Annotated in this window: 38 protein-coding genes and 2 tRNA genes (2 of these 40 running past the window's edge); 16 read left to right on the top strand and 24 right to left on the bottom strand. The window is 40.0% G+C overall.

What is annotated here, in order from left to right:
- Positions 1–841, top strand: partial view of a type VI secretion system baseplate subunit TssF gene (locus tag H9L23_RS23085; RefSeq protein ID WP_187592512.1) — the end only. Its footprint begins 1,025 nt before the window's first position; only the last 841 of its 1,866 coding nucleotides appear in the window; its start codon lies beyond the left edge, outside the window; it ends in the stop codon at positions 839–841.
- Positions 842–1,019: 178 nt separating this feature from the next.
- Here H9L23_RS23085 and H9L23_RS23080 read toward each other — a convergent pair whose 3' ends face one another.
- Complete coding sequence (locus tag H9L23_RS23080; RefSeq protein WP_187592511.1) at positions 1,020–1,958, bottom strand: type VI secretion system baseplate subunit TssG; 939 nt, start codon at positions 1,956–1,958, stop codon at positions 1,020–1,022.
- 116 nt (positions 1,959–2,074) lie between these two features.
- On the opposite strand from H9L23_RS23080, the gene H9L23_RS23075 reads away from it, so the two are divergent.
- Entirely contained in the window at positions 2,075–2,968 is an 894-nt protein-coding gene (locus tag H9L23_RS23075; protein WP_187592510.1) for a TssN family type VI secretion system protein, read from the top strand.
- A gap of 21 nt (positions 2,969–2,989) precedes the next feature.
- On the top strand, positions 2,990–4,129 hold the full coding sequence (locus H9L23_RS23070) for a hypothetical protein (RefSeq protein WP_187592509.1): 1,140 nt from the start codon (positions 2,990–2,992) through the stop codon (positions 4,127–4,129).
- An 81-nt stretch (positions 4,130–4,210) separates the two neighbouring features.
- On the opposite strand, the gene H9L23_RS23065 is transcribed toward H9L23_RS23070, so the two are convergent.
- The 3 genes from H9L23_RS23065 to H9L23_RS23055 all read right to left on the bottom strand — a co-directional run bounded on the left by H9L23_RS23065 (position 4,211) and on the right by H9L23_RS23055 (position 8,206).
- Positions 4,211–5,881: an alkaline phosphatase family protein gene (locus tag H9L23_RS23065; RefSeq protein WP_187592508.1), complete on the bottom strand. Its 1,671-nt coding sequence runs from the start codon at positions 5,879–5,881 to the stop codon at positions 4,211–4,213.
- A gap of 229 nt (positions 5,882–6,110) precedes the next feature.
- The gene (locus tag H9L23_RS23060; protein WP_187592507.1) at positions 6,111–6,530 is read right to left on the bottom strand and encodes a hypothetical protein; all 420 of its coding nucleotides are present in this window, start codon (positions 6,528–6,530) and stop codon (positions 6,111–6,113) included.
- A 92-nt stretch (positions 6,531–6,622) separates the two neighbouring features.
- Positions 6,623–8,206 (bottom strand): Na+/H+ antiporter, encoded by a 1,584-nt coding sequence (locus tag H9L23_RS23055; RefSeq protein ID WP_187592506.1) that lies wholly within the window; start codon positions 8,204–8,206, stop codon positions 6,623–6,625.
- 321 nt (positions 8,207–8,527) lie between these two features.
- On the opposite strand from H9L23_RS23055, the gene H9L23_RS23050 reads away from it, so the two are divergent.
- A complete protein-coding gene (locus H9L23_RS23050) occupies positions 8,528–9,088 on the top strand; it encodes a GIN domain-containing protein (RefSeq protein ID WP_187592505.1) in 561 nt (186 codons plus the stop codon).
- 71 nt (positions 9,089–9,159) lie between these two features.
- On the opposite strand, the gene H9L23_RS23045 is transcribed toward H9L23_RS23050, so the two are convergent.
- A tRNA-Asp gene (locus H9L23_RS23045) sits at positions 9,160–9,233 on the bottom strand.
- Between the two features lie 227 nt (positions 9,234–9,460).
- Between H9L23_RS23045 and H9L23_RS23040 the strand changes: the two genes are divergently transcribed.
- The gene (locus H9L23_RS23040; RefSeq protein ID WP_187592504.1) at positions 9,461–10,234 is read left to right on the top strand and encodes a carbonic anhydrase family protein; all 774 of its coding nucleotides are present in this window, start codon (positions 9,461–9,463) and stop codon (positions 10,232–10,234) included.
- Between the two features lie 50 nt (positions 10,235–10,284).
- Here H9L23_RS23040 and H9L23_RS23035 read toward each other — a convergent pair.
- The 3 genes from H9L23_RS23035 to H9L23_RS23025 all read right to left on the bottom strand — a co-directional run bounded on the left by H9L23_RS23035 (position 10,285) and on the right by H9L23_RS23025 (position 12,748).
- A tRNA-Asp gene (locus tag H9L23_RS23035) sits at positions 10,285–10,358 on the bottom strand.
- A 103-nt stretch (positions 10,359–10,461) separates the two neighbouring features.
- Positions 10,462–11,535 carry a peptide chain release factor 1 gene (prfA, locus tag H9L23_RS23030; RefSeq protein WP_025141839.1) on the bottom strand — a complete coding sequence of 358 codons (1,074 nt, stop codon included), beginning with the start codon at positions 11,533–11,535 and terminating at the stop codon, positions 10,462–10,464.
- 463 nt (positions 11,536–11,998) lie between these two features.
- Entirely contained in the window at positions 11,999–12,748 is a 750-nt protein-coding gene (locus tag H9L23_RS23025) for a UDP-2,3-diacylglucosamine diphosphatase (protein ID WP_187592503.1), read from the bottom strand.
- A 237-nt stretch (positions 12,749–12,985) separates the two neighbouring features.
- Between H9L23_RS23025 and H9L23_RS23020 the strand changes: the two genes are divergently transcribed.
- The 4 genes from H9L23_RS23020 (at position 12,986) to H9L23_RS23005 (ending at position 17,192) form a co-directional block, all read left to right on the top strand.
- The gene (locus H9L23_RS23020) at positions 12,986–15,112 is read left to right on the top strand and encodes a prolyl oligopeptidase family serine peptidase (RefSeq protein ID WP_187592502.1); all 2,127 of its coding nucleotides are present in this window, start codon (positions 12,986–12,988) and stop codon (positions 15,110–15,112) included.
- 11 nt (positions 15,113–15,123) lie between these two features.
- Positions 15,124–15,642 carry a hypothetical protein gene (locus H9L23_RS23015; RefSeq protein WP_223191009.1) on the top strand — a complete coding sequence of 173 codons (519 nt, stop codon included), beginning with the start codon at positions 15,124–15,126 and terminating at the stop codon, positions 15,640–15,642.
- Positions 15,643–15,811: 169 nt separating this feature from the next.
- On the top strand, positions 15,812–16,822 hold the full coding sequence (locus H9L23_RS23010) for an NAD(P)/FAD-dependent oxidoreductase (RefSeq protein ID WP_187592501.1): 1,011 nt from the start codon (positions 15,812–15,814) through the stop codon (positions 16,820–16,822).
- A 43-nt stretch (positions 16,823–16,865) separates the two neighbouring features.
- Positions 16,866–17,192, top strand: a complete 327-nt coding sequence (locus H9L23_RS23005) for a 2Fe-2S iron-sulfur cluster-binding protein (protein WP_025141835.1) — start codon at positions 16,866–16,868, stop codon at positions 17,190–17,192.
- A 111-nt stretch (positions 17,193–17,303) separates the two neighbouring features.
- Here the strand turns inward: H9L23_RS23005 and H9L23_RS23000 are convergent, their stop codons facing one another.
- The 5 genes from H9L23_RS23000 to H9L23_RS22980 all read right to left on the bottom strand — a co-directional run bounded on the left by H9L23_RS23000 (position 17,304) and on the right by H9L23_RS22980 (position 26,018).
- On the bottom strand, positions 17,304–19,910 hold the full coding sequence (locus tag H9L23_RS23000; protein ID WP_187592500.1) for a glycoside hydrolase family 2 protein: 2,607 nt from the start codon (positions 19,908–19,910) through the stop codon (positions 17,304–17,306).
- A gap of 114 nt (positions 19,911–20,024) precedes the next feature.
- Entirely contained in the window at positions 20,025–22,283 is a 2,259-nt protein-coding gene (locus H9L23_RS22995; protein ID WP_187592499.1) for a GH92 family glycosyl hydrolase, read from the bottom strand.
- 291 nt (positions 22,284–22,574) lie between these two features.
- Positions 22,575–23,900: an alpha-L-fucosidase gene (locus tag H9L23_RS22990; protein ID WP_187592498.1), complete on the bottom strand. Its 1,326-nt coding sequence runs from the start codon at positions 23,898–23,900 to the stop codon at positions 22,575–22,577.
- Positions 23,901–23,929: 29 nt separating this feature from the next.
- Positions 23,930–25,621 (bottom strand): S41 family peptidase, encoded by a 1,692-nt coding sequence (locus H9L23_RS22985; protein ID WP_187592497.1) that lies wholly within the window; start codon positions 25,619–25,621, stop codon positions 23,930–23,932.
- A 181-nt stretch (positions 25,622–25,802) separates the two neighbouring features.
- Positions 25,803–26,018: a hypothetical protein gene (locus H9L23_RS22980; RefSeq protein WP_025141830.1), complete on the bottom strand. Its 216-nt coding sequence runs from the start codon at positions 26,016–26,018 to the stop codon at positions 25,803–25,805.
- A 250-nt stretch (positions 26,019–26,268) separates the two neighbouring features.
- Here H9L23_RS22980 and H9L23_RS22975 point away from each other — a divergent pair, with 250 nt between their 5' ends.
- A complete protein-coding gene (locus H9L23_RS22975) occupies positions 26,269–26,871 on the top strand; it encodes a porin family protein (RefSeq protein WP_025141829.1) in 603 nt (200 codons plus the stop codon).
- Positions 26,872–27,388: 517 nt separating this feature from the next.
- A complete protein-coding gene (locus H9L23_RS22970; protein WP_187592496.1) occupies positions 27,389–29,221 on the top strand; it encodes an outer membrane protein assembly factor BamB family protein in 1,833 nt (610 codons plus the stop codon).
- A 68-nt stretch (positions 29,222–29,289) separates the two neighbouring features.
- On the opposite strand, the gene H9L23_RS22965 is transcribed toward H9L23_RS22970, so the two are convergent.
- The 5 genes from H9L23_RS22965 to H9L23_RS22945 all read right to left on the bottom strand — a co-directional run bounded on the left by H9L23_RS22965 (position 29,290) and on the right by H9L23_RS22945 (position 40,404).
- On the bottom strand, positions 29,290–31,134 hold the full coding sequence (locus tag H9L23_RS22965; protein ID WP_187592495.1) for a RagB/SusD family nutrient uptake outer membrane protein: 1,845 nt from the start codon (positions 31,132–31,134) through the stop codon (positions 29,290–29,292).
- Positions 31,135–31,145: 11 nt separating this feature from the next.
- Complete coding sequence (locus H9L23_RS22960) at positions 31,146–34,613, bottom strand: SusC/RagA family TonB-linked outer membrane protein (protein WP_187592494.1); 3,468 nt, start codon at positions 34,611–34,613, stop codon at positions 31,146–31,148.
- A gap of 269 nt (positions 34,614–34,882) precedes the next feature.
- Complete coding sequence (locus H9L23_RS22955) at positions 34,883–35,680, bottom strand: DUF4397 domain-containing protein (protein ID WP_187592493.1); 798 nt, start codon at positions 35,678–35,680, stop codon at positions 34,883–34,885.
- 24 nt (positions 35,681–35,704) lie between these two features.
- A complete protein-coding gene (locus H9L23_RS22950; RefSeq protein WP_246474767.1) occupies positions 35,705–37,315 on the bottom strand; it encodes a SusD/RagB family nutrient-binding outer membrane lipoprotein in 1,611 nt (536 codons plus the stop codon).
- A gap of 8 nt (positions 37,316–37,323) precedes the next feature.
- Positions 37,324–40,404, bottom strand: coding sequence for a SusC/RagA family TonB-linked outer membrane protein (locus H9L23_RS22945; RefSeq protein ID WP_187592492.1), 3,081 nt, complete (start codon positions 40,402–40,404; stop codon positions 37,324–37,326).
- 245 nt (positions 40,405–40,649) lie between these two features.
- Here H9L23_RS22945 and H9L23_RS22940 point away from each other — a divergent pair, with 245 nt between their 5' ends.
- The gene (locus tag H9L23_RS22940; RefSeq protein ID WP_187592491.1) at positions 40,650–41,396 is read left to right on the top strand and encodes a DeoR/GlpR family DNA-binding transcription regulator; all 747 of its coding nucleotides are present in this window, start codon (positions 40,650–40,652) and stop codon (positions 41,394–41,396) included.
- Positions 41,397–41,430: 34 nt separating this feature from the next.
- Here H9L23_RS22940 and H9L23_RS22935 read toward each other — a convergent pair whose 3' ends face one another.
- From H9L23_RS22935 to H9L23_RS22925, 4 genes are all read right to left on the bottom strand, one after another.
- Entirely contained in the window at positions 41,431–42,411 is a 981-nt protein-coding gene (locus H9L23_RS22935) for a RagB/SusD family nutrient uptake outer membrane protein (RefSeq protein WP_246474766.1), read from the bottom strand.
- Positions 42,412–42,428: 17 nt separating this feature from the next.
- Entirely contained in the window at positions 42,429–42,725 is a 297-nt protein-coding gene (locus H9L23_RS26735) for a hypothetical protein (RefSeq protein ID WP_246474765.1), read from the bottom strand.
- A 14-nt stretch (positions 42,726–42,739) separates the two neighbouring features.
- A complete protein-coding gene (locus tag H9L23_RS22930) occupies positions 42,740–45,820 on the bottom strand; it encodes a SusC/RagA family TonB-linked outer membrane protein (RefSeq protein WP_187592490.1) in 3,081 nt (1,026 codons plus the stop codon).
- Positions 45,821–46,010: 190 nt separating this feature from the next.
- Positions 46,011–47,207 (bottom strand): anhydro-N-acetylmuramic acid kinase, encoded by a 1,197-nt coding sequence (locus tag H9L23_RS22925; protein WP_187592489.1) that lies wholly within the window; start codon positions 47,205–47,207, stop codon positions 46,011–46,013.
- A 151-nt stretch (positions 47,208–47,358) separates the two neighbouring features.
- Between H9L23_RS22925 and nagB the strand changes: the two genes are divergently transcribed.
- The 3 genes from nagB (at position 47,359) to H9L23_RS22910 (ending at position 52,269) form a co-directional block, all read left to right on the top strand.
- Positions 47,359–49,284 carry a glucosamine-6-phosphate deaminase gene (gene nagB / locus H9L23_RS22920; RefSeq protein WP_187592488.1) on the top strand — a complete coding sequence of 642 codons (1,926 nt, stop codon included), beginning with the start codon at positions 47,359–47,361 and terminating at the stop codon, positions 49,282–49,284.
- A 772-nt stretch (positions 49,285–50,056) separates the two neighbouring features.
- Positions 50,057–51,217 (top strand): acyltransferase family protein, encoded by a 1,161-nt coding sequence (locus H9L23_RS22915; protein WP_187592487.1) that lies wholly within the window; start codon positions 50,057–50,059, stop codon positions 51,215–51,217.
- Positions 51,218–51,252: 35 nt separating this feature from the next.
- Positions 51,253–52,269, top strand: coding sequence for a LacI family DNA-binding transcriptional regulator (locus H9L23_RS22910; RefSeq protein ID WP_187592486.1), 1,017 nt, complete (start codon positions 51,253–51,255; stop codon positions 52,267–52,269).
- 123 nt (positions 52,270–52,392) lie between these two features.
- Here H9L23_RS22910 and H9L23_RS22905 read toward each other — a convergent pair whose 3' ends face one another.
- Positions 52,393–53,937: a glycoside hydrolase family 10 protein gene (locus H9L23_RS22905; RefSeq protein ID WP_187592485.1), complete on the bottom strand. Its 1,545-nt coding sequence runs from the start codon at positions 53,935–53,937 to the stop codon at positions 52,393–52,395.
- A 205-nt stretch (positions 53,938–54,142) separates the two neighbouring features.
- Here H9L23_RS22905 and H9L23_RS22900 point away from each other — a divergent pair, with 205 nt between their 5' ends.
- Entirely contained in the window at positions 54,143–55,045 is a 903-nt protein-coding gene (locus tag H9L23_RS22900) for a hypothetical protein (protein ID WP_187592484.1), read from the top strand.
- Positions 55,046–55,090: 45 nt separating this feature from the next.
- Here the strand turns inward: H9L23_RS22900 and H9L23_RS22895 are convergent, their stop codons facing one another.
- Positions 55,091–57,671, bottom strand: the 3' portion of a protein-coding gene (locus H9L23_RS22895) for a sensor histidine kinase (protein ID WP_187592483.1). Its footprint extends 1,151 nt past the window's final position; the window shows 2,581 of its 3,732 coding nt (coding positions 1,152–3,732); its start codon lies off the right edge, out of view — the gene reads right to left on this strand; its stop codon occupies positions 55,091–55,093.

The following is a 57,671-nucleotide window of genomic DNA, read 5'->3' as shown; positions in this document are numbered from 1 at the left end:
TAAAACTGAAGCGCTCGACCAGATGCTGGCAGTAGAAAACCTGAAGGATAACAAGGGAAAAAGTTATAACGAAATTCCTTATACCAACGAGAACGAAAAAGGTGATGGTTCTTTTTCAATCAGGTATGGGGGTACGGAGCGTTTTGATACCAGAAATGCAAAAGAACTGGTAGATTATCTATTTGAATTATTACGCGATGAAAAAGCTGCATTTTCAGCCTACGGACCTGATTTTTTAAGCACAATTCTTAAAAACCTGGAACAAAACATTGCACTTATTGAACAAAAAAGCCGTTCGGCACTTAAAGATATAAAAGAACTGCCCAGTTATATTGTATTGAAACCGATTGATGATGCCGATATTTTATTTTTAGATATCTGGGTTACGCAGGCCGAAGAAGCCAATCATATTAATGCAGGCAGCCGCCTGGCGGTATATGATAATAATAAAGTTAACGCAGAGAGTATTTTTTTACTAAGCCAAACAAAAGGTGGCCGATCGAGATTAAATGCAACGAACAGGGTGCAGGCTTACAAATATGGCTTAACCACTGCCGACCGGATTATTACTAAAGCAGATGTGATCAACTTTTGCCGCTACGAACTTGGGAATAAACTAAAAAGCATTAGCCTGGCCAAAGGCTTGATAATGGATAATAAGCCAAATGCAGGGTTCATTAAAACCACTGATATTTTGATCGAACCAGCAGATAACCTTAAACTCGACGCGCAAGATTGGGAAGAGCTTTTGAGTTTAACATTGGCAAAATTAAATCTGAGAAGTACTATGAATGTGCATTACCGGTTAATGTTAAAGCCAGCTTTGTATAGGGCGGTTTAGTAAGAAGGTCGTCATTCCCGCGCAGGCGGGAATCATAAAGCTTATTTTATTAAGGTTCCCAATCAACCCGATAGCTATCGTGTTGGGAATGACGATCGCATTTACATAAGGCTAGTTAATTATTACGAATAAATATTAATCGAACACTGTTTAGTAATTATAGCCATTTTGAAGTGTTTTAAATATACACCGTATAACCTAAAAAAGCACTTTCGCCATTTTCACTTAATACCGTTTCCTGATAATCGGTTGCTGTAAGTAGTTCTACATTTACTTCTGCATCTACTGGCATTAAATAACTAATGGCCATATCCATAATGGCCCTGTTTTTTTGCCCGGGAATAAATTTGATCAGTTCCTGTGGAGAAGTTGGCCCAATATTGATGTTGTAAGCCTCGTGTTCTGGTGTAAAGCTGTCGCCTATAATGGTATCAATACCCAATGCGCTTGCGCCAAGCTGCATCTGCATTTCTTCAGCAATTTTTACCGGGGCAATATTTGCTGTAGCATCAACAATGGCAATAGGAAGGTTAAACAACGCGGTTAGTACCTTTGATACAAAATCGATATCGTTTCTTTTCTGCTGGATTTCGGGCAGCAGGTGCATCCAGATAATGCTCTGTTCTTTATTCAACAGGTTAAATTCATCCCAGCCAAACTCGAAGATCTGGCTAAGATCAGCATAAGTTGTTTTTTTATCGAGCATATTTTCATACAACTCGGTCATGATCCTTACATAATTAATTTCAGCATCAAAGGGAGTAAAAAATAACCTGGCTTCCTTTTCTTCCTCTCTCCTATCTCTGATGTCTTTTATCATCGATTCCTCATCCATGCCAGCACTGCCTGTTGGCGGCCTGTGGAAAAGCCCTTCGGGCAGCATATCATACAAACCTTCGCGGTTGGTGTTGATGCGGATGCGTTCGTGCCTTCTTTTCTCCGAATAATAAGCTGTGGTACTTTCGATATCTTTGGCAAAAGCGCGTTTATCAGGCCCAACTGGTATAATTTCTATCCTGTCTGCATCAATTACCTTACGTTCAATCAGGTCTGCAGCATGTGCTACAGCTTTATAATCTGTAAAGAGTTCGTTATTAATCAAACTTTCTTTTTTCATTTAAACTTTAAGCTTAGTTCTTTGTTATAGGTTAAATTTATATTATCGAAAAAAATAGGATTATAATCAAATACTAAAGATACTATATTTGTAGTACATCACATCTATAAAAATTAATGGACGTTCAATCATTTTTTATTCGCTTTCTCTTATTCCCGCTGATCTTTCTGGTGTCAACGGCAGTACTTTCTATCATTAACAAGAAGAACCAGTTTCTCAATAACAAAAGACTCATCGTAAGTGTTCTGCTTATTGGTATTATTTTAGCAATTCCGGGTTTTCTGGGTTTTCTGAACTTTAATTTCATGCCATGGGGCTACATTATCTGTTGTATTTTCTACCTTATAATGGGTTCTCTTTTTGTTTATCTGTTAACAAAATACTACCCTAAAGATTTACTGGAGCGTAAGGTTTTTATCTTTTTTGCTACTTTAGTTTCGGCTATTTTATCGGTGTATCTGTTTCAATTGGCCTTTAATTGGTTAAGTTCGGTAAACTTTGGCTGGTTTGGTGCAGGCAGTATCATCTGCTTTTTTGTACCGCTAATTTTTTGGTGGGCCTATGTTGCCTTATTGGGCATCCCTTCAGAAATTTACAAAATCTGGAGATATCCTGATACTCCGCTGGACATTAATATGGACCACGTAGATTTTAACCGCTTATTAGTATTAGAACTGGAGCTGTACAAAAAAAGCAGCGACCCCGAACCTTTAAAGGTAAAGGTAAAAGCGGTAGAAAATATGAACTTCGGTATCTGGTTCCATAAGTTTATTGATGATTACAATTTGAAGTTTGCCAAAAGCCCTGTAGAGTTTAAAGGCGATGATATGGAGAACTACAAATGGATTTTCTTTATCAAAACTTCCTTTTTTAAACGGAATATCTTTATCGATCCGGATCTTGATATCATTGAAAACGGCATTACCGAAAAAATGACGATTTATGCGAAACGCGTATCGGAAAATGTAAATAAGCCTAACGAAGTTGGCGAAAGTGCTATCTTTATCTAATCTATACTAAAAACATCTACTATGATAAAGCCGCTAAAATATAAATCCATCAACTGGATTAATGGCATGAAGCTCTCCAGCGATCACTTTACCGTAAGCGATCTCTATTTGCAGGATTTTGTACGGGATGCCGTATCGCTGCAGTTAAATAACAGTAATTACGGATTTTTACCGCCATTTGCGGGCTACAAAAGTTCGCACGATATCGAAATTATTGAAAAGGCAACTAACCACATTGAGGTGCGTGTAAGGTATTGTAATGCGGTTACACCTGAAGGTTGCCATATTGATATTGTACAATCTGATAATATGGATACACTGGTTCATAACCATTATTTTGGTCAGTCAGAACCACGAAACTATGTTATTTTATTGGTGGTTAGCCCGTTTAACCGCGTACCCACCGGCACACCAAGCCCTGATGAAAGTCCAATCCGTTACCCTGAATTAGCCAAAGGTTATTCTATTGCGGTTTTACCCGAAAGTGAAGTAGGCTCGCAAACGGCAGACAGTTATTTTCTGACCATCGGGCAGGTTTACTATGAAAACGGAAGGTTATCGATTAATAATAGCTATATCCCACCAAGCACAACAATAACAAGTCACCCGGCATTAATCAGGTACTATGAATCTTTCAGTGTTTTACTGAACGACTTACAGTTGGCTGCATTTAAGATTATTGACAAAACAGGTGGACGGGATAATATTACACCTCTTGGCAAAAATATCCGCCTGATTTCGGAAAAAATTGTAGATTACATTGCAGGTTTGTTTTATGAATACAGAAACATCGCACACCGCGAATCGCCTGTAGTGTTGGTTGGTTATTTTTCGAGCCTGGCACATATCTTTTTCACGGCAATAAAATTGATTGACCCCCGCGAAAGAGAAGAACTGTTAAAATACTTTTACGAGTGGAAAGATGTAACGCCAGGAAATTTTGAAGAACTTCTGGCTAAAACCATCGAACTGGTATATGACCATAAACAGATCAATAACAGCATGGTAATGGCCAGCGAATTTATGAATGTACTGGTTGCGCTTTGGAATAAATTAAGCGGATTAGAATACATCGGCCAACGCAAAGAAAACATTGTGGTTGCCGAACAACAGGTGGTACAGCAGGTACAGGCCAGAAAAACCTGGACGTTGCTGGATTAATAATATTTCTCGGAGTAAATTTATCAAAAAGCTGTACCCTCAATGAGGATACAGCTTTTTGATTTACATGATGGTGTTGGTTTAAAAATTAATCAGCGTACTGCCATCGTAATAAGCAGGCTTAGCTATACCCAGGAATTTTAATATGGTAGGTGCCACATTGTATAAATAAGGCGCGCCATGATAATCTGTTGTTTTACGTTTGAATATAGGGGTAGTTAAGGCAGTCCAGGTAATAGTTGCGCTATTTTTGGTCAGAATATCTATTTTAGGTGTAACCAAACTTCCGTTATAGCTTGTTCCTGAGCCTTCATTTCCTTTAGTATACAAAACGAGGTCAGCATTTTGTGGGTGCGACGAAGTTATGGCCGTAAAACTATAAGCACTGATACTGCTTGCAGGTAAAGCAGATTTGAACAACCTGATTTCTGAAATATTACCAGTAAAGTAAGGATTATAATTACCCGTACCATCCTGTCCTATTTTAAATGTGGTACCACTTTCTAAATCGCCTACGGCAGAAATATTACCTTCTGCAACTTGTACGCCACCATCGTATATGGTTGCTTTTTGCGTGCTGCGGTTAACCACAATGGCTACCTGGTGCCAAAGCTGATCGGTTAAATCAACGCCATCAACATCAAGCCTATGGGTGCCATCACCAAAATTAGCCCTGATTACCCCATTTCTATTGGAAATGATAATCCCTTTATTGTAACCACTTGCCCAGTTTTTATTTCCGATAATTACCGGATCGCTTGTAGCTGATGTTGCCCTTGCCCTAAACTCGATGGTAAAGCTACTGGTTGCGCCAAGGTTAAAATTACTAAGGGCAGGCAACTGACCATAAATATTGGTTTTAAAATCGACTGTAGAAATGCTATGTGGCGTTGATTCTGTTGCAGTAGTTGGCAATGCATTTACCAGTTGAGGTGTAATGGCACTATTATTCAAAATAATAAAAGCATTCTGCTCCAGGTAACTGGCCCCACCGTGGCTGGCATCACCACCATGATCTGTAGCAACAACGATTAGCCAATCTTCATTGTTATAAGTTGGTCTTGCTTTTAAAGCCGTTAAAATTCTTCCTACGCGTGCATCAACAGCTTTTACAGAGTCCATATACATTTGAGTAGTGGTTCTATAATTACTGGCGTGCCCGGCATGATCTACATCATCGAAATGGCAAAACGCGACATCAGTATTACTGGTGGTAATCTCCTGGATAATCCTGGTTTCCGTGGCGTTGTCGCTTGCACTGTTCTGCTTCACAGTTACATCCTGAGTGGCTACTATAAAATCGTTAATGGACGACCAGGTTACAATCGATGCAGTACGCAGCGCAGGTAAACTGGTTTTGATCTGCCTAAAAAAAGAAGGGTAATTTACAAAGTCTGAACCTGAAAAACTATTGTCGGATGCTTTGTGCTTGGCCACACCAACTCCGGTAAATAATGCGGACCAACCATTAGATGACCAGGTTGGCACCTGTGCCAGGGCGTTGGTACTGGTGTACGATTGGTCCATCAATGTTTTAAGGTTTGGTGCATTTGAAGCTGTAATGGCTTTCCAAACACAGCCATCTATACCGATAAATAATACTTTTTTGGGCTTTGCAAGCAAAGCATTTTTTGATAAAGATTGTTGATCTGAAATTTTTTCCTCTGAAGAAGCTGTGTCGGCCTTTTTACAGGAAATCATCGACAGGATCATCAGATAAACCAGGGATGTTAAAAGCTTTGATGTTTTCATAGTTAAATTAAGGTTAAAATAATGTTTACATATAAATGATTTTGTTTAGCTAAACTAAACAAAATATTTCTAATAAAGAAGTCCTTAATTTAAACCACTTTACATCTAAAACTGATTGATAAGAATTTGCCTTAAGCTAATATTTAACTAAATTATTTAAAATGAAAAAAGCCTAACTTCTCCAAGTTAGGCCATACATATAATTTTTATCATGGACGCGAAAAATATCTTAATCAAAAGCAACTTGTTCTGGTCCGGTTATTTTTTTGATGTGACAGGCACATTTACCTCCGCTTGCTTTAATTATAACAGATTTTGCTTGATTGGTTGTTGCAGATGTTCCGGTAATTTTTAAATCGTCTCCACTTTCTGATAATTGTGATTTATTACCATCATCAAGCACAATGTAAAAACCTTTTACCGTACTGGTTGATGCACTTGATTTTGCATACAATTTTTCTCCGGTTCTTTGATTTACCACGTTAAGGTCTTTTATTTCAGCTCCCGCGCCTTTATTTTCAACAAATTTTATACCCAACATAGCAAATTCTTCTGTACATACTTTGTTTTCGCACTCAGAAGTACTTTTGTTTTTTTTACAGTTGAGCAGGGCAATACCCATGATTAATAAAAGCATTAATTTCTTCATTGTCTATTTGGTTTTTATTGAAAACGATAAAATTCATAAAAACGCTACAAATGATATGAGAGACATAAATAGTATAGATATATCACTCACAATCAAATAATTCTCAATCTTTCCTCTTCAAGGTCGATCTGGTATAATTGATGGCGGATGATTTCCTCATTAATAGCAGGATCTTTATTTAGCGCAGTAAGATATTCCCGCTGGCTTTCGAGCATCTCGATAAAAATGGTTTTTATCTGGTCGTTCATCCAGCTGTCATCGCTGGCTTTCGATTTTTCTTCCCAATGCCTTAACAACTTTTCCATACCAGCATGTCCATTCAATTCATTATCGTATTTATTTTTAAGAAACTGATAACTGTGTTGTTTTAAGCCCTGTTTCATGTTTTGTTTAACCGTTTCTTCATTTTCCTGATTAAATATAAAACCAAAGGCCCCTGTACGTTTTATAATGGATGGAAGCGTAAGACCTTGTACCAGAAGCGTAAGCAATATCACCACAAAAGTGATGAACAAGATCAAATCTCTTTGTGGAAAGGCCTTTCCGTTATCGAATGTTAAAGGTATTGCCAAAGCTGCGGCTAATGAAACTACTCCACGCATACCTGTCCAGCCAAGCAGTAGGGGCATAAACATCAGTGTCCGTTTAGAACGCGTAGCGGGAGTTACGCTCGGGCGGAAGATGAGGGTAGCAAACATGGCAGCATAAGAACTGATGATGCGGGCCGCAATCAATACGCCGGTAACCAATAAGCCATAGCCAATGGCAGTACTTAGGGGAATACCTTGTGAACGCAGTCCATCCCTGATTTCAGGAAGCTCCAGACCAATAATTAAAAAAACGACACCGTTTAAAATAAAGATAAAACTCTCCCACACACTAAATGCCCTGATTCGGCTGGTGCTGCTTAAAAACACCAGTCTCCTTGCCGACATAAACAATCCGCCACTCACTACGGCCAACACGCCAGAACTATGCACCTGTTCGGCAATCCAATACATAAAATAAGGCTCAATGAGCATCAATGCAATATCAGAAGGTGCATCGGTAGGTAAATACTTATGCAGCCGAACAAATACCCAGCCTAACAATAAACCAATGCCTGCACCACCAATTACCATCCATAAAAAGCTACCAGCCGCATCTTGCCAGATAAACTGACCCGTACCCACTGTAACCAACGCAAAACGGAAGATGATTAATGAGGAAGCATCGTTTAATAAACTTTCTCCTTCTAAAATAGCAGCAGTAGATTTTGGGATTTTTACAAATTTTGTAATGGCTGCTGTGCTCACTGCATCAGGTGGAGAAACAATACCTCCCAATAAAAACCCTATAGCGATTGTAAACCCCGGAATAAGATAATTGGTAACCAGTGCTACAGAAAGTGCGGTAAAAAAAACAACCAGAAAGGCAAAACTACCAATAATGCGCCACCATTTTTTCATTTCTTTAAAAGAGATTGACCAGGCAGCTTCAAATAATAACGGGGGAAGAAATATAAAAAATATGAGGTTGGGATCTATTTTTACCTTCGGCAACCCGGGTATGAAACTGATTAGTAAGCCACCAACAACCAATAAAATCGGGTAAGCAATTTTAAGTTTGGTGGCCCACATATTTAGCAGCACAATAATGGCCACCATGGCGAGCAAAAATGGTAAAATGGTATGCATTGTAGATAGTGATTAAAACAAACGGCTATATCAAGTTCGGTACCTCAATTTATAAAAAATACTATACAATTTTTCTCTACTTCTCCCCGATTCGAAATCTTAATCTGTTCCAGTTGTTCGATCCGGCGTGCGGACTGTTCGATAATGAACAGTAACAAGTAGGCGAAAAACACACAAATACCTGATTAACAGTTAAATAAATAAACCTCTCCCATTTGGCACTTCCTTCGTTAACATGTAATTGAACGATATGATTGCCGAAAAACAAAGGCTCCTTATCGCCCAAAGATTTATTAATTAACAATCAAAATAAAACACGCTATGAAAGCTTACTTAAAATCCCAAATTGCCATGGTATCAGTCTTAATTTTATTATTGACCTATATTTTTCCTACAACTGCCAGTGCAGTAGAAGATGAACCTATAAAAACTCAAAAGATTGCTCCTTTCAGGAAAATCATAATCAAAGGGAACATTGAAGTGGTCTTGATCCAAAAACCGGAGATTGGCATCTCTTATGCCGATGACAATGAAGGAAACGCTAAAGTAACACAGCAAGGTGAAGTGCTTTCCATTACCGGAACCAGTACAACAAGGGGCAAAATTTTTGTTTATGTGAACGAGCTTTACAGAATAGAAGCCGAAGAAAATGCTACCATTAAAACACAAGGAATTTTATCTGTTAAATTTCTTCAGATTATTTTAAAGGGAAATGCAAGTGCTGATATTTACGCAAACAGTGGGGAACTCTATACAGCTATCTATGATAAATCTGAACTATACTTAAGGGGAAATACCGATAAACATTTCCTTATTATGGATAAAACGCCGAAATTAACATTTGATCGTTTCGCTGCACTACATACTCAAGCAACAGAATAATAGGAATATTAATTGGTATTAACCTGATCAAACAAAAAAGCCCTAACTTTTGCAAGTTAAGGCTTTTGTTGCGGAATGGACGGGACTCGAACCCGCGACCTCCTGCGTGACAGGCAGGCATTCTAACCAGCTGAACTACCACTCCTTTTGTTCTCTTTAAAGTTCGAACCTCTTTCCCCTTTCGGGATTGCAAATATAGGGACTATTATCAGTTTATTACTATACTCTCGGATATTTTACGGCACAAACCCGTAACCTACTGAATTTCACTAATAATATTTTATCCAGTGCAAGCTAAGCTAAAAACTAATTGGCCGTGTAAACACAACGATATTAAATTTTTTATAAATTTAATCACTATTTCCATCACACATGAGAACATTTTTTTTAGCATTATTATTCATTACTAGCATGGCCTTAAATGCATGCAGGCAAAACGATTCAAACATAAATCCTCAAGAAATAGACCAAGAAGATACGCTTACAATTGCAAAGGAGGACATTTTGACTTCAGATGTTCTAACAAAAGAACAACAATTGAAACTTAGCCCTGCAGATGTTCTCAAACGTTTACAGCAAGGCAATCTGGATTTTACAAAAGATAATTTAACGATTCGCAACACTACCGAAAGGATAAGAAAAGCCTCGCTAGGCCAATATCCAAAAGCAGTTATACTTTCCTGTCTCGATTCGAGAGTACCCGTAGAAGATATTTTTCACAGCGGGATTGGTAATCTATTTGTTGCCAGGGTTGCAGGGAACATTGTTAATGAAGATATTTTAGGAAGCATGGAATATGCCTGCAAAGTTTCAGGAGCCAAGCTTGTAATGGTGCTGGGCCACGAATACTGTGGCGCAATTAAATCCGCAATAGATGGTGTAAAGCTGGGCAACATCACCAAGCTTCTCAAAAAAATTAATCCTGCTGTTATTAGCGCTAAAACCACCTTTAAAGGCAAATCCATTTCTTCAAATCCATTGTTCGTAGAAACGGTTTGCGATGAAAACGTTAAACTATCTATCCGGGAAATCTTAAATAGAAGTACCATCTTGAGAGAAATGGAAGCAAAAGGCGAAATAATTATTGTTGGAGGCGTTTATGATATGAACTCCGGAAAAGTCGAAATATTCGAGCCTGCTAAATAAAGAGTTTTTAACAAAAAAGCCTCAACTTTTGCAAGTTAAGGCTTTTGTTGCGGAATGGACGGGACTCGAACCCGCGACCTCCTGCGTGACAGGCAGGCATTCTAACCAGCTGAACTACCACTCCTTTTGTTCTTCTTTAAAGTTCGAACCTCTTATCTCTTTCGAGGTTGCAAATATAGAGACTATATCTTAATTCGCAAACTTTTTTTTAAAAAATATCTAACTCACTAACCTACAGCACCTTCCTGCATCTTTTCTGCATTTTCTGCGAACTGAAGTGCATCAATTATCTCCTGAATATCACCATCCATAATACTTGGCAGGTTGTACATCGTTAATCCGATGCGGTGTTCAGTAACACGCCCCTGAGGATAGTTATAGGTTCTGATCTTTGCTGAACGATCGCCGGTTGAAACCATTGTTTTACGTTTAGCAGCAATATCACCATTCTTTTTCTGCAATTCAATATCGTAAAGTTTACTACGCAACATCTCCATAGCAATTACACGGTTACCCAATTGCGAACGTTCCTGCTGGCACACCACTACAATACCCGATGGTTTGTGCGTTAACTGTACTTTGGTTTCTACCTTGTTTACGTTCTGTCCACCTGCACCACCAGAGCGCGAAGTTTGAAGTTCAATATCGGCGGGATTAATGTAAAGGTCAATTTCTTCTGCTTCCGGCAAAACAGCTACTGATGCTGCTGAGGTATGTACACGCCCCTGCGTTTCGGTATCAGGCACACGTTGCACACGGTGTACCCCACTTTCGTACTTTAACTGACCATAAACATCATCACCATTCACTTTTAAGATCACCTCTTTATAACCACCGGCCGTACCTTCGGTTACATCAACGGTCTCCACTTTCCAGCCTTTAGTTTCAAAATAACGGGTGTACATGCGGTATAAATCGCCGGCAAATAAAGCGGCCTCATCACCACCGGTACCACCACGGATCTCAAATACGGCGTTTTTGGCATCTTCCGGATCTTTAGGAATCAGCATCAGGCGGATATTGCTTTCCATTTCTTCCTGTTGTTTTAACAACATATCAAGCTCCTCCTTTGCCATTTCGCGCATTTCAGCATCTTTTTCAGTAGCTAAAATTTCTTTATTGGCATCGATGTTACTCATCACATTTTTGTAGATTTTGTACTCATCTACAATTTTGCCCAAGTCTTTATATTCTTTATTTAAAGCCGCAAAACGTTTCATATCCTGAATTACATCCGGATTGCTCAACGATTCTTCCACATCTTCCCAACGCAGCTTTATAGCTTCTAATTTATCTAACATATTTATTCTTGTTGAAATTTCCTGACGGTTGGCATAGACCCAAAAATTCAGGAAATGCAAAAATAAGGAAAAAAGCTGAATTAGTTTGTTTGGGGAGAATGGTTAATTGGTTAACTGTTTAAATCGGTTAACTGTAGCAACATTAAGCAAAGGAATGGTTTTATAAAAATTAGAAAATGAAGGGTGAAGTGCCAGTGGCGGCCGGTAGTCCCGCTATCACTTCAAGGCCTCGCTACGTTTCGTGCTCCGGGCTTTACGTTCTATCGGGTTTAGATACAAAGGGAGGTGCATTTTAGGCACATTGCAACCCTAAATAGCAGCAGAAACCGGGGTACCTAAACGGGATCCGATAGCTATCGGATGCAGTGGCAGCTCCCGATTTTTTTCTAATCGGGACTACAACGTAAAGCCCGAACAACATTAAATAAATGCTACAGACTTTGCTTTCCAAAATCAAAAAGCATTACGGTTTTGGGCTATAGTATTCAAGTCTTAAATTCTCACCGTCAAAAACCCCATAAGAACTATAGTTGAGCCACTCGCCAATATTTACATACCTGCTCCCATTGCCCAAATCAATATCGAGCGGCAGGTGCCTGTGCCCAAAAATAAAGTAATCAAAATGGGCTTTCTGCAACTCTTCTTTGGCATAAATAGCCAGCCATTCTTTATCCTCGCCCAAAAATACTTCCTTTTCAGTCTGCGCGGCCCTGCTCCCCCTGCTCCAGCCATTGGCTATACCAATACCCAAATTAGGGTGCAAACGTGCAAACAACCATTGGCAAACCTTACTTCTAAAAATTTTCCTCAAAAATTTATACTTATTATCTCCAGGCCCCAAACCATCGCCATGGTGCAGGTAAAATTTCTTCCCACCACGTTCAATAATCAGCTCATCACTGATAATTTCCATCCCGATTTCCCGGGTAAAATAATCGCGCACCCACATGTCGTGGTTACCTTTAAAAAAGTAGATCTTGATTCCTGCATCGGCCATGGAGGCCAGTTTACCCTGCAAGCGGATAAAACCTTTCGGCACTACAGTGGCATATTCGAACCAAAAATCGAAAATATCGCCCATTAAAAAGAGTTCACTACAATTTGGCGTTATAAAATCCAACCAGCTTACAATACGCGCTTCACGGGCACGGCTTTCGGCATAATTTGGCGTGCCTAAATGAAAATCGGAAGCAAAATAAATGTTCTTAGCCATGTATTTTTCAAAGGTAAGGGAAAAAAGTGGAAAGCTTAGAGAGTAAAGCCGAAAGACCAAGCACCATAATCTGTGAAATCAACCCGAAGGAAAAAAAGAAGTGTGGTATGGTTGCAATGTTTAAAAGTTGAAATGTTTTGGATGCCCAGGCAAATCAATAATCAGTGTAATTCCAAAATCTGTGAAATCAACCCGAAGAAAAAAAAGACATATATTAGTAAATAAATCTGTTTCGCTATGAAAAAACAAATTCTATTAAGCTTATTTGCATTAAGCCTTTTCGCCTGTAACCAGGGCAAAAAACCTGCAGAAAAAATAACATTGATGAAATATCCTGAAACGAAAAAAGACGACACTAAAGACAATTACTTCGGCACTACGATTGCCGATCCATACCGTTGGCTGGAAAACGACACCTCTGCCGAAACCAAAGCCTGGGTAATTGCCGAAAATAAAGTAACCCAAAACTATCTGGATCAAATTCCTTACCGTGCAGACATTAAAAAGCGTTTAACTGAAATCTGGAACTATCCGAAAGAATCAGCTCCATTTAAGGTTGGCGAATATTATTTCTTTACCAAAAACGATGGATTGCAAAACCAAAGCATCTGGTTTATAAAAAAAGGCCTTGATGGCAAAGAGGATGTTTTTCTCGATCCAAATAAACTCACGGCCGATGGTACTGCGGCTGTTTCGCTTCTTGGTGTTTCTCACGATAAGAAATACCTTGCTTATTCTGTGGCGCAGGCCGGATCAGACTGGAGCAATATTTATGTAATGGAAATTGCCACCAAGATGAAATTGGGCGACGAACTGAAATGGACCAAATTTTCGGGCGCAGCATGGAAAGGTGATGGTTTTTATTATAGTAAGTTTGATGAACCCGCCAAAGGAACCGACCTTTCGGCTGCCAATAAGTATCAAAAAGTATATTTCCATAAGTTAGGCGATTTACAGAAAAACGACCAATTAATTTTTGAAGACAAAACCAATCCTAACCTTTATTTTGGTGCCAGCGTTACCGAAGATGAGCGCTTTTTAGTCGTATATGCCAGTGCAGGTACCTCGGGCAATGCATTGTATTATCAGGATTTAAAAATACCGGATAGCAAAATAGCACCTCTAATTAAAGGTTATGAGCATAATCACAGCGTTGTTGACAACATAGGCAACAAATTATTGGTAAACACCGATTTAGGCGCAGAGAATAAACAAGTGGTTCTGGTTGATCCGAAAAATGCAGATCCGAAAAACTGGCAAAAAATCATTCCGGAATCTAAGCTGGCGCTAGAAGGCATTGGAACTGGTGGAGGATTCCTTTGGGCAACCTATTTAAAAGATGCCAGCACAAATATTATTCAATTTGATTTAACCGGCAAGAAAATTGGCGATGTAAAATTGCCTGCTATAGGCACGGTTGGTGGTTTTGGAGGATACAAAGAAGACAAAGAATTTTTCTACACCTTTACTAACTTCACCACTCCGAGCAGCATTTATCGTTATGATGTGGGCAAGGCCGAATCGATTTTATATAAAAAATCAGAACTGAAGTTCAATACCGACGATTATGAAACCAAACAGGTATTTTACCCTTCTAAAGATGGCACCAAGGTACCGATGTTTATTGTACATAAAAAAGACATCAAATTAGATGGTAATAACCCCGTTTACCTTTATGCTTACGGAGGTTTCCAGATCAGTTTAACGCCTGCATTCAGCTTATCACGTATGTTGTTTTTAGAGCGCGGTGGTATTTACGTACAGCCTAGTTTGCGCGGCGGAAGTGAGTATGGCGAAGCCTGGCATAAAGGCGGCATGTTAGCCAAAAAACAAAATGTATTCGACGATTTTATTGCCGCAGCCGAATACCTGGTGAAAGAAAAATACACCAATCCATCTAAAATTGCCATTTCGGGCGGTTCAAATGGCGGACTTTTGGTTGGTGCCTGCATGACGCAACGGCCCGATCTTTTTAAAGTAGCTTTACCTGCCGTTGGCGTATTGGATATGCTTCGTTACCACAAATTTACCGTTGGCTGGGGCTGGGCTGTTGAGTACGGAACCAGCGATAAAAAGGAAGATTTTAATTACCTGATCAAATATTCACCGCTTCATAATATAAAAAGCGGTGTTAATTATCCTGCAACCCTAATTACTACTGCGGATCATGATGACCGAGTGGTACCTGCCCATTCTTTCAAATTTGCGGCAACCTTACAGGAAAAATATAAAGGCGAAAACCCGGTTTTAATTAGGATAGAAACCAAAGCTGGCCATGGAGCGGGCAAACCAACCACAAAACTGATCGAAGAAGCTGCAGATGTATGGAGTTTTGTGTTTCAGAATTTGGGGATGAGCTGGTAAAGCTGTAAACTATGATGAAGATTCATAAAGAGATCAAAAATAATGAGCTGTATCTATATCAAAATGGAATACTTATTTATAAAAAATGGTTGGCAACAGGCGAATCAAAAGTTTTTGATTTAATGGCATACGACAAATACACATTAGCAAGTTTCAACGAAATAGAGTATGAAAATTCAAATTCATTAATTTTAGTGCAGGCAGAACTGGAATTGAAGCCAACAAATGATGGAGGAAGAAAATCAGGTATTATATCAGGCTTCAGACCCAATCATGTATTCGAATACAAACAATACCAAATGTTACAAACCTTTATTGGGGATATTAATTTTAGCGAGTGGCCTACGATAGAGCCTGGGGAGAAAAAGAATGTGAAAGTTAGGTTTCTTGATTTCCCTTCACTCCACCCCTATTTAAATCTTGGTCAGGTATGGTATATCCATGAAGGAGAACGGATTATTGGCAAAGCTAAAATATTATCCTTTTATCATTCGGATCAAGAAAGAATCAATCCTCCACTAAACCTATAGACCAATTATAATTTGCTTTAAATCACTAAAAACCTTTAACTTTTGTTTTCAATTAGCTCAAAGCATATAAAATACTGAATATAATAGGATTGCAAAATTATCTAGAATATTTCTAAATAGCAGAATTGATAAGACTTTATTTTGTAACTTTGCGTCAAATTTTTCTTTAATGATCACTACTGATATAGCCGTAATAGGCGCTGGTCCGGTTGGTTTATTTGCCATTTTTGAAGCCGGTTTATTAAAAATGCGTTGTCATTTAATTGATTACCTTCCTCAGGTTGGTGGTCAGCTGTCTGAAATTTACCCTAAAAAACCGATATACGATATCCCTGGTTATCCTTCTGTGCTGGCTCAGGAACTTATCGATAATTTAATGGAGCAGGCCAAGCCTTTCCATCCTACCTTTACTTTAGGTGAGCGTATAGAAGGTTTAGAAAAGCGTGGCGAAGCCGATTTCGTTTTAACCACCAATATGGGTACCATTATCGAAGCTAAAGTTGTGGTTATTGCCGGCGGTTTAGGCTGTTTCGAGCCACGTAAACCAGCTGTAGAAAATTTAGAAAACTTTGAAAACGGCAAGGGTGTAAATTACATGATCCTTGATCCGGAAAAATACCGCGACCAGAAAATGGTAATTGCAGGTGGAGGCGATTCAGCCCTGGATTGGACCATTTACTTAGCTGAAGTTTGCTCTGAGTTAACATTGGTTCACAGGAGCGAAAGTTTCCGTGGTGCACCAGATTCGGTTTCTAAAGTAATGGCATTGGCAGAAAGCGGAAAAATCAATCTGGTTTTAAACAGTAATCTTCAGGCTGTACACGGAACGGATAAATTGGAGCAAGTTGAAATTGTTCAGAACCGTACCATGGAAAAAACGATTGTTGAGGCCGATCACTTAATTCCTTTGTTCGGTTTGAGCCCTAAATTAGGCCCGATTGAAGACTGGAACTTAAACATCAGCAAAAGTGCAATCGAAGTTAATGTTGATGATTATTCGACCAACATCCCAGGCATTTATGCTATTGGCGATATCAATACTTACACAAACAAGTTAAAGTTGATTCTTTGTGGTTTCCACGAGGCGGCATTAATGAGTCACAGCGCGTATTCGTACATGAATCCGGGTGTTAAATACACCATGAAATATACAACTGTAAACGGAGTTTCAGAATTTTAAGCTTTCTCCTATATTTGCTATTCAAATAACAAGAGAACTAAAAATGGAAAATAACATCAATATATATATGCAGGAGCCGGATGGCTCGGTTACTGAACACGTTGCCCCAACCGATATGGGCTTAAGCCTAATGGAGTTTTTAAAGGCATCGGAATACGATATTCTTGCCACTTGTGGCGGAATGGCTTTATGCGCCACTTGTTGTGTTGATGTTTTGGAAGGCGAAGAAAAACTTAACGAAATGACAGACGATGAGTATGCCATGTTAGATACTTTGCCTGATCTGTTACCCAACTCACGCTTAGCCTGTCAGTTGCAGTTAAATAACAATATGGACGGATTAAAAGTAAAATTACATGGCGTAAGCTAATCAGTAAATAATATAAACAAAAATGGCGATATCAAAAGTATCGCCATTTTTTGTTGCCTTCGTTGTTTAGACCTCGCAGGTTTTTGAAACCTGCGAGGTCTGAGAATTTATTTACTGGATATTCACTTTCTGTTTCTCTACGTTCCAGCCATACACTTCTACAGCTAAATTGCTTTGTTTACCAGTATATTCTACAGTTACTGTTTTACTCTCTCCCGGCAAAATGCTTACATAATTATCATCATAAAAGCTAGGTAATATCCGCTCGTTGCTATTCGCATTGATTAAAGCAACACGGTTAAAAAACGCGACAGGATTTCCAGCTGCGTTGCTTAGGGTTACAGCCACTTTTCCGTTTTTCTGATCAACAGCTGCAATTTTCAATGGCGTCTTTTTGATATTTTTCAAGCCTGAATACTCGCCATCTTTTCCGGCCAGCCAATAAATGTTCTCACTTAAAATATTTTGCTTCTGATCTAAAATCCTTAACGAAACAAACAAACCTTCCTTTTTATCCAGTTTGGTTAAAAACTCATTCATAGGAAAAAGTCTCCTCACCGAAGATGGACCAACCGAGTTGAAGGCCTGAGAGTAGAAATAATCTTTCCCATCCATATCATAGGCCTTTGCCTGCACCATCAGGTTGTTTTTGGTAGTAAATCCGTTGTTTACAATGGTAACCATGCTATCTAAAGGATTCATCATCACATGTAACGGTTCACTACCTTTCCTCAAGCCGTATAAACAAGCATTGGGATCAAGGTAATAATCGTACATCTGCCCACGCATGGCCGTCCATGGGTTTTGGGTTTTCCAGATAATGGAACCGGTGTACCAATCCCACATTTTGTTAGAAAAACCTTCCATTAGCGCCCTGTACTGGTCGTAATTGGCCAATTGTGCTTTCATCGCAAAATCTTCGGCACTTTTTGGTTTGCCATAAGGATTAAGGTACTGCTCGTAAGAAATGTATTTATGATAATCCCATACCGAATCGGGTTTGCCCTTGTATTGTGGCGCAATCAGGTTTTCTTTTGGAATAAAACGGAGCAAAGAAGCATAATCGCCTACCCCTACCGATCCAACTTCCGAATTGTAAGGAAAAGTTCTGGTACCCCAAAAAGTTTTAATATCCTGGATGCCATAAGGACCATCACCATTACCACCGATTGAGTTGAACGACATTTCATCACTGTTAGAGAAGTCGAAAAGTTTTCTGGTGCCATCCAAACGTGGAAGGATGTCGTTTTTTAGAGGTTCTAAAATATCTTCAGGTGGGGTAATTTCATTTCCACCACACCAAAAAGCCAGCGAAGCGTGGTTTCTGATCATTTTGATCTGATCTTCAATAGCAGTTAGAGTGAGGTTGTGGTCATCCGGATAATTTCTCCTTGTCCATTGATCTTCTTTTTTCATCGGGTCTACCCAACGGCCGTTACAATCGCCACTGAACCAGAAATCCTGAAATACCAATAAACCATATTTATCGCAGGCATTGTAAAATTCAGGCCTTTCCAGTATTGCCCCACCCCAGATTCTGATCAGGTTGAGGTTCATATCCTTGTGGTAACGGATTTCTGCATCGTAACGGGCATCGCTAAAGCGTAACATTGCATCAGAAATGATCCAGTTGCCTCCTTTAATAAAAATCTTTTGCCCGTTTACAAAAGCGCCCATACTTTTGGTATGCTCGTTCCAGATATTATCGATCTGGCGTACGCCAACTTTAAGCTGCTCCTGATCCAATGTTTGATTGGCTGCAACAAATTCGATTTTTACATCATAAAGATTTTGCGCACCATAACCACTTGGCCACCACAACTTTGGGTTTTCTAGCAATAAATCAGGAAGTTTAACAATTGTTGTTTTATTTGCTGCGACGGTTGCAGGCTGTTTCACCAGCTTACCTGCGATCTGATATTGTAAAGTACCTGAAACAGGCTGATTGGTCGGGTTTTCGACTTCAACTGAAACTTTAACGGTAGCAGGATTCTGTTTGCCTTCTGGTAAACGTTTGCCCGGCACCAAAGTTATAACCTGAGGATTCTGGATATTGATGCTTTTGGTTTTTTCGATGGTTACTTTATCCCAGATTCCGGTATTACGGTCGCGGGTGGGTTGAATCCAGTCCCAACCTGCAGTATATTGCGTGGTTAAACCTTTTGCAATGGTTCCGTCACCACCCTGGCCACCGTTAGGATTACCTGGAAAATCTGGCGGATAAACAATAACAGCCAATCTGTTTTTTCCGTTAGCAGACAATAGTTTGGTGATGTTATATTGTGCCCTAAGGTGCATCCCAACCTGGGTTTTCGGATTTACTTTTTTTCCGTTCAGGTAAATTTCAGCTTTGTAATTTATTCCCCTAAACTGTAACCAAACCTGTTCGTTACCCGTGGCGCGTTCTTCAAAATCTTTTACAAACCAGTAGGTATAATAATCGTTGCCGGTTTTATATACATCAGGAATCTTTTCGTTGTTCATTCCATAAAATGGATCAGGAACTTTTTTATTGTTCAATAGGGTGGTTAAAACCGTTCCAGGAACAGTTGCAGGAATCCAATTGTTGATCGAAAAACTAGTTTTCGAAATTTCAGAGCCAGTAGATTGCGCATCTTTAATATTGGTGCATACCCAGCCAGAGTTTAATTCGTAACGCTGTTGCGCACTTACGAATAGGGCCGAACAAAGTAAAAGGAGTAGAAATGTTTTCTTCATATATTGAGTGAGTGAGTGAGTGATAGAATGATTGAATGACTAATTTATTGAATGAGTGAATGAAGTTGTTCGTTATTACAAATTTCATCATTCTCTCATTCAATCATTCCGTCATTATTTTGTGGATACCGGCCTGTCCTCAGGTTTTACGCCCCAGGTTTCGGATGGTTTATTTCCCATGTAAATCTGAATACTTCCACCAGCTACAATTGCTTTATGAAGAATATACGATTTGGTGTAAGGTTTACCGTTCAGTACAATTCTCTGAATGTATTTGTTCTCTGCGCTGTTACCAATCACTTTGATGCTGAACTTTTTATTCCCCGCCAGGGTGATGGTTGCATCATTAAGCAAAGGTGTTCCGAAAACGTAAGCGCCATTTGCCGGATTAACCGGATAAAAACCCATGGCAGTAAAAACATACCAGGCGCTCATCTGGCCTACATCTTCATTACCGCACAATCCATCCGGTTTTGAAGAATAAAAATCGTGATCGATTTTACGGATCAGGTCGGCTGTTTTCCAGGGCTGACCAGCATAAGCATACAAATAAGTAATATGGTGACCAGGCTCATTTCCCTGTGCATAGTTTCCAATTAATCCGGAAATATCGGGGGAACTGTTTTCTCCAAGCTCTGCCTTTACCGAAAATAAAGAATCCAATTTATTTACGAATGCTTTGTCGCCACCAAATAATTTGATCAGTCCTTCCACATCCTGAGGCACTAACCAGGTATATTGCCATGCATTTCCTTCGGTATAATCATCTTCACGGTGTTTAGAAGCTACCGGGCTAAAAGGAGTTCTCCAGGTACCATCGGCTAATTTTCCCCTCATAAACTGCACATCTTTATCGAAGTACTCTTTATATAGCTGTGCTCTTTTGCTGAAATATTGATAATCTTTGGTTTTATTCAGTGCTTTGGCAAACATCGCGATGCAATAATCGTCAATGGCGTATTCTAAAGCTTTTGCCACCGATTCATTTACTTTATCGGCCGGAATATATTTAAGTTGCTGGATATAATCGATGCCATCGGTTTTTTGCATGGCCGATTGTTTAACAGCTTCAAAAGCAAGGTTTACATCAAAACCCCTGTATCCTTTTAAATAAGCGTCTACAATAACCGGAACGGCATGATAACCCACCATCGTATTGGTTTCGCTACCCATTAAATGCCAAACGGGCAATTTTCCCTGTTGCTTATAAATGGCCAGCATGGTATTAACCACATCGCTTACTTTATCCTGATGCAGGATGGTGTACAATGGGTTAGCCGCTCTGTACGTATCCCATAGCGAAAAAGTAGTGAGGTTATTAAAATTTGCTTTTTTATACACCTTTTTGTCTGTTCCGCGATAATCTTTATTTACATCGTTAAATAAAGATGGCGCAATCATGGTGTGGTATAAAGCAGTATAAAACACCTTTTTAGTCGTGTTAGAGGCACCAATATTAACTTTGGACAGTTCTTTTTCCCATTTTGCATCACTATTTTTAACTGTAGCGGCAAAATCCCAACCCGGAAGCTCCGTTTTTAAGTTTAAAATGGCATTTTCTGAGCTTACAGGAGATAAAGCCACTTTAATCTGTAATTTTTCATTCTTAATGGCATCAAAATTAACAACTGCCTTTAACTTTTTGCCTGATAATTCTGTACCGCTTTTAACTACTGTACTATCATAAAGCACGAGGTTTTTAATCGGTTGAGATAATTTAATTACAAAATAAAGGCGCTGATCGTCAGACCAGCCTTTCGAATTTCTATGTCCAACAATGGTTGTTGCATCCAGCTGTTTAAATGATGCTGAAACTGGTTTGTCCCAACCAATGCCTTCGATTAAATCGATGATGATATGCGGATTTCCGGTTCCTTTTTTAAAGGTATATTGATGAAAACCTACCCTTTCGGTTGCGGTTAATTCTGCTTTAATTTGGTATTTATCAAGTAATACACTGTAGTAACCTGCTTTTGCTACTTCATTTTGGTGTGAAAATTTAGACAGGTAACCGTTCTCATCGTCGGCAGTTTTACCTTTTTCGAGCAATAATTTACCCGTTGCAGGCATGATTGAAATATCGCCCAAATCGCCGATTCCGGTACCACTTAGATGAGTATGTGCAAAGCCCGTTATGGTGTTACTGATGTAATTGTAGCCACTGCACCAGTCCCAGCCCTCAAAAATATTGTTTGGCCCAAGTTGTACAGCCCCAAAAGGAACATTGGCGCCAACAAAAACGTGACCGTGTTTTGCTGATCCAATCAGTGGATCTACATATTGCGTAAGTTTGGTTTTTTGCTGTGCAGCGACATTAAGGGTGAATAGAGAGGCGGTTAGAAATAGAATAGACGAGGTTTTCTTGAACTGCATGTGTGCTTATAATTTCTTACAATGAATTTAAAAGCCTAAAAGTAAAACGTTTTACGTTTATTTTCTCATAAAAGGAGGAAAGAATTATATAAAATGATCTTCACTTCGATAACTATCGGAGGAAATACAACCCGTTACTATCGACAAAGCTCAATAAAAACAGTCGTCATTGCGAGGAGGAACGACGAAGCAATCTTTCATGCTCGTGATCCTTACAAGAAAGATTGCTTCGTCGGCTGAAAAAGCCTTCTCGCAATGACGGGAATAGCGCTCAGGATGACAGAGATCTTTTTACCCAATCTCCAAAACAATTACCTGATCGGGTTCTTTATCGTTTGGTGTTGCATTAACAGTTAGCTTCGATTTTTTGAAAGTGAAATTTACCGCACTTTTATCTTTTAACAAATATGCCTTTTTAATTTTCTTCAGTGGAACGTTTTCCAGGTTAAGCGTAGTGGTTTTTCCATCTACAATGTGGATGTAAACTTTATTCTCGCTTTGCGTAATGCTTCCCCAGGCCTGCGGTTTTATAAAACCTGCTTTTGTACCGTAAATGCTTTCGCCATATAATTTAAGCCAATTGCCTAAACCTGCCAAACGGTCCTGAAACTCCGGCTGGATTTTACCGCTCGGCATCGGGCCAATGTTCAATAAAAGGTTAGAACCTAAACTTGCGGCTTTAACCAGCATGTGCACCAATTCCTTATTCGATTTATAATAAGTATCGCTCAGGTTATACCCCCATGAATTGGAAATGGTTTCGCAGGTTTCGAGCGGCAATTGATCGGAAGCTTTTTGAAAACTCAAACCCGATTTGTTTTCGCCCGGCAAATCGCGTTCGAACATCTGGAAATCTTCGCCTGCAAATGGCGTTAAGTGGTGGTTATTACCAATCATGCACTGTGGCTGCAATTTGTGGATCAAACCATAAATTTCGTTGTATTTCCAGTCGATGCGCGAGGTTCTGTCTTTGGATCCTTCCGGCTCGGTCTGGTCCCAATGGCCATCAAACCAAATGCCTCCTATTTCGCCATAATTGGTCAATAACTCGGTGAGCTGATTTTTCATAAACTGTAAGTAACTGGCGTAATCGCCTTTGCCCTTACGGCCGGAGTTTTGTCCGGTACGACCTGTTTCATGCGGATAATCTTCCCTGCGCCAATCTAACAGTGAGTAATAGAGGTATAATTGTATGCCCTGCTTATGACATTCATCAGCCATCATTTTCACAATATCCTTTTTGTAAGGGGTATTCATGATATTGAAATCAGAATATTTGGTATCCCACATGCTAAAACCATCATGATGCCTGGTAATGAGCGTAATGTATTTCATTCCGGCATTTTTCGCCATACTTACCCATTGCGCTTCATTAAATTCAACAGGATTAAAAAAACCTTTAAGGTTGGTATAATTGTGAACATTGAGTTTCCGCTCGTTCATAACCCATTCGCCACTTCCGGGTATACTGAAAGGGCCCCAATGGATAAACAGACCAAAACGGGCATCGGCAAACCATGCACGTTGCTTTAAATTTGACGCGGCTGGCACATAATCCTGCGCTTTTAATTGTAAGCCAAACAACAGGACTAAGCCCATTATCACTAATTTCTTCATAAGGTAGGTACTCTATCTGGTTAGTTTTTTTAATCTATGGAAGCAGTGGCTTTTGTGGGTTTACCGATCACTTTGTAATTTCCATCACCTTTTAAAATGGCCAGGATCTGCGATTGATTGGTAAACAGGTTTTTCGCCGCAGCAAGTTCTTTATCATACTGGAAACTCTGCTCAATTCTTCCTTTTTCGTAAAAATAACGGCTCACAATCTGTGTTTCCAATACCCTTTTGATTTCAGCTTTATGGCTTACCAGATCGGTTTTTTTGGAAGAAGTAAGTTTGTATTTCAGGTTTTCAAGATCGGTTTTTACTTCTGCTGATTTGTTTTCTTTTTCGGCTTCAGCACGTAAATCAGACAACAATCTCTCGGTACGGCTCAGATAAGTTAAATCTTTATCGGCCAGGCTGTTGGCAAAAACTGCATAATCAGCATCTGATAACTGGAAAGTTTTAGCGGATGCCATACCTGGTTTTTCTTTTTTATACTGGTTTGCATAATTAAAGAAAAGACTTTTGTTAAGCATCGAAATGGTGATTGGGCTTAATTTATCCGCATTAACCACTACATCAGGATAAACACCATTACCGCTGTACACATTTCTGCCCGCTTTAGTCTGGTACATCACCATGGTAGAATCAGCAAAACGTTCGGCTACGCCTTCAGCATTTTTATGGGCATAATCCAGTTTTTGGATGCACCTGCCTGATGGCGTATAATATTTGGCTACGGTTACTTTAACCAGGCTGTTATAAGGCAAGTTGAAGGTCTGCTGAACCAATCCTTTACCATAACTGCGCTGTCCGATAACGATGGCACGGTCTAAATCCTGTAAGGAACCGGCAACAATTTCGGATGCGGAAGCTGAATTTCCATTTACCAGTACCACCAAAGGCACTGAGGTAGAAATTGGTGCCGAAAGCGTTTTATAGGTAATGGTTTTCTCTACGTTTTTCCCTTTTTGAGTAACCACAAGCTGATCTTTATTGATAAAAAGGTTTACAATTTTAACGGCTTCCTGTAAAATACCGCCACCATTATTCCTTAAATCAAGCACCACACCTTTAGGGTTTTCTTTTTGGATGGCCAATAAAGCATCTTTAACTTCCTGTCCGGAATTTTCCAAAAATTTATCGAGTTTGATGTACCCAACACCATCGCCAACCATGCCTGAATAGGAAACATTTGGTTGTTTGATTTCTTCGCGAACGATTTTTTTAGTAATTTCTTTCCCGTCTCTGATTACCAGTAAATCAACCGCAGTGCCTTTAGGACCACGCAGTAACTGGCTCACTTCAGGACGGTCTTTTCCTTTTACGGCAATGCCATTAATGCTCACCACCTGATCGCCGGCTTTGATATCACTTTTATGGGCAGGATAACCTTCGCTTACCTCGTTAATAAACAGTTTGCCATCAATAAAAACGGTACCTGCTCCAATACCACCGTACTGGGTACTTACATATTTCAGTTTATAATCTTCAATTTCCGATTCGGGAACGTATTCGGTGTAGGGATCTAAACTATCCAACATGGCATCGATCCCTGTTTTCATCAACTTAGGGGCATTGGTATCATCCACATAATTGATGTTGATTTCTTTATAGAGCGAAGCAAAAATATCCAGGTTTTTAGAAACCAGAAATAAATCTTCTTTGAAAGAAAAAGATAAAACAGCAACACCAAAGCCAGCTGCTAAAAGACCATATTTTAGTTTCTTCATTCCCCTATGTATTTATTCCAGTAGCACAGAACGAGTTGAAAGCCTGTTTTTGGAAGGTTATTTATTGATATAGTACGAAAGTAAATGTACAAAAAGCCGTAAATATTAAAAACAGCTTATTTGGCGCAAGCGTAAATTAAGCGTTACGCTAAAAAGAAAGGATAAAGCAATAAAAAACAGATTAAAGTCTGTTGCCTTTGGTATCAGCCAGTGCTTTTTGAATGGTAAATTCGATATAAGTACGATCGCGCTTAACCAAACGCATTAAATCTTCGATCAACTGATCTTCTTTGCCAGGGGTAAACTCTAAAGGCTCGTTCGCTAAATCGCGGTATTTCCTTAAAAACTTAGTTTTTACCTTAAATGCAGTTTCTGAAGTAAGTTGAAAGTTAGCCATGGCATATTTTATTTGATGCAAAAGTAAAAAATATTTACTCAGGTTAATACCTTTTTATGCGATCTGACAAAAAAAGTAGACATCAGTGAAAAAATTTTGCACGATAATTGTGTTAAAAGCGCGTTATAAAACCAAATTCCGGAACAGTAACCGCCAGGCGTATTTTGAAAAGAAACCATAAGAACAAAAAACACACCCAAAATTCGCCAGAGCGCCGTTTACGGTTTATAACTTAAAACAATTAAACAACATGAAAAAACTTATCTTCTCTATTGTTTTCCTAACCCTGGGTTGGGCAACATCAAAGGCACAAACGTTTAACCTGGGGGTTAAAGCAGGTGTAAATTTAGCCAAATTAAATGCAGATTTTGCAAGCGAAGAAAACCGTTTAGGCTATCAGATCGGTGCCTGGGCACGTATTGGCGGTGCCAGTTTTTATGTACAGCCTGAGGCTTACATTGGCAGTAAAGGCAACAAATTTATCAGCATCCAACAGGATAACGGCAACGAAGTATCTGCTGAAGGAAAGGTAAAATTCACCACTTTGGATATCCCTGTTTTATTTGGAACAAAATTCGGTGCCAAAAACTTAAACTTCCGTGTAATGGCCGGCCCGGTAATTTCGTTTATCCTGGATGAAAATTCGACTTTTAGTTCAGCTTACCAACAGGCTACAGATTTTAGCAACTACAAAAACCAGGCATTGGGCGCACAATTTGGCGCAGGTGTAGATGTAGGCAGTATTTCGGTTGATTTACGCTATGAGGCTGGTTTATCGAACATCAGTAAAAGTGAAAAATACACTCAGAAACCAAACCTTTTTCAACTGAGTTTAGGTTTTAAAATTTTGTAGTTTTTACAAGAGAACAAGTATAAGAGGCGGCCTATGGCCGCCTTTTTTGTTATGTGAATATTGATTTAAAAAAGTGTTTTTCAAGAATAAGTTCATTGAAACTTATATGTCCACGCAAAACACTGATTAACACAGAATTTTAAACGCGCCAAAAAACGAATGCTTAATTTGTGCTTTATTAAAGTTCGGAAAGTCCAAGTCGCCTAGCCTAACAATGCTTCACTGAAAGGCTCGCCTTAGGGAGGGTATTTCATACTGAAAAGATTGCTTCACGCTACCTCACGAATCCAGCACTTCGGTTCGCAATGACGATATGGGGCTAATGATTAAATTCAATATTCAAAAAGCGATAAACTGTTTAAACCTGTCGCTGTAAGGTATCCAAACTTCGGATATCCGCCTTCAGACTTCGGGCTCAATTTAATCCTAACTTAACACGTAAAATTGGCATTACAAGCCCGTTTAAGCCCTAAAAAATGTCGATTTTTATAGTAAAACAATTTAACAAAAAACAACTATGAAACACCGCATTCTTTTACTGTTTGCTATTCTCTTATCGCTCTCTGTAAAAGCACAGAATTTTAAATATGCTTTTGTAACTGATACACATGTGGGTTCGCCGACAGGGGAAGAAGACCTCAACAGAACCGTTGCAGACCTTAACACATTAAAAGATATTGATTTTGTAATTATTACTGGTGACATTACCGAAATGGGCACCAATAATGAACTTAAACTGGCAAAAGACATCCTTTCCAAATTAAACAAACCTTACCACATTATCCCAGGTAACCACGATACAGGTTGGTCGGAATCGGGAGGTGTAAATTTCATAAAAGAATTTGGCGGCGATAAGTTTGTTTTCGACCATAATGGCTACCGTTTTATTGCCTGTGCTTCGGGGCCTTATGTACGGATGAGTGACGGACATATTCCAAGGGATGCTACGGTTTGGCTGGATAGCGTGCTTAAAGCCACACCTAAAAACATGCCCATAGTTTTTGCCAACCACTACCCACTTGATAATAGTTTAGACAACTGGTATGAAGCCACAGACCGTTTGAAGAAATACAACATTCAATACGCGATATGTGGTCATGGCCACAATAATCACCCTTACAATTTTGAAGGCATTGAAGCTACTATGGGTCGTTCTAATTTAAGGGCGAAAGATAGCATTGGCGGATACAATATTGTGAGTATGACTAAAGACACGGTATTTTTTCAGACCAAAAAACCGACGCAGGATATCCTTCCAGCCTGGCGAAAAATTGCTTTGAAAACTTTTGCAGCCGATCAGAAAAAATATGAGCGCCCCGATTTTGCCCTCAACAATAAATATCCCGCAACAAAAACGCTCTGGTCTTACCACTCAAATGCTAACGTGGTAAATACCCCAACCTACGCTTCGAACAATGTTATTTTTGGAAACAGTTTGGGTTTGGTAGAGGCCTTAAACAAGAATACCGGCAAAAAAGTATGGACATTTAAAACCAAAGGTGCCATCTACTCTTCTCCCGTAGCAGTAAACGGAACCGTTATTTTAGGTTCGGGAGATGGAACCATTTATGCGCTAAATGCAAAAAACGGAAAAGAAATCTGGCATAAGGAAACGACGAATTCGGTACTGGGATCGCCAGTGGTTAACGGCCAACAGGTATTTATTGGTGGAAGTGATAATACTTTTAGGGCCCTGGATGCTAAAACAGGAAAAGAAATCTGGGCTTTTGCAGCAGTTGAGGGTACAATTGTAGGCAAACCACTTATTTACCAGGGCAAAATTATTTTTGGATCGTGGGGCAGGCATCTTTACGCCCTCGATATTAACACAGGGAATCTGCTCTGGAAATGGAACAATGGACAGCCTAACAGGATGTTTTCGCCGGCGATGGTAACGCCAGTTGCTTACCAGGGTATAGTGTATATTGCTGCTCCAGACCGTTATTTAACGGCCATTGATGCAAAAAACGGTAGTACGTTATGGCGGAACAAAGAAGCTACGGTCCGCGAATCGATTGGCCAGTCTGCAGATAGCACTGTTATTTACGGCAAAACCATGCAGGATGAAATTGTGGCCTACAAAGCACAGTCGCAAGATCCAGGTATTTTATGGCGCTACAATGCTGGTTTTGGTTATGAGCACGTTCCTTCCATGTTAATCGAAAAAGATGGAAAGGTGTTTTTCGGCACAAAAAACGGCGTGATTTACGCCATTGACCCTAAACAGCAAAGTACGGTTTGGGCACACAAAATTGATAATTCAATGATCAATACGGTAAATGTGATCGACAGTAAAAATATCCTTGCCAGCACCATGGATGGTAAAGTAGTGTGGTTAAGAATCAAATAACAATTATAAAAAAACCTCCTCAAAAATTAATTTGAGGAGGTTATATCAAACTTAAAATAACTTAAATACTACCAACCTATGGTTTGCGTAAGTTTAAAGCCTTTTTCCTGATATTGAATAATTTGTGCCTGCCCTACCGGCGATAAATATGCCCTATCTGTAAAAGCATTTCTATTTGCCGCATTGGTAACCATCCAGTAACCTACCATGGCTGCAGCATTTGTACCATCATAAGTAACAATAGTGCCATCAGCCTTTTTAACCTTAACGTTTCGGGCAGTTGCATTTGCAGCTGTTAAATAACTTGCGGCTTCGGTTTGTACATTAACCCATGGGCCCAAATAATAATCAGAATTGGTACTGAAATCCATGTTATTTAATTTTTTCCAGCGTTTTAAATCCAATAAACGGGTATGCTCAAACACAAACTCCATGCGGCGCTCCCTACGGATTTCCCAGATCAGATCAGGAACATCGGCATCTTTAGCGGGATCAACGGGAAGAGAACCTAAAGTTAACGGTGCTGTTTTTAACACTCCTTTTGCGGAGGCCGCAGCATCTAACGGACGGTTCCTAATGGCATTTATTGATTTATTGAGATCGGATTGTGTGATGGCTGTACCTGAATAATATTGAGCCAATACCGCTTTTGCCTCTATCCAGTTTAGTACCACTTCTGCCAAACGCATTACAGGTGCATCACTTGTATTTGTATTACTGCCCCAAGCGGCAGGATAGGTTTTTCCGATATAAGTAAGTGCCTCTCTTGAAGCAAATTTAAAACCATAAAGCAGAGTTGCAGAAGGCACCAGGGCTTTATCATAAAACGAAGCTTCGAAACGTGGGTCTCTTGTTTTCACCAAATCGGCAATGGTAAATGAATTTGCACCCGCAACCGATGAATTTTGCCATACTTTTCCATCATTAAGGAGGAAAGATTTGATCAAAACCAAATTGGCATCAACACCAACTACTTCGGTTCCGTTTTGGTACGAACCAATACTGTGCGTAACGGCTAAAGCAGCATCATAAGTCCTGTAAAGTAATACTTCCGGATGCCCTGCTAAATTATCGCTTGAGAACAATGATTTAAAATCGCGGGTAAAGTTATATTTGTTGCTATTGATTACATAATCACCTGCTTCTACAGCAAATTCTAAATATTTTTTTGCTCTTGCTGCATCTAAGCCATGGTAATGCTCATACGTTCCTTCGAACAACATAAACCTCGAAATAAATGCAGCGGCAATATATTTATTCAGAAACTGTGCTCCATCATTATCACGCATGTTGGCCATTACATATTTAAAATCATCGTACACCTTATCCATCACCACACCCCTTGCATCTCTATCTTTGTATAAAGCTGGCAGATCGGTATCCGAAACTTCTTTATCAAAGTAAGGTACATCTCCAAAAACACTCACCAAACGACTATACTCAAAGCCCCTAAAAAAACGGGCAACGGCTGTCCAGTGATTAAAAGCTTCTGCAGTAATTTTTGGTTTTGCCACATCGTTTAAGCGCGCCAACATTACATTTGATTTTCTAACCCAGGCAAAATCCCAAGTTGGACCTGCATAAGTACCAAGCCAATCAGCAGTTTCCAATGTAGATCCTCTTGAGGTAGGCACACTGCTTTCAAAGCTGGTTTGTGCATTTTTTCCGGTTAAATCATCCGAGAAAGTGTAACCTCTTACGGGTGTATAATCTACTCCAAAGCCAGAGTTATATCCATTAAAATAGTTGGTATAATAAGCGTTGGCATACATGCGGATGTCATCTTCACCACGCCAAAATTGTCCATCAACATAATCTGTTAAGGGCGGACGGTCTAAAACATCTTTATTACAAGATACAAGCAGTAGACAAGCCAAAACTGGCAATCCATATATGTATTTAAAATATTTCATTTTCATAATTTTTAAAAATTCAACTGAACACCAAACGAGATACTTTTAAAAGCAGGGATTCCTGTTCCGGTACGGCCACTATTGTAATTTGACTGATCCCAGATTGAATAACCGCTAACACTTTCAGGATCGATAGGCAAATCGCCTAAATGATCCCAGGTAAAGAAATTTTCCAAGGCGGTATATACCCTAAGCGAACTGATGCCAACTTTTTTGGTCATCATTTGCGGGAAAGTATAACCAACTGTTAAATTTTTTAACCTGATGTAGGCCATATTTAACAGATACCTGTCTTGAACCTGCATGTTATTGGTAGTTCCGCTAGCCGCGTTGTTGTAAGCAGCAGGATAAAATGCATCTGGTGTTTGCGGTGTCCAGTAGTTACCCGCAATTGCTTCTGGCATGGCTCCATCGGCAGAGTTAAATCCTGGGATGGCTAAAAATCCTGCACCCCAAATTTTGCGGCTTCCTACTCCTTGGAAAAATGCACTGATATCAACACCTTTAAAATCGGCACCCAATCTAAATCCGTATTCGTACCTTGGATTGGAATTTCCGATTACCTCTAAATCGCCATGGTTGGCTAAAGTACCATCTCCATTGCTGATTTCTCCATCACCATTTACATCGATGAACTTAACATCACCCGGGCCAAAGCGGAACGTTGATGCGTTTTGTAAAAATGGCTGATAAACAGGCTTTTCGCCATTTGGTCCTGCTTTTAGTTTATAGGTCTGCTTACCTGCGTTCAATTTGCTTTCGGCATTGGTTAGTGTAATTAAAATCGGTTTGCCCGATCCATCCAATTCAAAATCGCTGGTTTGATACAACCTATCCGTACGGTATCCCCAGATTTCGCCAATATCTTTACCATTGTAGTTGCCGATAACCTGCGTACCGGAACCATAAGCGTTTAATTTAGTTTTGGCGTCAGAAATATTTCCTTTGAAATTGATACCTAAACCATTTTTAAACCTATGGTTAAAATCAAAGGTTAATTCCCAGCCCCTGGTTGATAGTGAACCATAATTACCTTGTGGTGCGCCGGCTCCAAAAGTTAGCGGAATACCCTCTTCGGGCACGATCATATTATTTGTATTTCTTTTGAAAAGGTCAAAAGAGACATTTACTTTGTTGTTCAGCATCGTTGCATCAAGACCAAAGTTGGTGGTTACAATATCCTGCCATTGAATATTGGCGGCAACAGCAGCAGGTGTACCTACATAATTTACTTTTGCACCGTTTGCTCCGATCCAGCTCGACTGTCCGCTAGGCATGGTTGAAATATACAAGCCGTTTGGTACAGTTTGATCACCGATTGAACCCCAAGACCCTCTAAATTTTAACTGATTTAAAAAAGGTTTGGTAAAGGCCATAAAACTTTCTTCGCTGGCTACCCACCCGGCAGAGAATGATGGAAACCATCTCCACTGTAAATCTGTAGGGAATTTAGAAGAACCATCGTAACGCAGGTTACCTTCAATAAGGTACTTATTTTTAAAGGCATAGTTTACACGTCCGAAATAACCCAATTGTGCTTCCCATCTTTTATCAGCACCAGGAATACTGATTCCACCCGGAATAATGCCCATCGCTGCTGTAGCAGGAAGAACTGTTTGAACCCCTGTACCAAATTTAAACTGTGGATTAATGATATCTGCTAAATTGGTGATCTGCCCAAACTGCGACTCAGCAGTAGAAGTAACGCGGTTTAATCCTAAAATAAATTTAAAATCGTGATTTTCTTTCAGGTTTAAATTATAGGTGGTAAAGGCATTAATGGTATGGCTAAAAAAGTTGGTTGCCGACCTTGCGTAATGATCGGGACTTGAACCAGGTGTGGTATACATATCCAACGACAAATCGTAAGCAGCCATGGCACCAGCTGTTGTGCCTGATACTACCTGCCCCTGATCATTTACAAAAACAGGTGCGCCACTTGCATCTAAACGTGCTTTAGGTGCCACCCATGAGTTTCTAGCGGTAAACCTTGTGCCCGGTCTTTTCCAATCTTCATTCTGGTTGGTAAAGGTATAATCAAAATCTACCTTCCAGTTTTTCATGATGTTTACTGTAGTTCCTAAATTTACATTGGCATAATTTAATAAGATGTTGGCCGTATTTGCTGAAGCCACTTCGCTTTCGGGACTGCGAATCATATCTCCATTTTCATCCCTGCCTAGTGGATATAGCGAACTCCATCTATATAGATACAACCATGGATCGGCAGTTGTAGAATTGGTGGTATAGGCATATTGCTTATTTCTTCTTGAATAAAGTGCACCTCCACGAATAGTAAGATACTTATTAATTTCACTTGAGATCTTAAACGAAGCATTATAACGTGTAAAACGGTCTTCCTTAGCTGGCTTTAACATACCACTCTGATCGAGCAGGCCAAGTCCGATATTATACGACGTTTTTCCAGTTGTACCACCAACTGATAGGTTGTGTTGCTGTGTAGGCGCCCATTCTTTGATCATATAGTCGTAAGGATCATAAGTCCGCACGCCCATTTTCAGGTTAGCACCCTGCACATACCAATCTCTTCCAAACACGGTAGGATCGTCTGGACCGATTGTACTTCCATATTTTTCTTTCCAGGCGACTGCTTTTTCATAACTTGCCCTATCAACATAGTAAAATGCACCAACCGGAGTGGTTACTCCCACACGTTCAGCAGCGTCAACAGTGTATTTCAACCCGTTCACATCAGCCATTTTTAAATCTTTCCAAACGTTTTGGAATGAAAAATTATTAGAATAACTGATGGATGGCTTATCCGTACCCGAACCCTGTTTAGTGGTAATCAATACCACACCAAAAGCTGCCTTAGCACCATAAATTGAAGCAGCAGCAGCATCTTTCAAAATTGTAATTGATGCAATATCGTTAGGGTTAACCAATTGGATACTCGGGATTTCTACGTTATCCAATAAAATTAAAGGAGAACTTCCTCCGGCGAAGGAAGCAAGCTGCCCCCTGATTTTAATTACCGGGTCTGAGCCAATTTCGCCACTTGGAACGGTTACACTTAAACCTGATGCCGCCCCCTGAAGCGCCCTGCCTACGTCAGCAATCGGCCTGCCTTCCAAAGTCTTTTTTACATCAATGGTAGAAACAGCACCGGTTAGATTACCTTTGCGCTGGGTTCCATAACCCACCACAACTACATCATCCAATCCTTGTGCATCGGTTTTTAGACTTACATTGATGGTTTTGGCAGTGCCAACTGTTTTTTCGGCGGTTACATAACCGATATAAGAAAATACCAGTATGCTGCCGTTTGCGGCACTAATGGAGTAACTTCCGTCGGCATTAGTTTGTGCAACAGTATTGCTGCCTTTAACCCTTACAGAAACCCCTGGTACAGGCCCATCATCTGATGTAACCTTACCTGTAATGGTGGTTTGTTGCGCAACAGCTTGGGCCAGCAGCAAAAACACACCAAGAAAGATTGATAGTAATTTTTTTTTCATAAACACTAGTTAATGATGTTTGTTGTTAGTTTGGATTCACAAACACGCAGAATACCGCATATTCCTGAATTTTAAGTAAATATCATAATTGTTTTCCACTTATTTACAAATATTTAGGGGGTATATATTGTAATTAGTTTGATATTATTGCAAAAAGCCGCACAAAAGCGCAATTAAATAGGTTCTGGTCTACTTAATAAAATTTATTTTTAACAAAAAAAGCCGCCGCTAAAATTTAGCGACGGCCTGAACCAAACAAAAAAAAGGAATTACCTGATTAGAAAGAAGGATACATAAGGCCTGCGCGGCGCAGTAGTAATGCCATTATAACCACTGGCAAAAATGGTATAAACCCTTTGGTTTAAAAAGGTACTCGCACTGGTATAATTCGCCAAAACCGTTGTTGTGGTGATGGCCGCTCCAGCTGGCCTTATTTTCCAGGTTTTTGATTGCGCCGACCTTAGTTTAATTTCATTGGTAATGTTCAGATAGTTTACATTACCAGCAATCAGCGAGTCTTTTGTGTTATCAGTTGCACTGGTTCCATAATACAGATCTACCGATGGAACATTAGGCATCAGGTTGATAAACCTGTATTTACAATATGCCGTATCAGGCCTAACGAAACTTTCTTCCGTTAATACATTTTTGGTAAAAGCAGCAGTATCTGTAATGTGGGCAACATAGTTTTTGCCCGCCTGGATCTGAAACGTAGTGCTGTACAGTACCAGCGAATCTGTTCCGTCATCTTTCTTCTTAGGAAGGATAATGGAGAGTTTCAAATTGCCCGGGTTTACCGCAAGAAAATCAGCAGTAGAACTCCCGCCGGTATTGTACCCACCACCCGGAAATGGTGTACGGGCAGTAATTACACTACTTACCCTTTTATCGTTAATTTTAATGGCTATCGCCCTATTGTTATAATAATAGGAGGCGTAATTTACCTTCAACAATGCCTGATCGCTGGTCAACTTTTCGGTTTCGCCATAATCGAGTACATTTTTAGTACAACCTGTTAAAGCCATGGCAATAAACAGGCAGGCAAATAAATTAGAAAATATCTTCATGTTAATATGCTTTAAAATAAAACTTTACGGCTGACTAAACCAGGTTTCTTTAGTCATATAATCAATATCCAATCCACCCCACTTGCGTAATTCCTCGGTATTCCATACATACTCTGAATTATAACGCGGCCTGAAACGGTAAGCATATTTACCACCCAACAAAAGATCTGCTGCCGGAATCTGATAAAACTGCCTGAAAACATTGGCGTCGTAATGGTATTTCCTGAGGTCATTCCATTGCTCCAAACCGGCCCATCCCCATTGTGCAATGTATTTCTGCCCCATAATATCAGCCAGCGTTAAAGTTGCTGCGCTTTGCGCTACTTCGGTAGAAGTTAAATAGGCATTAATCTCAGCATCGGTAATTAGCGGATCGGGCGTTTTGGAAGAACGGCCATAGGTATTGCAAAAAACCATGTGCCCCGAAATACCCTCTTTGTATGCGGTATAGGCATCTGTGGTTTTACCCTGTAAAAATAACGCCTCTGCTTTAGCAAAGCGCAATTGCGAATAGGTCATGATCGGATACCTGGCAGCATCGGCAAAAATATATTTTCCGTTATAGGTAGTAGCACCTGCAGGTATTGATCCGAAAACAATTGGCAGCGCAGATGTACTGCTACCCTGGGTTGGAACACCGGCAATGTACCTGCCTAAAGTAGTGGTCGCTGTACTTGCAGGCAACATTCTGCTTAAACGCGGATCAAGCGAGCTTGTTGGGTTTACCGCAGGCGTCCCCTTCACTCCACCTGCAAGATAATTTAAGATGGTGGTAGAAATCCTTCCATAATAAGCAGAAGTTGTACCGGAAGTGTTGATATAACCTAATGTTGGACCAAAAGGATTGGTATCATCCTGACTGGCAGCCGAAAAATAAACCGTTGCAGATTCTGCTTCATTAGCAAAAGATAAATTGGTGTATTTAACCACACTATCCGCATACATGGTTTTAAACTCAGGCTTGCTGATCAAATGGCTATACTGCAATGCATAAATGGCATATACAAATTTTCTCCATTTCGCCATATCTCCCTTATAAATCCCATCTCCGGTAACACTGGCCAATTGCGTAGCATAGTTTAACGGACTTTTCATCATGGAATATTTTAGCGACTGCTCGCAATAGAAACGCACTTTTGCATAAACTTCCGGTTGATCATGGTAAGGAAATTTTAACATCCCAGGAGTAAAAGCTTCATCTAAAATAATCGGCCCATGCAGATCGGTTGTTTGCTGGTAAGCCCAGGCTTTAATGGCGTAACCAATTGCCGCGTATTCATACTTTTGGTTGGCAACGGCATCATTAATCAAATTCTCGAGATTCAAACCCAAATCGACATAAGTCATCCTCCAGATTACCCCTCCATTATCACTTGAACGGATAAAAGTGTGTTTTTCAAAAGCAATAGATCCATCATCAGTTGATGCTCCGATAAGATTTTGTGTAATTTTCCAAATAAAACGGTAATCCTGCGAGGTTCCGTTCGTCATCTGGAATAAAATCGGCGGAAGTAGTAATTCCGCTTTACTGGTTTGTGGCACAGCAGGATTGGTATTGATATCAAGGTATTTTTTACATCCTCCGGCCATTAACAATATTGCCGCAGCAATATATAATTTATATAATCTTTTCATGTTATTCGCTATAATTTAACCCTAAATCCTACGTTGAAACCAATCGGCTTACCCACATTACCATAATCAATACCGTAACCACCAATACCGCCCACACCCGGTGAATTTGAGTTACTCTCCGGATCTCCACCAGAATAATTGGTAATCAAAATAGAATCGGTAACCGTAAAAAAGGCACCAAAGCTTTGAATAAATCCGATACGCTTAACCAATGACGGAGGAAAATCGTAAGCCAAAGTAACATCCCTTAAACGGAGCGTGTTGATATTCTTTTCTACGAACATCTCTGGCGCAACATTTAAAGAATAATAGTTAGAAGCATAATATGGTGTTACAGAAATGGTATTAACTGTTGGGTTTGCGGTGTTCTGCAAACCATCATTCAACACACCGGTAATAATCCTCGGCACTTCCCTGTCCAATGTCTTAACACTGATTCCTTTAATGTAAGAAGCATATTCGGTACCGTTAACCACATCGCCTCCATACCTGAAATCCCATAAGAAAGAGAGATTAAAGCCTTTATAGCTAAACCTGTTTACAAAACCCAAAGTAAATTTTGGATTTCTGTCGCCGATTGGATAAAACTGAGTATCGGTAACCGATGGCAAACCTGATGATGGGTTGATCAGAATATCACCTCTATCATTACGGGCAAACCTGGTACCGCTGATGGCACCTGTGCTGTAACCCGGATGCACTGCACTTCTAATGTCGCCAACCACCCAGGTATCAGATTCGTAAAGTTCTGGAAGTTCATTTGCAAGCGATAATACCACACCACGGTTACGGGTAAAGTTTAAAGTAGTATTCCAGCTAAAATCTTTCCCCTTTATCGGGTTACCGGTTAACTGCACTTCGATACCACGGTTACGTACGGTACCGCCGTTCATCATCTCTAAAACGAAACCTGTACCATAACTTAAACGCGGATTAATGATCTGATCTTTACTCAACAGGTTGTAATAGTTAAAATCCAGTCCGATACGGTTTTTCAGGAACTGCATTTCAGTACCGATTTCGAAATTTTCTGATACCTCAGGTTTTAAATTCGGATTACCGCCATAGTACGAATAAGCATAACCACCGCCAGTAAACCTTTTAGCCTCGTAATTCGTACCGGTTGAATATTCCCTCCATGGCTCCTTACCTGTTAAAGCATAAGAAGCTCTTAACTTACCATTATCCAGCCAGGGCATAGCAGTTTTAACACTGGCCAGATCGGTAAAATTAAAGGCCAAACTTGCAGATGGATAAGCAAAATATGGATTGTTAGGCATCAGGCGAGAAGCACCATCAACCCTGCCTGATAAGGTTAAATACAGTAAGGTTTTATAACCCAAAATGGCCTGTGCAAAAGCACCCACCGTGCGGTAACGGTTTACATAAGTTAATGTACGCTGTGTAGTAGGCAGGGTGTTGTTAATGCTGTAAAAATTAGGATCGTACATGTTCGTTCCACGCTGGGAGTCGGTGGTAGAATTGTAATCGTTAAAAGTTGCACCAATCACATAAGTATTGTTAAAATCGCCAAATTTATGTTTGGCTGAAGCGGTTAACGATCCGTTAAATACTTTGGCCAATTGGTCGTAAGTCATTACCGCACCACCTGTTGGGGCAGCAGCCGAACCCGAACCACGGTAAGATTGGGCATGATATACTGATAAACCTTTGGTATTGGCAATATCTGCCCCAATGATTCCGTTAATACGCAGCCATTTTAAAGGCGTCAGCTCTATGTTGGTATTGGCAATCAAACGGTTAACTTTATCATTATTTACGTTTTTAACCACATCCCAAAGGGGATTATCAAACTCTGAATAAATGCTTGCCAGGTGTAAAAGCCGGTTTCCGTTGGCATCCTGATAATCCTGAACGTTATATGCAGAGCTAAAACGCATCAACTGCAATAGCGAACCATTAGCACCTTTATTGGCTTTATCGTTGTTAGAATTGATGTAATTGAAGGTAGTGGTTAGTTTTAAAACAGGCGAAATGGTACCTACTGCGGTTACCCTTGAAGAAATGCGGGTATAACTCGTTGTAGGAATGGTTCCCTTCGAATCAGTATATTCATTAGACCAGCGGTAGGAGAATTTATCGGTTCCGCCCTCAAATGATAAATTGTGTTTTTGCGTAAAACCTGTTTCGAAAAAATTATGGATGTTATCGTAAAGCGGTGTATTTGGTAGAAATGCTGGGCCAAAAAAGTTAGACGAACCGCCATCGTAAACTCCATTAGATACCCCGGTATTGTATTTGGTCTGTATTTCCGGAAATTTATTCAATTGCTCTACCCTAAACGAGTTGCTATAATTGATGCTTCCACGACCTGCTTTGCCTTTTTTTGTAGTGATTAAAATGGCGCCACTGGCCCCTGCACTCCCATATAACGCGGTAGCTTCGGGGCCTTTCATAATCACATAACTTTCGATATCGTTGGGATTGATATCCATACCCCTGTTTGAATAATCCTGATCTCTGTTTGCCGCGCCCGATACAAGTTCTCTGGTTTGGTTTAATGTGCTGTTATTGATCGGAACCCCATCTACTACAATCAGCGCATTGTTATCGCCACTAATAGACACAAAACCCCGCAAAACAATCTGCGCAGAAGCACCGGGGTTGCCATTGGTACTGTTGATCGATAAACCCGGTACCCGCCCCTGCAGACCGCCAAAAAAATCGTTCCTTTGGGTTTCTGCCACTTCTGCTCCCGAAACTTTTGGCGTAGAATAACCCAACGATTTAACATCACGGTCAATACCATAGGCCGTTACAACCACCTCGTTCAGGTTGCTGGCATCGGAGATAAGCGTAACATTAATGGCCGTGTTGGCGCCTATAGCACGCTCTATAGTTTTGTACCCAACATAGGAGAACACCAAGACATCTGTTTTTGATGCTTTAATGGAATAATTTCCGGTATTGTTGGTTTGCGAAACGGTGCTGCTCCCTTTTACCCGTATGGAGACGCCGGGAATGGGTCCGTCAGCAGAGCTGACCTTACCGGTAATGATCTGCTGTGCAAAAATTTGAGCAGACAGCATAATGATACCGATAAAACTAAAAAGTAGTTTTTTCATCATAATTTGTTAGTAAGAAAGTTTGGTTACTGAGGTTGTTGTTTGTTTCCGGTTTATCAAAAACGCAAATTCACGCAGTTTTGATCTTAGTTAAGTAAATATGATGAATGTTTTTGACATAAAAAACAAACAGGCAAGATTTATCATACAAACTAAACAATATTTTATTGCAAAAAACCGCAAAAACGCGCAATATGTACAAAATCTAAAAATCTTTTATACTTTCGTTTAAAACCAAACACCTACTTATGCTGAAAAAAGAACGCCACGACTTCATCATGCGACAGATTAACTTACACAACCGTGTATTAACCTCTGATCTGGTGCAATTACTCAATGTTTCGGAAGATACTATCAGAAGGGATTTGCAGGAACTTGTTGATGAAAACCTGCTTTATAAGGTACATGGAGGTGCTTTATCCAAATCTTACCACAGTTCTTTTGATGACAGTACGGTTTATGCCCGCGATAGTAAAATCGCCATCGGCAAAAAAGCAGTCCAGCTGATAAAAGATGGTATGGTGATTTTAACGGGTGGCGGAACCACGATTCTGGAGTTTGTAAAATTACTTCCACAAGGCTTAATGGCTACGTTTTTTACCATCAGCCCACTAGTTGCAGTAGAATTGGCTAAATACAATAATATTGAAGTGATTTTGATTGGCGGTCTGTTCTCCAAAAATTCGCAGGTTACCTATGGCGGACAGGTTATTACTCAATTATCGGAAATAAAAGCCGATTTATGTTTAATGGGCACCAGCGCCATTCACCCTGATGAAGGTTTAACTGATACCTACTGGGAAATTAATCAGCTTAAAAAAGCCATGTTAGCCTGTGCACGAAGAACAGCGGTACTCTGCATTTCCGAAAAACTGGATATTGCACTGAGGTTAAGGGTTTGCCCGATAGAAAGCATCAGCTACCTGATCACAGAGTTGGATATTGAACACGAATCGCTTTCCCGCTACAAGGAAAAGGAATTGAATATTTTATAAAAAGAGTCCCGATTGTCATCGGGACTCTTTTCTGTTAGAAACCTGGATCGGCAGGGGTATTCGTATTGTTATCCCTTTCTGCAAAAGGATAAGGAAAGAAATTACGCTTGCGATCGGTTAAGGGCTGGTTAAACCTTCTCATATCTTCAAGCTTTAAACCCGACATGAAAAGTTCAATACAACGGTGCTTGTAAATCAGATCTAAAAGCTGCTGTTGTGTATATGTTCCGGTTAAGGCTGGCAATGCTGCCCCCACACCAAAAGGATCTGTTGAAGCTGTTTTAGTTACGATTTTGTTCAGCTCAGAAAGCGAAGAAGTTAAGTTAGGGCTTGCCTGACGGGCATAAGCTTCTGCTTTAATCAACGTCATCTCTCCAGGCAAATAAACAGGAATCTGAGTAAAAGTACCCGATCCAAAACCATTGATACGCACGGTGGTATTAATTATAGTATAAAATGGAATCCTTCCATCGCCAGCATCAGGAACATTAGCTCCGGTTTGCCCTAAATTTATATTTTTTGGTTGTATAACATTGTTGGTAGAGGTTGCGATCTCAAAAATCGGATTAAGGTTCTGTGCATCGTATGTAAATGATGATTTTTTAGTTAAATCGACCGCATTTGCACTTGTTAATGCAAGGGCATAATTTCCTGCAAATAATGCATAACGGGCCTTTAAGGCATTTAACGTATTCGGAATATCAATTCCAGAAGGTACATTGCTTAAAAATGAAGTATTTACCGGGTTTACTGCTATTACGGCCAAAGCATTATCGATGGTTGCAATTGCTTTATTATAGCCTTCGGCTCTCGTAATAAATGATACATTCTGCCCGTTTCCAGAAGGCACTTTTTCCCAGTATTCTGCTAAATTACCCAAGGCGAGTGCTTTAAAAATGCTTGCTTGCGCAATTAGACCTGATGCATAACTTTTATCGGGAAGATTGGCTGCGTTATTGATCACGTTATCGGCATCATAAATGATTTTATTAGCTCCAGCCCAAACATTTAGCAATACCGAATTTGTACCATCTACCTGTACACCCCCGCAACTAACCTTTCTTCATTGGTATTACCTGTATTAATGGATATCAGTTCATTTGTAGTTAAACCATTTAAAGTAATAGAAGCATACAGAATTCCAGCACGCGTAGTAGAATAGTTTTTCTGTAAGCCTACCGTAACGCCTGTTAAACCTTTTGCCGAGTTTAATACATCATTGGCAGTAGCCGCATTAGGATTTAAATACTCCTTTTTACAAGCGCTTGAAAAAGCCACTATTGTAAGCAGAAATGCATAACCTATATATGTTGATTTTAAATTTTTCATAATAATTTTTTAAATTAGAATCTTGCTTGTAAACCCAAAGAGAAAGTACGTGGAATTGGCACTGAGCCGAAATCGATATTTCTCAAAATGGTAGATTGACCACCAGAGTTCAACTCCGGATCGTAACCTTTATAATTATCCCACGAAATCAGATTTCTTCCGCTAAGATTAACGGTTAAGCTTTTAACAAATTTAACCTGACCAATAGTATAGCTTAAAGAAATTTCCCTTAATTTCACAAAAGATCCATCATCAATACGCCATTCTTCTACATTGTATGCCCCAGCCACATAACCTCTAGGCAATTGCCCCATCTGCTCAGCTTCAGCTACTTTCCCGTTTCCTACACCCTGACGTGTTCTCCAGTCTGCGTTCCAAACATCGCCTCCCTGAACAGCATCCAGTTGAATGTGCAAGCTCAATTTTTTGTAGGTAAAATCATTAACAAAAGACCCTGTATAATCGGGGTTCGGGTCGCCGATTACTTTACGTAAAACATTACCAGCGGCCTGACCTGCTGTTAAAGGAATACCAGCAGCATTTGTTGCAATATCCCCAGTTGATGTCCGTTCAAAATATGTCCCATAAAAAACACCTACCGGATAACCGTCAGTAATAGAAACGGGTGCTCCAGCATTGGTTGCTATTAGTCTCTGTGCACCTGAACCCACTATTTTATTTCTATTTCTGTTGTAAATTAGCGTCGATGTCCAGGTGAAGTCTTCGGTTTTAACTGGCACTCCTGTAAGCATTAACTCTATACCTTTATTTTTTAAAGTCCCGCTAATATTGTCTAAGAGACTAGAAAAACCAGTTGTTGGTGCAATCACAACCGGCAATAATAAATCAGTTACGTTTTTATTATAGTAACTAAAAGTTAAACCTAAGCGATTGTTAAAAAAGGACATATCTGTACCAATTTCAAGCTCCTTTTGGCGCTCTGGTTTTACGCTCGTATTAGCCAATGTTGTTAACGATGTTAAAGATGTTTTGCTGTTCAACGCACTTGGCGAATAAACGTTGAAACGATCGTATGCTCCAATCCCTGTTAAATTTCCTGACTGGCCATAAGCCGCTCTTAATTTTAGTGCATTCCACCATGATGATACACCCAAATCCTTCCAATAATCGGCAGATGAAAGCACATAACTTACGTTTGCTTTAGGATAAAACTGCGTTCTATTGTCTTCCCCAAATACAGTTGATTGATCTACCCTTATGGCACCAGTAACAAACAAATGGTCTTTATATTTAAAATTTTGTTGTAAATAAGCACCACTAATTGAGAATTCTGAACGACTGTCTGCATTAGGTAAAACAGTACTCGCTCCGTTTACTACCTGAACAAAAGGCGCTAATCCACGTCCATTTAGTAAGCTGTACAGGTCTTTTTGGTATTGATAAGATCCGCCAAGCTGAGTAGTAGAACTCAACAAGCCTGTAATTTTGGTATCATAAGTAAAATTCAGTTCATTATTGAATAATGTTGTTGTAGCGTTTGCAGCACTTGCGTAACCATTTAGTGATGGATCCAGCGTTGGTCCGCCACCATAAAAACCTGTACTTACATTATATGCAAAAGGCGGAATAAATGTAGTTCCGTTTTGGATTGAATTATCAACCCCCATAGTGTAATCAATAGTTAAATTTTTAACAGGTGTAAGTTTTAATCCCGTATTTGCAATAATGCGATTGGTAAACTGGCGCTGCTTGATATCTTCAATAACAGAAACCGGATTAACACGACCGCGTTCTCCGATGGCTTTTAAATTGCCTAATGCATCCCTGGTAAACAGATCGTGAAAATTACCAATAATGGTAACCGAATTCATTGGCGAAAAGAAGGAATTACCGTCGGGCTTCTCATTAGCATCACTATGAACGTAATTGAATCCTGCTGTTAATTTCGCCCACTTGTTAATGGTTTGATCAATATTCGCCCTGAAGTTCATTCTGGTGAAATCGGTATTTTTTATAATTCCCTGGTTTGAGAAATAGCCAGCAGAGGTATAGAATTTAGTGTTGTCGTTACCGCCCGAAACTGAAACTGAATTATCTGTCCCAATTCCTGTTCTGAAAATATAATCCTGATAATTATACCTGGTTACTGGAGTTGTTGTAATTAGTGCAGGAGACAGTACATCTTGAGTCTGCGCAGTCGGCCCATCGGTTGGTCCTCCAAATTTTGTTGGCGATTGATTGACATCAATTTGCTTCCGCAACTCACTTATGGTTAGGCTTGTACTAAAGCTCACTTGCGGTTCGCCGGTTTTACCTCTTTTGGTAAAAATCTGAATTACACCCGCATTTGCCCTTGAGCCATAAATGGCAGCCGCAGCAGCGCCATTCAATACTTCAATATGATCAATATCGGAAGGGCTTATATCGACCATCCGGTTTTGGCCGATACTTCCAACAAAATTTCCGCCATCATAATTGGCAGATGTGTTGGTTACTCTGGTTGTAGAATTGTTTACGATTACTCCGTCAATGATGTATAGTGGCTCTGAAGATGAGTTAACAGAGCTAACCCCTCTTAACCGAACAGACATTCCTCCCGCAGGATCTCCGGAATTCTGACTGATCTGTGCACCTGGGGTTTTTCCCTGTAAAGAGGAAAGTACGTTGCCACTTGGCGCTTTGTTTAAATCATCGCCTTTTACAGTGCTCACGTAACTACCTAACTGTTTGCGGGTAGTACCTTGCGAGGTACCCGTAACAATTACTTCATCGAGGCCCACTGCATCGCCGCTAAGAGCACCATTTACCTGAACAGTAATATTATCGCCAAGCGTTACCGGTTCCACAGTTGATTTATAGCCAATAAAAGAAATCTGCAGCTGGTATTTACCCGGAGCCAAATCGACCGAAAATGTGTAGGTTCCACCCGAACTCGTACTGGTTGCAAGGTTAGTGCCGAGTATTTTTACAACAGCGCCCGGAACCGGGCTGTTATTTGAGGCATCAGTTACTTTACCACTGATGGTATAGCGTTTATTCTGTGCCTGAGCCGCCTCTGCAAATAAGAGCAGCAGAAATGGGATCAACAAAATCGCAAAAAATCCTGTTGACCATTTTAGGTAACTTTTTTCCATAAAATTTGGTTTTGTGTTAGAAGATTAGTGTTAAAACAAATTTAACAAAATACCGCACAAAGCAAATTTTAAGCTGGTTTTTATTTGAAAATTGTAAACAAAGTTGGAAGGTTGTAAATTTGAAATGTTTGAAAGTTACATACTGCTTAATTAATTGTCTGCTCCTGACTTTTGACAGAGTACTCAGGCTTTATTCCGGTAGACTAATTTTCCCCATACAAACAGAAGGTACACCTTGCCGATCGCCAAAGTTGATCGGTTTGCCGCAAAGCGTTTCATTGGCAAGTACTGCAAATAAAACTGCTTCTTTAGCATCGGGATTAATATTTAGATCATCAGTAGTTAAGAAATTACAAGAAGGCAATTTAGCTTGAAGTAGTTTTACCAGCAATGGGTTATGCATTCCGCCGCCGCTCATAAACACCTGTGCACGGGCATCCGCTCCAAAGCAGCGTTTTATGGCATTGGCAATGGTTTCGGCAGAAAAGTGGCACAGCGTGGCCATTACATCTTCCTTACTTATATCCGCTGTTGAGGATATTTCCTGGGCTTTTGTTAAATACTCCAGGTTAAACAGCTCCGGTCCTGTAGTTTTAGGGAAACCCAGGTCAAAGAAATCACAATTAAGCAAAGCAGACAAAAGCTGAGGATTTAGTGCTCCACTTAAAGCTATGCCGGCATTTTTATCATAAAACAGATTAAAATGCCGTTGCACATACTGATCCATGAGTGTATTCCCCGGACCAACATCTGTCGAAAAAACCGCACTGGCATCCATACTACCTGGCAAATAAGTAAAATTTGCAATCCCGCCAATGTTCAGCATTATGCGATCTTCTCCAGCTTTCGAAAACATCAGGTAATCGCCATACACCGCTAAAGGTGCGCCTTCACCCCCTGCCGCTAAATGTTTTTGCCTAAAATCAGAAAGTGTGATAATCCCTGTTTTTATCGCAATATGGTCACCATCACCAATCTGTAATGTACCATTGGGATAATCGGCCAGTTGATGCAAAGATTTTGGCGCATGGAAAATGGTCTGTCCATGGCTGGCAATAAAATCAACAGCCTCATTTCCAATCCCCCACTCTATAAGGGCTTCGTTAATGAGTGCAGCGTGCGTATTGGCAATATGTTCATTCATCAGACAAACCAGTTGTAAATCAACTTCCTTTTTAGAAAAAACAGCTTTTATTTTTGCCCTGAAATCATCAGTATAATCGCCGGTTTTAAATTTCAGTAACCGGATATCCGTATCTGGTCCACTCCCTTTAACCGAGCAGAGTGCAATATCCAATCCATCCATCGAAGTCCCGCTCATTAAACCGATTATAAAACGTTCTGTTTTTGCTGCTTTGCTGTACAACTTTTGAATCTCTGCGTTCATATTGATTTTATGTTAAAAAGATCAAACGTTTGTCTGCCCCTTTAATCCAATTTTATGTAAATACTTCCAATAAAAGTAAATATCCTTTGTTACAAATCGGTCATAACTGCCTATATTTACTGCTCCGTACATTAAAATCCATATAAAAAAAATGGCTAGATTAAATCTACTGGAGGAGACACGTTTCGAGAAATTACCCGTAAGCGTGTTCGAAAATCCAAAAATTGCTTCCATTAATGTAGCACACCGTATTGCCGGGCTCATTAAATCAAAACAAGCAAACAACACACCTGCAGTACTGGGCTTAGCAACAGGTGTTACCCCAATTGCAGTTTACGCCGAATTGGTGAGACTGCACAAAGAAGAGGGTTTAAGTTTTAAAAACGTAATTACTTTCAATTTGGATGAATACTATCCAATGGCGCCAACAGCGGTACAGAGTTACGTTACCTTTATGAACGAAAATCTTTTCGATCATATCGATATTGACAAGAAAAACGTCCATATCCCTGATGGAACACTTGCACTGGAGGATATTCCGGCATTCTGTTTAGCTTATGAAAAGAAAATCGGTGATCTTGGCGGACTTGATATCCAGATTTTGGGTATAGGACGTACCGGTCACATCGGATTTAACGAGCCGGGTTCCGCACCAAACTCGGGTACCCGTTTGGTTACTTTAGATGATCTTACCCGCCGTGATGCTGCACGCGATTTCGGTGGAAAAAGCTTTGTACCAACCAAAGCCATTACCATGGGTATTGGTACCATTTTCAAAGCAAGGGAAATTATATTAATGGCCTGGAGCCGTAAAAAAGCTTCGATCATTAAAAAAGCAGTTGAAGGCGAAATTTCGGGCGAAGTACCGGCAACTTACCTACAGCTTTCTGAAAATGTGGAGTTTATCCTTGATGCACCTGCAGCTTCAGAACTGACCCGTTTTGATACACCATGGTTGGTTAAAGATTGTGTGTGGACAGATGCATTGATCCGCAAAGCGGTAATCTGGTTGGCCAACACCCTTAAAAAACCGATCTTAAAATTAACGGAAGACGATTACAACAACAATGGTATGGCGCAACTGGCTACCGAAAAAGGGCCGGTTTACAACATTAACATCCATATTTTTAATAAATTACAGCACACCATTACGGGTTGGCCGGGTGGTAAACCAAATGCCGACGATTCTCAACGTCCGGAAAGAGCTGAACCAGCAAAAAAACGCGTAATTATCTTCTCTCCACACCCTGATGATGATGTAATTTCAATGGGAGGTACATTCTTGCGCCTGGTTGACCAGAAACATGATGTACACGTGGCTTACCAAACTTCGGGCAATACGGCAGTTTGGGATGATGATGCATTGCGCTTTGTTGAGTTCAACGTAGATTTTACCGAGAAAATGGGCATGGATAATACTCATTTAAAGGATCTGTATAACAAAATGAGAACCTTTATTGAGCAGAAAAAACCAAACCAGGTTGATACGCCGGAGATCCAAACGGTTAAAGGACTGATCAGAAAAGGTGAAGCCATCGCAGGAGCGCGTTATTGCGGCTTAGAAGATGACCATATCCATTTCCAGGCACTTCCGTTTTACGAAAGTGGCAAAGTGCAGAAAAACCCGGTAACCGATGCCGATATCGAACTCACTATCGAATTATTACAAAAGGTTAAACCGCAGCAGGTGTATGCCGCAGGCGATTTTGAAGATCCGCATGGAACACACATCGTTTGTTTCAATATTATTTTGGCGGCCTTAAAACGCCTGCGTAAAACCGAAGCCTGGGCACAGGATTGCTGGTTATGGATGTACCGTGGTGCATGGCACGAGTTCGAAACTTATGAGATCGAAATGGCTGTTCCAATTTCTCCTCAAGAACTGGAACGTAAGAGAAATGCGATCTTTAAACACCAGAGTCAAAAAGACAGGGCAGTTTTCCCGGGTGATGATGCAAGAGAATTCTGGCAACGCGCTGAAGACCGCAACCGCGATACGGCAAAGGCTTACGATGAACTTGGCCTTGCAGAATACGAAGCCATGGAGGCATTTGTACGCTGGAAGTTTGAAGACTAATTTAAATAAATATCAATCCTGCTTTGTTAACGCAAAGCAGGATTTTTTTTTTGCCCAACCTGCGAAGTCTCAAAGGCCTGGAACGCAGCAAGACTTCACAGGTTTTTACACGAATTTCCCATTGATTGGTTTCACACCAACCGGCATAATTAAAGTCTAATTATCCGAAATCTCTTTTTTTGGAAAGCAATGTTCGTAGTGCTTCGGTACATTTAGTCCTGCCCTTTGCTTAATCCCGATAAAAAAACCGGTAAAACAAATTAATCTTAAATCGGGATAACGCTGTCGGTCAGGTTTATCGAACATAAGCCTTTTGCCGTTGTGATCCAGGCCTTTCTTCAGGGAAACAACCCAGCTTAATCAAATCTCTCCGTGTTTCTGAGCATCCGTGGCAAAAAATAAAGATCTATCCCCATGCCGTCATACTGAGGGATAATTTATTTATAAAAATCAATATAAATGACAGTAGAATTTAATGGAAATAAATCTCCCAGGGGATCGTCATTGCTGAGCAGGCTTTTCAGCCGACGAAGCAATCTTTACAGCAAGGATCACTAGCATGATAGATTGCTTCGTCGTTCCTTCTCGCAATGACGACCTTTTTTTGAATTCTGTCTATGGTAGCACAGCCCCTGTTAACGAAGAATCACTAACCACACTTAAAAAAGATCCTTCACGGTGTTCAGGATGACAGACCGTTTGCCCCCAACTTCTTATTTATTTCTCTTTCTAAAAACAATACTCTAAATTAGTTAGCTCAAACCAACCAACCATGAGCGAACCTAAGCAAAGATTGCTATCTCTTGATTTTTTTAGGGGATTAACAGTAGCCGCAATGATTTTAGTGAACAATCCGGGCAGTTGGGGCCACATTTATGCACCTTTAGAGCATGCTGAATGGAACGGCTGCACCCCTACCGATTTAATCTTCCCTTTCTTTTTATGGATTGTGGGTGTATCAATCGCTTTTGCCATGAGCAGTAGCAAAGCAGATCCGGCTACACATCAAAAAACAATTATCAAAGCGGTTAAACGGGGCATTATTTTATATCTGCTTGGGTTTTTCCTGGCTATTTTCGGTAAAATCATCAGCGCCATTATAGATGATAAATCCATTTGGGAAGCTTTTCAAACCGTACGGTTATTGGGTGTTTTACAAAGAATAGGTATTGTATTTATCATCAGCAGCATTATTTTCATTAAAGTTTCTACCAAAAACATCTTTAGAGCATTAATTATAATACTTGCCGTTTATTGGGCATTAATGACGTTCATTCCTGTTCCGGGCGTGGGTTATCCCAACCTGGAAAAAGAAACCAATTTGGCCGCCTGGATTGATCGTGGCATTTTAACCGAAGCACATACCTGGGCATCTTCAAAAACATGGGACCCGGAAGGTATTTTAAGTACCTTACCTGCAATAGGCACCTGCCTTTTTGGTATACTGGTTGGGGTTTGGATGCGCAGAAAAGATGTAGATAACCCAACAAAAGTTGCCTGGCTTTTTACTACCGGCATTATCGCAGTTGTTTTAGGCTTGCTGTGGAATTTACAGTTCCCGATAAACAAAGCACTATGGACAAGCTCTTACGTGCTGTATGCAGGCGGATTAGCCTCAATCGGCTTGGCACTTTGTTACTGGATCATCGATGTTCAGGGCTTTAAGAAATTTACCACTCCTTTTGTGGTATATGGGGTAAATGCCATCACGGTATTTTTTCTTGCGGGTTTGGCTCCCAGGGTTCTCAACCTGATCCAGCTAACCAAACCTGATGGCACCAAAACCGGTTTGTTGGTCAGGTTTTACGAAACCTGTTATATGCCTTTTTTCAGCCCGATAAATGCTTCTTTGGTTTGGGCCATTACTTATGTCCTCGGATTTTATGTTTTGCTATATTTCATGTATAAAAAGAATATTATTATTAAGGTTTAGTAATTTCGCTCATTATTGATGATTTAACTTACTAATTGAAAAAGAAAACCACTATATACGATATCGCAAATGCGCTTAACATTACGGTATCAACCGTTTCGAGGGCATTAAGTGGTTTCCCTGCCATCAGCGATACCACTAGGAAGGCCGTAATAGAAATGGCCAAAAAGCTCAACTACAGCCCAAATAAACTTGCTTCTGCCTTAAAATCAGGCAAGACTTATATTATAGGTGTAATTGTGCCAAGCGTACAGGCCCATTTTTTCGCATCCATTATCCATCGCATAGAAGATGGCCTGAAAGATAGCGGCTACAGAATAATTATCTATCAATCAAACGAATCGGTAGAAAATGAAATTAATGGTGTAAAAACATTGTTAGAGGCCCAGGTTGATGGCATTATGGCCTCATTATCTTTAGAAACCAAAGATGTTTCGCACTTTGCCGAAATTATTGAACAGAATAAACCCCTGATTTTTTTCGACCGTGTAAATACTGATTTAAAAGTGCCCACCATTACCCTTGATGATGTTAAGGCTGGTTATTTGGCCACTAAACACCTCATCGATAAGGGTTATAAAAAAATTGCCTTTGTAACCACAGCCCATCAGGTTAAAATCTTTAACGATCGCCTTGAAGGCTACAAAGCAGCACTCGCAGATCATAACCTGCCAAGTATAGCGGATCATTTAATTTTAGGAGGCCTATCCATTAAAGATGGCCGTTTTGGCGCTGGCAAACTGATGCGCAACAATAAACCCGATGCCATTATAGCGGGAGATGATTTTACGGCCCTGGGTGTAATCCAAAAACTTAAAGAGATTGGTGAAACACCACCAGCAATCGGCGTAATCGGTTTTGCCAACGAAGCTTTCTCGGCGTACATTACGCCCAGCTTATCAACCATCGATCAGCATGCCTCACAAATGGGTAAAGAATGCGCTAAGATGTTTCTTAATATGATCAGTCAGGAAAATCCTTATGCTAAAATTGAGCATGTTGTACTTAATCCAAATATTATAGAAAGAGAATCGACCGATAAAAAAGGTTGAATAAGGCGACGTCATCTCGACTGAAACGCAGTGGAATGGAGAGATCTATCAAGGCAGATTTCTCGACTACGCTGCGCTCCGCCCGAAATAACGGCCTCTAAGAGTAGTAAACCCGAGGTTCTTCTATTCTTTTGCCAAAGGCACTTCTACACCAACAGGCCCACTAGGCTCACTTTCATTTTTTAAACGATCAAGCGCAGTTACCAGGTAGCTGTACCGCTTTCCACTTTCTACACTGGTATCAATAAACGAAAGATAATCTTCGAAGCTTATTTTTAGGATGTTTTTAGGGTCGAGCACCGAAATTTTCTCTCCTTCGCTAAAACGGTAAATCACAAAACCCGAAGCCGTTTCGCCATCTTTTGCTTTTAACGGGAGTTGCCATTTTAAATGCACGCCATCTTTTAGAGCATCAGCAGTTAAGGCCATCGGTTCATTTGGTGGCACTTCATCCAACCAGGGCATTTGTGGTGGCAAGGCGGGATATTTATATAAATCGTTCTTTAACGAATCGCCCACTGCTTTTGCAACGGTACTTAAGGATTTAGAACTAAAAAATACACTTCCCTGAATCCGGTTATTATCTCTGAGGTACCTGATTTGCTTAGGAATTTCACTCAGGTTCTTCCATGCGGCTTCAGCTCTTGAGTTAACCAGGTAAGCACCCTGACCAATGTACACATGCCTTCCATAAGTATTATTGCTCCACCAATCAACCAAAATACCATAAGGAGCTACCCTTCGGGTAAACGTAAAATAAATTTGAGGATTAATATAATCTACCCACCCTTCTTTCACCCATTTACGGCTATCGGCGAAAAGTTCAGCATAGTTAGATAAACCACTGGTAGCAGAACCTTCGGGATCTTCGTACTTATTTTTCCAGATCCCAAACGGGCTGATCCCAAATTTTACCCATTTTTTATAGTGGTGGATACTGTCATCCAACTGCTTAATCAGCATATCGACGTTATTACGGCGCCAATCTTTAATATCGGAGAAATTATTAGGGTATTTATAAAAAGTATTCCCATCATTAATGGTCTGTCCTTCTACTTTATAAGGATAAAAATAATCGTCGAAATGGATACCATCTATATCATATCCTTTTACAACATCCAAAATTACCTGGATAATATATTCCCTCACTTCAGGAATACCAGGATCGAACTGCTTTTTGCCGCCATAAGTAAAAAACCAATCAGGATGTTTGCGGTAAGCATGATCTTCACTTAATACAGCAGAGCTGCTCATGCTTGCACGGTAAGGGTTAAACCAGGCATGCAGCTCCATGCCCCTAAAATGGGCTTCCTTAATGGCAAAAGCCAATGGATCGTAACCTGGTGCCGGAGCTAGACCCTGCTTCCCCATCAGCCACTGACTCCAGGGCTCGCGCGATTTTGCATAAAAAGCATCGGCAGCAGGCCTTACCTGCAAAATAATGGCATTCATGCCCTGGCTTTTATGTCGTTCTAAAATCCCGATAAGTTCTTGTTTCTGTTGATCGACGCTTAAACCTGGCCTGGATGGCCAGTCGATATTGGTAACCGTAGCTACCCATACGCCTCTAAACTCCCTTTTTGGTGCAATTTTTGATAAAGGTTGTGCATTTAATATATAAGGTACTACAGTTAAAGATAAAAGTGCGTATAGGAAGTTTTTAAGCATTATTTCTGTCTTATTTTTTATTCAGGTTGTGTGTTTGTGTTAATTTGAATACAAATGAACATTAGCAATTAAACGATTTTTTTTAAAAACTCTTATAAGTTTTTAAAAATTTTAATTTGCGCCCTGCTAAATTAATTGTGTACCCCCATTTACCTATGGAAGAACAAAAGTATATTAATTTAAAGAAGATACAGCGTTATTAAAAATGGAACCACAAAAGATTAATAAGGGTGACAGAAACAAAATTTACTTCCTCGTCATCGTTATAGCGGCTTTAATCGGCACAAATACTTACCTGTTTTTTAAAGACCGAAAGCAGAGCGAAAGATCTGTAAGCATTAGTGCAGAAAAGGATAAGCTGCGGCTTGAGGTAGAAAAGATTGAGGTTGAGCTAGATAAGGTAAACGCTTTAAACCTCGACCTGAACGATAAACTTGTTGATGAACAGAAACTGGCCCGTGTTAAAATTGAAGAGCTTAAGGCCGCTTTAGAAAAAGGCCAGCTTACACAAGTTGAACTAGACAAAGCCAATGCACAGATTAATGAGCTGAAAACATTTGTAAAAAAGTACAACGAGCAAATTATCCAGCTGCAAAAAGACAATATTTTTTTAAAAAATAGTCGCGACAGTTTACAGAATACCCTCCGCAACATTAGCAACAAGGCTTCGAACCTGGAGAACGAAAACTCCAATCTTAATGCAAAAGTTAAAACCGCAGCGGCATTAAGGCTTCAAACCGCAGAAATTATTGCCTTCAGAATAAAATCGAGCGGTAAAAAGGTAGAGGTAACAAAATCGTCTACCGCCGAAAAACTAAGCGTCCGTTTTACCATCATCCCTAACCAACTGGCAGAAAAGGGTCATCATAATATTTATTTAAGGGTATTTGATCCTGCGGGCAATTTATTGGCCGACGAGGGCAACCGCTTTGAAGCCGACGGGCAGGAAATGCAGTTCAGCCACTCTATTTTTATCAACTACAATAACGATGACAGCACCTATGTTATCGATTGGGCAAACCCAAAGCCTTTTATTAAAGGCATCTATACCGTAATTTTATATGCTGATGGTAATACCATGGGCAAGGCTCAGGTTGAACTGAGATAAAATTAAACGAATCCTGATTAAACGCCAACCTCATTTATTTCTTTATTAAGCCAGTGGAAAACTTAAATAAAAAGTTGTTCCTAAACCTGCTATGGAGGTAAATTTAACCGTTCCGCCTGCATTTTCTACTGCTTGTTTTACAAAAGCAAGCCCCAAGCCCGTACCCGATGTTTTAGTGGTAAAATTGGGTACAAAAATCTTATCGTGCAGCGATGGTGGAATCCCCTTTCCGTTATCTTTAATTTCGATAAACGCATTCTGAAGATCTACATAAACAACAATGGTGATGCAGCACAAAGTTTCCTCATCAATAGCTTCTATCGCATTTTTGAGCAGGTTATTAAAAGTCCTTAACAACTGATCATGATCGGCCATAATTTCAATATCGCCAGTGCTTTTATTGGTGATATCGATGGTTACATTTTCAGTGCTTTTAAACACCTCCCTGGCCCGTTCAATAACCGGAAGCAAAGCAAGCCGTTCCAAATTGGTATCGGGCATTTTAGCAAAATTTGAAAACTCAGAAGCAATTTTCGACAGGCTATCAATCTGCTCGATAAATGATTTACTAAATTTATTAAACTTCAGTTCAAAATTAGGATCTTTCTCTCTCCATGATTTCTCCAGCAACTGTACCCCAAGTTTTAAAGGGGTTAAAGGGTTTTTAATCTCATGGGCTACCTGTTTGGCCATTTCGCGCCAGGCACTTTCACGTTCCGATCTTGCCAGTTTAAGCGCACTGGCCTCTAAAGCCGAAATCATGTTATTGTACTCTTTAACCAAAGAGCCGATTTCATCGTGCCGCCGCCACACAATAGGCTCGTTTTTCTGCCCTATTTTGGTCTTACTGATGCTCTCCTGGATAAAGGTTAGCGGACTGGTGATCTGATTGGCCAAAAACACTGCCAGTACCCCAATGGCCACAAAAACAAGCGCGTAAATATTGATCAGGTTACTCACAAAAAGCGCAATCTTATCGGTATATTCTTCTTCGTTCGAATAATTGGGCAGGCCAATATAAGCGATGGTTTTATTCTGTGCGTTTCTGATCGGAGCGTAAGCGGCCGCATAGGTTAAATTGCCGATTTTTTCTTTGGGGTTGATGTATTCCGACCGGTGGAGGCTATTTAAGGATACATAAGCCAAAGGACCCATTTTTCTGCCTATAATTTTGTAATTGTAAAGCTTAGGGTAAGTAGTCATAATCAGGTTGCCGCTCAGATCGTATAAATTCAGATCGGCATTATTAATATCAGCAAAATTGTTAAAATCAGCCACAGCACTTTCGTCATTCGAAATGATCCCGTTATTGAACACCTGTTTTTCAAAATTCTGCTGAACTTTTCTGATCTTATCTTTCAGTATCGCATCCTGCTGACCGCGGTATTCGAGGTTCATATAATAATAGGTTACCCAACCCACAATTACCAGTGTAGCCACTACAGATAACACTATAGAAACCTGAATCCTGGTTTTATACAGGATTTTATTGGCATTGATCATCAATGAACGATTGATACTAAACCAGCCTACTTTATCATCGTCGAGGTTTTTGATCAGCCAGATTAAACCATAAAGCACTAAAGAGAAGATGATGAATACCAGAAAAAAGAACGACAATGCGGCTAAACGTTCTACGTAATCAACCTTGGCCTTACTGATAATTACCATTTTACTGTCAGAAGGCTTGTAAATCATGTGGCTATAATGCAGTTTGTCGTCATTATCAATTACAAAATCATCTTTTTTGCCTTTATATACACTGCCATCAAGCGGATAGGTATAATTTCCTGACTGGTTAAGCAGCTTGTTATTACTGTAAAAGGCAATAGAATAACCTTTAAAATCCTCATCTTTAGCCAGTTTCTGATCACCTAGAAGATCGGGCAAACGGTTATTATAATTGTATGGCTTAGAGCGCAGCTCGATTACAAGTGTACCCAACAAATTGCCCTGGTTTACCATCGATATAATCCCAAAATAATCCTGATAACCAAAAGTATTGTTAACCTGATAGAAAAAGTTAGACCCGTCTATTTTAACCGAACCTGCTTCTACCAGTTTTTTATATTTATCGATAGGCGGGCTATCGGCATTACCCATTATCATCCCCAACCGATCATAAGGATAAATCTGGTAGTCGTACCGGCTTAAATAACCGTCCAGGTAATCTTTCAGGTGGTTTTTGAGCACCGCGTAATTTGCAGTTTTATTTTGTTTAAAATATCTCGACAGAAAATCATCTTTAACAATTTCATTACCCAGGCTACCTAAGGCAATAATGGCATTTAAATCTTCTGATGATTGTATCTTCCGGGCCAGTGGTTCGCGCAGGCTCCGCTCTTTAATATCTTTATACCTTGTATATTTAATGGAGGTATTAAAAGCGAGGCAGAAAAAAACAATGGCAAATAAACCGATTGAAAAGTGCTTTTCTTTGAGGTACACTGCCCTTGCCACAATAAACAATATCAGGGCAAAAACAATAAAGAATGCATTAAAATCAACAAAAAGCTTATAAACAAAAACACCCGTAAATCCGATCAGGAAAATAATGATTCTTTCTTTATTGCTTACATTGAGCTGACGGCTCACCGTGGCCGAAATTACGGTGATGAGGTAAATC

The sequence above is a fragment of the Pedobacter roseus genome (assembly GCF_014395225.1).
Lineage (GTDB): Bacteria > Bacteroidota > Bacteroidia > Sphingobacteriales > Sphingobacteriaceae > Pedobacter > Pedobacter roseus.
Note: the sequence above shows the minus strand (reverse complement) of the source record. Positions and strands in the feature narration are given on the sequence as shown.

Coding starts and splice junctions, on each gene's coding strand:
- H9L23_RS23080 (WP_187592511.1), bottom strand. CDS start 1,958: ATGAAAAAAGAAAGTTTGATTAATAACGAACTCTTTACAGATTATAAA.
- H9L23_RS23075 (WP_187592510.1), top strand. CDS start 2,075: ATGGACGTTCAATCATTTTTTATTCGCTTTCTCTTATTCCCGCTGATC.
- H9L23_RS23070 (WP_187592509.1), top strand. CDS start 2,990: ATGATAAAGCCGCTAAAATATAAATCCATCAACTGGATTAATGGCATG.
- H9L23_RS23065 (WP_187592508.1), bottom strand. CDS start 5,881: ATGAAAACATCAAAGCTTTTAACATCCCTGGTTTATCTGATGATCCTG.
- H9L23_RS23060 (WP_187592507.1), bottom strand. CDS start 6,530: ATGAAGAAATTAATGCTTTTATTAATCATGGGTATTGCCCTGCTCAAC.
- H9L23_RS23055 (WP_187592506.1), bottom strand. CDS start 8,206: ATGCATACCATTTTACCATTTTTGCTCGCCATGGTGGCCATTATTGTG.
- H9L23_RS23050 (WP_187592505.1), top strand. CDS start 8,528: ATGAAAGCTTACTTAAAATCCCAAATTGCCATGGTATCAGTCTTAATT.
- H9L23_RS23040 (WP_187592504.1), top strand. CDS start 9,461: ATGAGAACATTTTTTTTAGCATTATTATTCATTACTAGCATGGCCTTA.
- prfA (WP_025141839.1), bottom strand. CDS start 11,535: ATGTTAGATAAATTAGAAGCTATAAAGCTGCGTTGGGAAGATGTGGAA.
- H9L23_RS23025 (WP_187592503.1), bottom strand. CDS start 12,748: ATGGCTAAGAACATTTATTTTGCTTCCGATTTTCATTTAGGCACGCCA.
- H9L23_RS23020 (WP_187592502.1), top strand. CDS start 12,986: ATGAAAAAACAAATTCTATTAAGCTTATTTGCATTAAGCCTTTTCGCC.
- H9L23_RS23015 (WP_223191009.1), top strand. CDS start 15,124: ATGATGAAGATTCATAAAGAGATCAAAAATAATGAGCTGTATCTATAT.
- H9L23_RS23010 (WP_187592501.1), top strand. CDS start 15,812: ATGATCACTACTGATATAGCCGTAATAGGCGCTGGTCCGGTTGGTTTA.
- H9L23_RS23005 (WP_025141835.1), top strand. CDS start 16,866: ATGGAAAATAACATCAATATATATATGCAGGAGCCGGATGGCTCGGTT.
- H9L23_RS23000 (WP_187592500.1), bottom strand. CDS start 19,910: ATGAAGAAAACATTTCTACTCCTTTTACTTTGTTCGGCCCTATTCGTA.
- H9L23_RS22995 (WP_187592499.1), bottom strand. CDS start 22,283: ATGCAGTTCAAGAAAACCTCGTCTATTCTATTTCTAACCGCCTCTCTA.
- H9L23_RS22990 (WP_187592498.1), bottom strand. CDS start 23,900: ATGAAGAAATTAGTGATAATGGGCTTAGTCCTGTTGTTTGGCTTACAA.
- H9L23_RS22985 (WP_187592497.1), bottom strand. CDS start 25,621: ATGAAGAAACTAAAATATGGTCTTTTAGCAGCTGGCTTTGGTGTTGCT.
- H9L23_RS22980 (WP_025141830.1), bottom strand. CDS start 26,018: ATGGCTAACTTTCAACTTACTTCAGAAACTGCATTTAAGGTAAAAACT.
- H9L23_RS22975 (WP_025141829.1), top strand. CDS start 26,269: ATGAAAAAACTTATCTTCTCTATTGTTTTCCTAACCCTGGGTTGGGCA.
- H9L23_RS22970 (WP_187592496.1), top strand. CDS start 27,389: ATGAAACACCGCATTCTTTTACTGTTTGCTATTCTCTTATCGCTCTCT.
- H9L23_RS22965 (WP_187592495.1), bottom strand. CDS start 31,134: ATGAAATATTTTAAATACATATATGGATTGCCAGTTTTGGCTTGTCTA.
- H9L23_RS22960 (WP_187592494.1), bottom strand. CDS start 34,613: ATGAAAAAAAAATTACTATCAATCTTTCTTGGTGTGTTTTTGCTGCTG.
- H9L23_RS22955 (WP_187592493.1), bottom strand. CDS start 35,680: ATGAAGATATTTTCTAATTTATTTGCCTGCCTGTTTATTGCCATGGCT.
- H9L23_RS22950 (WP_246474767.1), bottom strand. CDS start 37,315: ATGAAAAGATTATATAAATTATATATTGCTGCGGCAATATTGTTAATG.
- H9L23_RS22945 (WP_187592492.1), bottom strand. CDS start 40,404: ATGATGAAAAAACTACTTTTTAGTTTTATCGGTATCATTATGCTGTCT.
- H9L23_RS22940 (WP_187592491.1), top strand. CDS start 40,650: ATGCTGAAAAAAGAACGCCACGACTTCATCATGCGACAGATTAACTTA.
- H9L23_RS26735 (WP_246474765.1), bottom strand. CDS start 42,725: ATGAAAAATTTAAAATCAACATATATAGGTTATGCATTTCTGCTTACA.
- H9L23_RS22930 (WP_187592490.1), bottom strand. CDS start 45,820: ATGGAAAAAAGTTACCTAAAATGGTCAACAGGATTTTTTGCGATTTTG.
- H9L23_RS22925 (WP_187592489.1), bottom strand. CDS start 47,207: ATGAACGCAGAGATTCAAAAGTTGTACAGCAAAGCAGCAAAAACAGAA.
- nagB (WP_187592488.1), top strand. CDS start 47,359: ATGGCTAGATTAAATCTACTGGAGGAGACACGTTTCGAGAAATTACCC.
- H9L23_RS22915 (WP_187592487.1), top strand. CDS start 50,057: ATGAGCGAACCTAAGCAAAGATTGCTATCTCTTGATTTTTTTAGGGGA.
- H9L23_RS22905 (WP_187592485.1), bottom strand. CDS start 53,937: ATGCTTAAAAACTTCCTATACGCACTTTTATCTTTAACTGTAGTACCT.
- H9L23_RS22900 (WP_187592484.1), top strand. CDS start 54,143: ATGGAACCACAAAAGATTAATAAGGGTGACAGAAACAAAATTTACTTC.